General features: G+C 43.5%; 45 protein-coding genes, 4 pseudogenes and 1 riboswitch. Of the genes and pseudogenes, 37 read left to right on the top strand and 12 right to left on the bottom strand.

Going from position 1 to position 56,357, the window contains the following annotated elements:
* Nucleotides 1-47 precede the first annotated feature (47 nt).
* A complete protein-coding gene (locus tag G519_RS44050; protein ID WP_036633603.1) occupies nt 48-746 on the bottom strand; it encodes a DUF559 domain-containing protein in 699 nt (232 codons plus the stop codon).
* Nucleotides 747-1,746: 1,000 nt separating this feature from the next.
* Here G519_RS44050 and G519_RS44045 point away from each other — a divergent pair.
* From G519_RS44045 to G519_RS0122375, 13 genes and pseudogenes are all read left to right on the top strand, one after another.
* Nucleotides 1,747-2,157: a DMT family transporter gene (locus G519_RS44045; RefSeq protein WP_244280177.1), complete on the top strand. Its 411-nt coding sequence runs from the start codon at nt 1,747-1,749 to the stop codon at nt 2,155-2,157.
* Between the two features lie 13 nt (nt 2,158-2,170).
* Complete coding sequence (locus G519_RS0122430) at nt 2,171-2,614, top strand: OsmC family protein (protein WP_029196615.1); 444 nt, start codon at nt 2,171-2,173, stop codon at nt 2,612-2,614.
* A gap of 138 nt (nt 2,615-2,752) precedes the next feature.
* Complete coding sequence (locus G519_RS0122425) at nt 2,753-4,567, top strand: sensor histidine kinase (protein ID WP_029196614.1); 1,815 nt, start codon at nt 2,753-2,755, stop codon at nt 4,565-4,567.
* Nucleotides 4,564-6,162, top strand: a complete 1,599-nt coding sequence (locus tag G519_RS0122420; protein ID WP_029196613.1) for a response regulator — start codon at nt 4,564-4,566, stop codon at nt 6,160-6,162. Before G519_RS0122425 ends, G519_RS0122420 begins: the two co-directional genes overlap by 4 nt.
* A gap of 95 nt (nt 6,163-6,257) precedes the next feature.
* Entirely contained in the window at nt 6,258-7,613 is a 1,356-nt protein-coding gene (locus G519_RS0122415; protein ID WP_029196612.1) for an extracellular solute-binding protein, read from the top strand.
* Between the two features lie 11 nt (nt 7,614-7,624).
* Complete coding sequence (locus G519_RS0122410) at nt 7,625-8,509, top strand: carbohydrate ABC transporter permease (protein ID WP_029196611.1); 885 nt, start codon at nt 7,625-7,627, stop codon at nt 8,507-8,509.
* Entirely contained in the window at nt 8,506-9,321 is an 816-nt protein-coding gene (locus G519_RS0122405; protein WP_244280176.1) for a carbohydrate ABC transporter permease, read from the top strand. Before G519_RS0122410 ends, G519_RS0122405 begins: the two co-directional genes overlap by 4 nt.
* A 26-nt stretch (nt 9,322-9,347) precedes the next feature.
* On the top strand, nt 9,348-10,979 hold the full coding sequence (gene nagZ / locus G519_RS0122400) for a beta-N-acetylhexosaminidase (protein ID WP_029196609.1): 1,632 nt from the start codon (nt 9,348-9,350) through the stop codon (nt 10,977-10,979).
* Nucleotides 10,980-11,000: 21 nt separating this feature from the next.
* On the top strand, nt 11,001-12,077 hold the full coding sequence (locus tag G519_RS0122395; protein ID WP_084160271.1) for an ROK family protein: 1,077 nt from the start codon (nt 11,001-11,003) through the stop codon (nt 12,075-12,077).
* A gap of 165 nt (nt 12,078-12,242) precedes the next feature.
* Complete coding sequence (locus G519_RS0122390; RefSeq protein WP_029196607.1) at nt 12,243-13,499, top strand: MFS transporter; 1,257 nt, start codon at nt 12,243-12,245, stop codon at nt 13,497-13,499.
* Nucleotides 13,500-13,961: 462 nt separating this feature from the next.
* Nucleotides 13,962-14,624 (top strand): annotated as a pseudogene (gene phnC, locus G519_RS44040) (phosphonate ABC transporter ATP-binding protein); the annotation flags it as partial.
* Nucleotides 14,614-15,398 (top strand): annotated as a pseudogene (locus G519_RS44035) (PhnE/PtxC family ABC transporter permease). The pseudogenes phnC and G519_RS44035, both read left to right, overlap by 11 nt.
* On the top strand, nt 15,399-16,271 hold the full coding sequence (locus tag G519_RS0122375; protein ID WP_029196606.1) for a PhnE/PtxC family ABC transporter permease: 873 nt from the start codon (nt 15,399-15,401) through the stop codon (nt 16,269-16,271).
* 75 nt (nt 16,272-16,346) lie between these two features.
* Here G519_RS0122375 and G519_RS0122370 read toward each other — a convergent pair whose 3' ends face one another.
* From G519_RS0122370 to G519_RS0122360, 3 genes are all read right to left on the bottom strand, one after another.
* Nucleotides 16,347-17,102 (bottom strand): DeoR/GlpR family DNA-binding transcription regulator, encoded by a 756-nt coding sequence (locus G519_RS0122370; protein ID WP_036633602.1) that lies wholly within the window; start codon nt 17,100-17,102, stop codon nt 16,347-16,349.
* Between the two features lie 448 nt (nt 17,103-17,550).
* Entirely contained in the window at nt 17,551-18,489 is a 939-nt protein-coding gene (locus tag G519_RS0122365; RefSeq protein WP_029196604.1) for an aldo/keto reductase, read from the bottom strand.
* 34 nt (nt 18,490-18,523) lie between these two features.
* Nucleotides 18,524-19,525: a Gfo/Idh/MocA family protein gene (locus G519_RS0122360; protein ID WP_029196603.1), complete on the bottom strand. Its 1,002-nt coding sequence runs from the start codon at nt 19,523-19,525 to the stop codon at nt 18,524-18,526.
* 131 nt (nt 19,526-19,656) lie between these two features.
* Between G519_RS0122360 and G519_RS0122355 the strand changes: the two genes are divergently transcribed.
* Nucleotides 19,657-20,502 (top strand): helix-turn-helix transcriptional regulator, encoded by an 846-nt coding sequence (locus G519_RS0122355; protein WP_029196602.1) that lies wholly within the window; start codon nt 19,657-19,659, stop codon nt 20,500-20,502.
* Here the strand turns inward: G519_RS0122355 and G519_RS0122350 are convergent.
* Entirely contained in the window at nt 20,491-21,306 is an 816-nt protein-coding gene (locus G519_RS0122350) for a glycosyltransferase family 2 protein (RefSeq protein ID WP_029196601.1), read from the bottom strand. The genes G519_RS0122355 and G519_RS0122350 overlap by 12 nt on opposite strands.
* A 130-nt stretch (nt 21,307-21,436) precedes the next feature.
* On the opposite strand from G519_RS0122350, the gene G519_RS0122345 reads away from it, so the two are divergent.
* The 8 genes from G519_RS0122345 (at nt 21,437) to G519_RS0122310 (ending at nt 29,941) form a co-directional block, all read left to right on the top strand.
* The gene (locus G519_RS0122345; RefSeq protein WP_029196600.1) at nt 21,437-23,923 is read left to right on the top strand and encodes an HAD family hydrolase; all 2,487 of its coding nucleotides are present in this window, start codon (nt 21,437-21,439) and stop codon (nt 23,921-23,923) included.
* Nucleotides 23,924-24,034: 111 nt separating this feature from the next.
* Nucleotides 24,035-24,838 carry a VanW family protein gene (locus tag G519_RS0122340; RefSeq protein WP_029196599.1) on the top strand — a complete coding sequence of 268 codons (804 nt, stop codon included), beginning with the start codon at nt 24,035-24,037 and terminating at the stop codon, nt 24,836-24,838.
* Nucleotides 24,839-24,923: 85 nt separating this feature from the next.
* Entirely contained in the window at nt 24,924-25,541 is a 618-nt protein-coding gene (locus G519_RS44030) for a DUF2238 domain-containing protein (protein WP_051253587.1), read from the top strand.
* 96 nt (nt 25,542-25,637) lie between these two features.
* Nucleotides 25,638-26,723 carry a lactonase family protein gene (locus G519_RS0122330; protein WP_029196598.1) on the top strand — a complete coding sequence of 362 codons (1,086 nt, stop codon included), beginning with the start codon at nt 25,638-25,640 and terminating at the stop codon, nt 26,721-26,723.
* 583 nt (nt 26,724-27,306) lie between these two features.
* Nucleotides 27,307-27,540: a hypothetical protein gene (locus tag G519_RS51665; RefSeq protein WP_154669600.1), complete on the top strand. Its 234-nt coding sequence runs from the start codon at nt 27,307-27,309 to the stop codon at nt 27,538-27,540.
* A gap of 173 nt (nt 27,541-27,713) precedes the next feature.
* Nucleotides 27,714-28,163 carry a MarR family winged helix-turn-helix transcriptional regulator gene (locus G519_RS0122320; protein WP_029196597.1) on the top strand — a complete coding sequence of 150 codons (450 nt, stop codon included), beginning with the start codon at nt 27,714-27,716 and terminating at the stop codon, nt 28,161-28,163.
* Nucleotides 28,160-29,428 carry an MFS transporter gene (locus G519_RS0122315; RefSeq protein WP_036633599.1) on the top strand — a complete coding sequence of 423 codons (1,269 nt, stop codon included), beginning with the start codon at nt 28,160-28,162 and terminating at the stop codon, nt 29,426-29,428. The genes G519_RS0122320 and G519_RS0122315 overlap by 4 nt, the downstream gene beginning before the upstream one ends.
* Before the next feature lie 114 nt (nt 29,429-29,542).
* Nucleotides 29,543-29,941, top strand: a complete 399-nt coding sequence (locus G519_RS0122310; protein ID WP_029196595.1) for a hypothetical protein — start codon at nt 29,543-29,545, stop codon at nt 29,939-29,941.
* Between the two features lie 107 nt (nt 29,942-30,048).
* Here the strand turns inward: G519_RS0122310 and G519_RS0122305 are convergent, their stop codons facing one another.
* The 3 genes from G519_RS0122305 to G519_RS0122295 all read right to left on the bottom strand — a co-directional run bounded on the left by G519_RS0122305 (nt 30,049) and on the right by G519_RS0122295 (nt 33,997).
* Nucleotides 30,049-30,417, bottom strand: coding sequence for a LytTR family transcriptional regulator DNA-binding domain-containing protein (locus G519_RS0122305; RefSeq protein WP_029196594.1), 369 nt, complete (start codon nt 30,415-30,417; stop codon nt 30,049-30,051).
* Nucleotides 30,418-30,599: 182 nt separating this feature from the next.
* Nucleotides 30,600-32,024, bottom strand: coding sequence for an NAD(P)/FAD-dependent oxidoreductase (locus G519_RS0122300; RefSeq protein WP_029196593.1), 1,425 nt, complete (start codon nt 32,022-32,024; stop codon nt 30,600-30,602).
* A 57-nt stretch (nt 32,025-32,081) separates the two neighbouring features.
* A riboswitch (purine riboswitch) is annotated at nt 32,082-32,180 on the bottom strand.
* Between the two features lie 74 nt (nt 32,181-32,254).
* Nucleotides 32,255-33,997 (bottom strand): sensor histidine kinase, encoded by a 1,743-nt coding sequence (locus G519_RS0122295; protein WP_036633598.1) that lies wholly within the window; start codon nt 33,995-33,997, stop codon nt 32,255-32,257.
* 81 nt (nt 33,998-34,078) lie between these two features.
* Between G519_RS0122295 and G519_RS0122290 the strand changes: the two genes are divergently transcribed.
* The 3 genes from G519_RS0122290 (at nt 34,079) to G519_RS47735 (ending at nt 36,819) form a co-directional block, all read left to right on the top strand.
* Nucleotides 34,079-34,813, top strand: a complete 735-nt coding sequence (locus G519_RS0122290; RefSeq protein ID WP_029196591.1) for an MBL fold metallo-hydrolase — start codon at nt 34,079-34,081, stop codon at nt 34,811-34,813.
* Nucleotides 34,814-35,051: 238 nt separating this feature from the next.
* Nucleotides 35,052-35,711 (top strand): FusB/FusC family EF-G-binding protein, encoded by a 660-nt coding sequence (locus G519_RS0122285; protein WP_029196590.1) that lies wholly within the window; start codon nt 35,052-35,054, stop codon nt 35,709-35,711.
* A gap of 508 nt (nt 35,712-36,219) precedes the next feature.
* Nucleotides 36,220-36,819 (top strand): helix-turn-helix domain-containing protein, encoded by a 600-nt coding sequence (locus G519_RS47735; protein WP_161632946.1) that lies wholly within the window; start codon nt 36,220-36,222, stop codon nt 36,817-36,819.
* 9 nt (nt 36,820-36,828) lie between these two features.
* On the opposite strand, the gene G519_RS44015 is transcribed toward G519_RS47735, so the two are convergent.
* The gene (locus G519_RS44015; RefSeq protein ID WP_051253585.1) at nt 36,829-39,486 is read right to left on the bottom strand and encodes an alpha-L-rhamnosidase; all 2,658 of its coding nucleotides are present in this window, start codon (nt 39,484-39,486) and stop codon (nt 36,829-36,831) included.
* Nucleotides 39,487-39,627: 141 nt separating this feature from the next.
* Between G519_RS44015 and G519_RS0122265 the strand changes: the two genes are divergently transcribed.
* The 12 genes and pseudogenes from G519_RS0122265 (at nt 39,628) to G519_RS50390 (ending at nt 53,834) form a co-directional block, all read left to right on the top strand.
* On the top strand, nt 39,628-40,500 hold the full coding sequence (locus G519_RS0122265) for an AraC family transcriptional regulator (protein WP_051253584.1): 873 nt from the start codon (nt 39,628-39,630) through the stop codon (nt 40,498-40,500).
* Nucleotides 40,501-40,618: 118 nt separating this feature from the next.
* Complete coding sequence (locus tag G519_RS0122260) at nt 40,619-41,803, top strand: GntR family transcriptional regulator (RefSeq protein ID WP_029196586.1); 1,185 nt, start codon at nt 40,619-40,621, stop codon at nt 41,801-41,803.
* 419 nt (nt 41,804-42,222) lie between these two features.
* A complete protein-coding gene (locus G519_RS0122255; RefSeq protein WP_029196585.1) occupies nt 42,223-43,365 on the top strand; it encodes a GntR family transcriptional regulator in 1,143 nt (380 codons plus the stop codon).
* A gap of 20 nt (nt 43,366-43,385) precedes the next feature.
* Nucleotides 43,386-44,204: an MBL fold metallo-hydrolase gene (locus G519_RS0122250; RefSeq protein WP_029196584.1), complete on the top strand. Its 819-nt coding sequence runs from the start codon at nt 43,386-43,388 to the stop codon at nt 44,202-44,204.
* A 66-nt stretch (nt 44,205-44,270) separates the two neighbouring features.
* Nucleotides 44,271-45,383, top strand: a complete 1,113-nt coding sequence (locus G519_RS0122245) for an extracellular solute-binding protein (protein WP_029196583.1) — start codon at nt 44,271-44,273, stop codon at nt 45,381-45,383.
* Between the two features lie 84 nt (nt 45,384-45,467).
* Nucleotides 45,468-46,478 (top strand): ABC transporter ATP-binding protein, encoded by a 1,011-nt coding sequence (locus G519_RS0122240; RefSeq protein ID WP_029196582.1) that lies wholly within the window; start codon nt 45,468-45,470, stop codon nt 46,476-46,478.
* Nucleotides 46,479-46,490: 12 nt separating this feature from the next.
* Nucleotides 46,491-48,200 carry an ABC transporter permease gene (locus tag G519_RS0122235; protein ID WP_029196581.1) on the top strand — a complete coding sequence of 570 codons (1,710 nt, stop codon included), beginning with the start codon at nt 46,491-46,493 and terminating at the stop codon, nt 48,198-48,200.
* A gap of 409 nt (nt 48,201-48,609) precedes the next feature.
* A pseudogene (locus tag G519_RS0122230) lies at nt 48,610-48,810 on the top strand (RNA polymerase subunit sigma-70); the annotation flags it as partial.
* Nucleotides 48,811-49,141: 331 nt separating this feature from the next.
* Entirely contained in the window at nt 49,142-51,253 is a 2,112-nt protein-coding gene (locus G519_RS0122225; protein WP_051253583.1) for an AAA family ATPase, read from the top strand.
* Nucleotides 51,254-51,449: 196 nt separating this feature from the next.
* Nucleotides 51,450-52,493 (top strand): DUF262 domain-containing protein, encoded by a 1,044-nt coding sequence (locus G519_RS44010; RefSeq protein ID WP_051253582.1) that lies wholly within the window; start codon nt 51,450-51,452, stop codon nt 52,491-52,493.
* On the top strand, nt 52,490-53,032 hold the full coding sequence (locus G519_RS0122215) for a hypothetical protein (RefSeq protein WP_029196578.1): 543 nt from the start codon (nt 52,490-52,492) through the stop codon (nt 53,030-53,032). Before G519_RS44010 ends, G519_RS0122215 begins: the two co-directional genes overlap by 4 nt.
* Before the next feature lie 643 nt (nt 53,033-53,675).
* Nucleotides 53,676-53,834, top strand: coding sequence for a hypothetical protein (locus G519_RS50390; protein WP_154669599.1), 159 nt, complete (start codon nt 53,676-53,678; stop codon nt 53,832-53,834).
* Between the two features lie 241 nt (nt 53,835-54,075).
* Here G519_RS50390 and G519_RS0122205 read toward each other — a convergent pair whose 3' ends face one another.
* The 3 genes and pseudogenes from G519_RS0122205 to G519_RS0122195 all read right to left on the bottom strand — a co-directional run.
* Entirely contained in the window at nt 54,076-55,044 is a 969-nt protein-coding gene (locus G519_RS0122205; RefSeq protein ID WP_029196577.1) for a tyrosine-type recombinase/integrase, read from the bottom strand.
* A gap of 9 nt (nt 55,045-55,053) precedes the next feature.
* Nucleotides 55,054-55,989, bottom strand: a complete 936-nt coding sequence (locus G519_RS0122200; RefSeq protein ID WP_029196576.1) for a tyrosine-type recombinase/integrase — start codon at nt 55,987-55,989, stop codon at nt 55,054-55,056.
* A 181-nt stretch (nt 55,990-56,170) separates the two neighbouring features.
* A pseudogene (locus G519_RS0122195) lies at nt 56,171-56,357 on the bottom strand (AAA family ATPase); the annotation flags it as partial.

The raw sequence follows: 56,357 nt of genomic DNA, 5'->3' as shown, positions 1-56,357 counted from the left end.
GCCTACGAAGCAGTAGGATTTTTGAACAGTATTACAAAGTTTAAAAGTTAATATTTTGCTTGGTTATTAGCCTCCCAGATCGCCTGTGTATTCTTGTGGATATCGTAACCTCTAACACATTTTATACCATCACCAGCTGGCTTAAGGAGTGATTTTTCAGACATCGATTTAAGAATTCGGCAGGCTTTTTTTGAACTGAAATGAAGCACTTGGCTAACGTCACTTGGCTTAAGAGTTCTTCCAATCGTCAAAGCCAAACGAATTATTTCCTTCTCTATGTAATCGATTTTTAATTCTGATAGCAATGTTCCGCCAAGGTAACGACCCATAAACTGCTGCAGGGTTTGTTCGCACATGCGGGGGCGATCTTTGACATCATCGTATGAGAAGCGTAGAATCTTCCATCCATCGATAATGAGGTGGTTTTGGCGATTGCATTGGTCGGCAAATTGAGTTCGGCTGATTTGTGATGAATGTGTACCGTAGCCATCAATTTCGATGGCTAGTTTGAGGGAATGACGTAGAAAAGCGAAATCGAGGAAACGGGTGCCGTCGCGGAAGTCTTTCACTTCATACTCGGGGTGCAGGTCGTTGAAGTTGCCGAATGCCGGCCACCAAACCTGATAAAGAAATGCTTTTTCAGCATGGCCATGGCCTTCTTGGAGCCTTCGCAACCGTTCTCCTTTTCTGATAGCTAGATGCTGAGATAGGTAATTCTCATGTGCGGTGGACGTAAGATTGTTCATTTACATAACCTCCCAAAGAAATAAATAAGCCGCTTTTCAAGATCAGCGAAGTGCTGAATTAGAAAAGCGGCGTGTGCTTCACAGCCGTATATTAGTGTTTAGGTGTAAGCATATGTGTCTATTGAACCCAATTGTTCTATGTGCTACATGTCTATTGTCTTAAACAGATAATATCATAAGAACCTTTAAAGAGATAGTATCAGCCTTCATTTTTGAATGTATATTGACCGATGGCAGGTAACTCTGTTTTAAGTGGTGAAGTTAGGCTTTCACGGTTTTAGTGGTGAGTTTAGGTTACATGCTTTAATGATGAGGTTAGATTTCATGCTTTGATGTTGAAGCTAGTCTATATGCTGTGATGATAAGTTAATGTTAACATGTTTGAATGTTGAAGTTAGGGTTTACATTTTGATGCGCTAAGCAAAAGCGCAGCCCCGTAGATAGGCATGTACGAATGCTAAACAAAAAGTGTTTAAAAATAAGTATATTTATATGTTGACTTTGTGTTGAATTCCGTATATAATTTATAAATTGATTGAAATGAACCATATAAACACTTAAAACCAAGCCTCATTTACCCCACACGAACGATTAGCGAGAAGAAAGTAACCCCCTCTCCTTGTTTGTTTTTCTCCCAATGTGCAGTAAAATTCAGCTCATTTATGGTAAACCCGAGGCAACGTCAAGTGTTTCGGCAGCAGGTGTTTGTTAAGCAATTCGTACTGGCGCGGTCATTGGAGCCGCAAGGATGGAAGAGAGGTAGGGCTTTCATTGTTTTGATTCCAACACATTTATTATGCATTTTCATAGATATCAATGTAAGCAAGTATAAGGCTGTTTTTACCTATTTTAGGGATAAGGACGGCCTTTTTCTATTGCAATAAAACAAAATCGTTCCCGTCCTGACGCCAGGAGTGAGAACGATTTTTTGCTTACTGGTGAAACAAAGCGCATTCCATTACAATAAAAATGAATAGTTAATACGTAAAGGATGGTTACTATGATTTGGAATATGAATTGGACATTTCTACTGCTTGCTATTCTTTTTGAAACAGTGGGAACAACGGCCATGAAGATGTCTTCAGGCTTTACTAGGATAGGCCCGGCTATTGTTATGGGCATCTGCTATATTTTGTGCTTCACCTTACTGACGCTGGCTCTAAAGCAGCTTGATGTCAGTTTGGCATACGCCATATGGTCTGGTGTAGGGACAGCACTCATTACGATCATCGGCATTTGGTGGTTCAATGAATCGGTTTCCACGTTGAAGGTTCTTTCAATTGTTCTTATCATCTTAGGGGTTATTGGTCTACATATAAGCAGCAGCTGGGACGAAGGCAAAACAAAGGTTTCACAAGCGCAAAGTTCTTCAATCGCAATAAACTCGGACAATAAGAATAGATGGAATTGAGGGGTGAAAATCTATGAGTGAGCATCGTTTTGAACTAAAAGCGGAGTGGTCCGGAGGCTTGGACGGCACAGGTCACATTCGAACAGGTAACCTAGTTACCGCAATCTCGGTTCCAAGCCAGATAGATGGGCCTGGCATCGGGACGAATCCGGAGGAGATGCTGCTTGGCGCGGCAGCGACCTGCTATTTAATTACACTCAGCATGCTGTTGAAGCGTCTAGGAATTGCATCGATCGAGCTGAACTCAGAGATATTCGTCCATAGCAGTCCGGCGATGAAGGTGGATAAAATCATTCACCGGCCGCGAATCGCTAGCCCAGCTCATACTTCCCAAGAGCTTACGGATAAAATAAGCAAAGCGACCTATCGAGCTGAGCAGGCTTGTATGATAAGTAAAGCTTTAAAAGGGAATGTCGAGGTCATCGTGGAACCTGAGATTTATCAACTGAAGGAGTAGAGGATTTTATCCCTGCAGCATCCAAACCTATCCCTAGGATCATAAAATGCGGCTCATTTATAATGAATAGTAAGCAATGTAAAGGCGCCAACACTAGGATGGTGCCTGATTCGGTTTGGAAGGAGTCTGCCATCGTCGATGAATTTGAACAAAAAAGTGTTTATCGGTTTTTTAATGTTCATTATTATCCCCTTGTTCGTACTGGGCTCCGCTGTTTATACGGTATCTCAGCAGCTCATTGAGAAGAAGTACGGGGATTTGACAGAAGTCACGCTGCAGGCGATTTCCCGCAATATTTATTACATGTTCAAGGAAGCTAATTACTTCTCGGACTTTTGGATGGTAAAAGAGAGCATTCAGGGGATTTACCGAACGATTGATGAGGTGAAGCCGAATGAAGAATCGCTCTCGTCATATGACTTGAATACCTTTGATACCTTGCTGCGCGGTTCTATCTTGACCTATTCACCCGTGCAATCCGTGGCGATTTATAATAATGCCGGCAAATCGTTTAGTGCGGGGCGCGGGGGTGGAAGCGCTTTGCCGTGGACAGCGCTGACGCAAAGTACAGCATTCCAGCAGATTCAGGAATTGAACGGAAGTCCACTCTGGATTGGACCTTCCGAATATAAGGAGTTCGGGACGGGCCGCGGGGAATTTTATCAAGCGAGATTGGTCAAAGATTTCTGGACGATGGACAATCTGGGGTTCATGCTGCTGAAGTTCAAATTTAATGAGCTTGATCAAATTTTCAAATCATTCAATACGAATGAGGAAAGCTCGAAGCGTTATTTACTCGTCAACAAAAGCGGACTTATTTTTTATGATAATAAGCAAAATTTAGAAGGTGCCAATGTACTTCAGCTGCTGCCCGGCAAATTGGATTTACAGCTAAACAATAATAGTTTCCAAGCAAATTTTCAGAATGAGAAAAGCTTAGTTTCACTCTACCATTTAAATATTAATCAGATGGGTGTTGAGGATTGGAGCGTCGTGTCGATCACCTCATGGAAGTATGTGGCGGGTGAAATTGAGACGATTATGAAGCTGGTCGCTGGGATAACGTTCGTCTGTTTATTTTTTGCACTCGTGTACAATCTAGTTTTCGTAAGGCGAATTGTTCAGTTGATTCTGCGTATGCTTTCTTCGATGAAAAAGGTTGAGCGCGGCGATTTGACGACCCGCATGGAGGAAAGCGGTAAGGATGAAACGTCTGCTCTCGCTAGAGGGTTCAACAGCTTGGTTGTGCGTGTGGAGGATCTTCTGGAAGAAGTCAAACGTCAGCAGGACCGTAAAAATAAGGCCGAGCTTATGCTGCTGCAAGCCCAGATCAAGCCGCATTTTCTTTTTAATACCCTCGAATCCATCAATGTGTTAGCAATCCAAAATCAAGGAAAAAAAGTCAGCCAAATGGTGTATCGGCTCGGGAATCTGCTGCGCATTGGAATGGAAAACAGAGAAGAGATTTCACTAAAGCAAGAGCTTGAGCATCTGAAAAGCTACCTTGAAATTCAGGAATTCCGTTTTGAAGATCAATTTCAATATGACATCCAAGCTCCCCCTGAACTGTTGGATTACAGCATTCTCAAGCTTACTCTCCAACCATTGGTAGAGAATAGTTTGCAGCATGGTTTTGAACCCATTGATTATATGGGCATGATCGCTATAAAGGTTGTGGATGAAGGGGAACGGATTGCTCTTTATGTAACGGATAACGGCATTGGTATAAGTGCGGAGAAATTAGCTAAATTCCATTATAAAACAGAGCTAGAGACGCCATTTCACGAAATAATAAGTGCGAATGAAGAGCGAAGAGGACTAGGCGTCAGCAATGTAGCTGACCGTATTCGGATTCAATATGGCAAACATTATGGCATGTTCATCTGCAGTCAAGAAGGTCACGGTACGATGATGAAGATCGTGATCCCAAAAAATAAGGGGGAAGGCTTATGAGGCTAAAAGCGATATTGGCAGATGATGAGCCTAACATTTTGCGTAATTTGCAGGCGGTTATTCCTTGGGATGAACTGGGGATTGATATCGTTGGAACGGCCAAAAACGGGGTGGAAGCACTGGAACTTAGTTGCCAGCATGTGCCGGATCTAGTTATGAGTGATATTCGTATGCCGCTAATGGATGGGATTACGTTCGTTCAGAAGCTGCGTGATATCAATGAGGACTGTACGGTACTTATGGTGACGGGTTATCAGGATTTTGAATATGTACGCTCGTTAATGCGAGTTGGTGTGAGCGATTACATATTGAAGCCTATTAACTATGAAGAGCTCGAGAATTCAATTAGCAAATTGGCGAATGAAATCAAGGTTAAGAAGCTAAGTGAGCAAGAGGAGCAGCAAAAGTGGGGCAAAATGAAAAATTTGGCCTACGAGAAAATCTTGCAGGACGTTTTGATGAATTATACAGATATAACCCCGAATACACTGCTCCCGATTGATGATATGGACCTTGAAACGTTGACCTACTTATTTGCGATGATCGATGTGGATAATTACTCGCAGAAATCACTGCCATGGACGGAGAATGAGCGGAAGCTTTGGAATTTCGCGGTACGAAATGTATTGCAAGACTCGTTAACGGATGAGAAATTGAAGTTCACGGTACTTCAGATCCGCGAAGGCGAGTGGTGTGTAATCATACAATGGGATGAAAAGGGCGAAAGCGATGCATTGGTAAAGTTAAATGAAATGGCTGCTCTACTGCAGCATAACGTTTCACAATCGGTTAAATTAGGCATTAGTGTCGGCATCTTTCCTACTGCGATAGGACTTCGTCAACTCTCTGAGGCTTATCGGAAGCTTCAGCGATTCATGCAGCTTAATCTGGGCAAGCAGGAATCCGTGCTGTTGTATAAAGAGTCCAAAGAGCAGGCTGATGCGAACAGCTCCTTATGGTATTTGGTGGAGGAAATTGTAACAGGACTTAAACAGCTGAACCGTCTCAAAACGGAGGATGCTTTAAAGCGCTTGAAATTACTGCTTGAGGGCCTGTCCGACAGCTCATTTGCCAGAGCCTATCAGATGCTGCATTTCCTTATTCTTCATCTGCTCCGCGAATTGCGAGAAATGAATTCCCTTGATTTTCAGGAGGAAGAACAGATCTGGTGTCAACTGGATAAGAGCGAGAGCATTCAACAATTGCTTCAGGTTATGGTACAGCTTGTAGCACTTGGGCTGGAAGGGACGAACAAGAAGAAAAACAGCGAGCTGCTCATGACAGCGGCGAAGGAATACATAAGAACTCACTATTCGAATGATTTTGGAATCGAGGATATAGCGAGCTCCTTAGGGATTAGCTCCAGCTATTTTAGTTTACTATTTAAGCAGCATTTTGGAGAAACCTTCGTTGAATATGTTACGAAGCATCGCATGGAATTAGCGAAGTCGATGCTGCTCCACAGTGATAAAAGCATTACGGACATTGGAAAATCAGTGGGATACATCGAACGGCGATATTTTACCAAAGTATTTCAAAAGTTTACTGGCGAGATTCCGTCGGAGTATCGCGAAAAGCGCAAAGAAGTGAAGTAGAGGATTTTGCCCCTTTATAAGGAATTTGTGGGCCTTTAGGACAAACAACGGTTATTTTATACTTAGATGGCTAGCAAAAAGGAGATCAATCAAAGATGAGAAAAGGAACGTTGATTTCGGTAGCGGCGGTAGTGGCTATGACGTTCATCATGACTGCTTGCAACAGCTTATCTTCGAACAAGGAACAAAACCTTCATGCAGGCGAAACTCCAAGCCCAACAGGGGTAAAAGGAGAGCCGATTCTACTGACAATTCGTCACACGCAAGTGAAGGATACGCAGAAGAAGCGCTTCGCTATGCTGCAGGATGTCGTGAAAGCAACGGAATCGAAGGTGCCTGGCTTGTCCATAACGTTAGATGGGGTGGAGGATAAGGTCAATCGCTTCGAGAAGTTGAGAGCGGAGATGGCCGCGGGGAATCCACCGGAAATATTCGACTTGTTTGGCGGGACGGACACGAAGGATTACGTCAAAGCGGGTAGACTGCTTGATCTTACGCCCATACTGAATGAGCTTGGATTAATCAATAAGTTTTATAGCTTTGAGGAGTTTACGGTTAACGGTAAAATTTATGGCATTCCGATGGCAGGGTATGTCGAAGGCTTATACTATAACAAAAGGATTTTGGCGGATCATCAAATAATACCACCTCAAACGTGGGAGGAACTGCTAGCAGCTGCCGCGATACTAAAGGCTCATAAAATAACGCCATTTGCAATGGCGGCTAAAGATTCATGGGTCATTAACATGATGAGCAATACCATGTGGATACGCACGGCCGGGCCAGATTCTGTTCAGGGCTTATTGGATGGAAGTAAACGATGGACGGACCCGGACATTGTGGATGCTTTTGATAAATTCCATACGTTGATTCAAAAGGGGTATCTCCAGGAAGGCAGCTTAGCCCTAGCCTATGCTGAACAGCAAAATAAATTTAGCAGCGGTGAAGCGGCTTTCATGTTCGATGGCAGTTGGGCGAATACGCCGCTGCTTGATCCTGAGAAGTCATCCATTGTCAAGGATGTAGGCTTCATGAGCTTCCCGGCGATGGGAGGTCCAGGTGATGGTTATATCAATGGAGGATGGTCCAATGCTTATGGCTTCTCTAAGAGAGTAACGCCAGATCAGCTGGTGGCCATTAAGGAGTTTATCAAGCAAATGTATAACGAATCCATGCAAAAAAGACAGCTCGTCGAAGAAGGGATGCCACCTGCCATGAAGCTGCAGGATACGAGCAATGTGAATCCTCTAATTACGGAAATTTTGAATGTGTTTGCAAGCAGTAAAGGTGCTTTCCCTGCATTCGACTCGCGCATTCAAACGAAGGTTCGGGAAAAATTGGAACGCGGTATGCAAGAATTAATAGGCGGAAGAACGGACCCGGCCTCCTTAATGGCGGAGATACAGAAGCAGCAAGAAGCTTCGAATAAGGAAGAAACCCACACCAAATAGTAGGATGAGACATGAATAAGATAGGTAGAAACCCATTTGCTTATGCGCTTTTTACATTGCCGACGCTGCTGCTATTCGTGATCTTTTTCTTATATCCCATGATCATGTCGCTGCGTTACGGCTTCACGGAGTGGAACGGAGTATCGCCGGCGAGATTTAATGGTTTGGATAATTTCATTACAGCTTTTCAGGACAAATATTTCTGGATGGCTGTGCGGAATAATCTATATTTCATTGGTTTTTCTGTCGGATTACAAATCCCGTTCATACTCGGTTTAGCGCTTCTGGTGAGCAAAGTTAGGCGATGGACTAGCTTTTACAAAACGATGATTTTCCTACCCACGGTGCTTTCTACTGCTGTAGTTGGCGTATTGTGGGGATTCATCTATCATCCTCAGGCGGGACTACTCAACCAAGCATTAGAAGCCGTAGGGCTAATGACTTGGCAGCATGTTTGGTTAGCTGAAGAAGCGACAGCGATGCTCTCTGTGCTTGTTACCAACGCATGGCAGTGGATTGGATTCTATGTCGTGCTGGTGCTGTCGGCGATCTATGCGATCCCCAAAAATATCTTGGAAGCGGCTGAGTTAGATGGGGCGACAAGCCTGCGTGAGGCTTGGTCGATTACGCTTCCGATGCTGCGTCCTGTTATCATGGTCATGATTTTGTTATCGATCACCGGAGCTATGAAGGCTTTAGACATCGTCTTTGTGATGACAGGCGGCAATCCATATGGGATTACAGAAGTGATGGCTACGTATATGTATAAAAAAGCTTATCGCATTGGTGAGTATGGATATGCAAACGGAATTGCCGTACTTATTCTCCTCTTAACCGGCATGTTAACATCCTTGTTTGGCTGGTTCACAAGGAAGCAGGAGGAGGTGCAATATTGAAGGGATCCCCTTATCGACATGTCTTCCTGCATGCTGTACTCATGTCGTACATAGGCATTATTTTGTTTCCACTTCTTTGGGTATTAAACTCCTCTTTTAAAACAAATAAAGAAATCATTACCTCGCCGTGGTCCCTTCCAGAGCGACTCTCTTTATCAAATTATTGGAATGCATGGACGGGGGCACACGTGGGTCACTACTTTACGAACAGTTTAGTGATTTCTGTGATATCCGCGTTGACAACGGTGCTTCTTGGTACAGCTACGGCTTACGCCCTAACACGAATGGACTTTCCACGAGTAAGCAAGCTCTTTCAACGTATATTGATGCTCGCTTTGCTAGTTCCCGCGGGATCCTTGCTTATCCCTTTATATATGCTGCTTCGCGGCATGCACTTATACAATACGCCACTAGCCCTGATCCTGCCTTACGTGACGATAGGTTTGCCTTTAACTGTGTTTATTTTTAGTGCTTTTTTGAAATCCATATCGAGTGAGTTAGAAGAAGCGGGGATCATGGATGGATTATCGATCTATGGTCTTTTGTGGCGAGTCATTATTCCAATTACGATTCCTTCACTCGTTACAGTTTTTATGCTTCATTTCCTCAGCAATTGGAATGAGTTTATGATGGCCAATCTGTTTCTAGCGAAGGAAAAGTTTAGGACGCTTCCTGTGAGCATGGTAGCCTTTTACGACCAATTGAATATGAACTACGGTTCGCTCTGTGCGGCAATCATGTTTAGTGTTATTCCAGTCGTGCTGATCTATTTTATTTTGCAGAAACGTATCATTGAAAGCATTAGATCTTAACTCACCCATTCAAGGAGCGTGTACTCATGCCATCTTTATCGCCTAATAAGCAACATCCTTTAACGTTGCGTCAAAAAGTGGGTCAAATGTTTATTTGCGGTTTTGAATCTTTGGAACCCAATGCGTCCATTACCCAATTAATTGAGGAATACGGACTTGGCGGTGTCATCTATTTTCGTCGAAATGTAAAAGATGCGCACCAATTGGCTCATTTGTCAGCCGAATTGCAAGCGATAAGTCTCCGCAGCGGCGGACAGCCGTTATTCATTGCCGTAGATCAAGAGGGAGGTATGGTTTCTCGTATTGAAAAAGGAGCCACGCTGCTGCCAGGGAACATGGCATTAGGGGCTGCTTTTGCTCCCGCAGGTGTGTATGCCAGTTCAAAAGTGATGGGGAAAGAATTGCGCCAAATGGGCGTGAACATGAACTTCGCTCCTTGTTTAGATATCAATAATAATCGATTAAACCCGGTTATCGGCGTGCGCTCTTATGGTGAAACTGCTGCTCTCGTAAGCGATATGGGTACGCATGCGGTGAAAGGCTTGCAAGATATGGGCGTTATTGCAACCGTCAAGCATTTCCCAGGACATGGAGATACGTCAGAGGATTCTCACCATGACCTTCCCGTTGTTCCACATAGTATGGAGAGATTGATGGAGCTAGAGCTTGCCCCTTTCATTAAAGCGATTGAAGGCGGTGTAGACGCGATTATGACGGCGCATGTCGTCTTTGCGGCACTAGAAGAGAATGGCGTACCCTCGACGTTGTCGTATCGTATTTTAACGGAATTGCTTCGGGAGAAGCTTCATTTCAAAGGGTTGATTGTCACAGACTGCCTGGAGATGAAGGCGATCTCAGAAGGGATTGGTGTGGCAGAAGGGGCCATTCGTGCCATTGAGGCTGGATCGGATATTATTTTGGTTAGTCATTTACTGGATCGCCAAGTGTCTGCCATTGAAGCGGTTATTGCTGCAGTAGAAAGTGGACGGATTCCGGAGTCGCGAATTGATGAATCTGTACTGCGGATTATGACTTATAAATATAAGCGAGAGATTCGGTATGATACGCTAGCACCCATTCCGACAGAGCCTATTTCAACCCCAGAGCATCAACTGCTGGCGAAAGAATTGAGCCGTAAAAGTATTACACGGGTTAAGGATGAAGTAGGTAAAGTGCTGGATCTGAACGAGCCTATCGTAGTCATTTGGACGGAAGTACAAACAGGAACTGAGATCGATGAAGTCGTGGATCGGAGCGGGACACTGGGCAGTGCATTGTCTGAGATAGCCGGAAAGCCAATTCAGGAGATTTACTTGGGATTATATCCTTCGGAAACGGAAGTAGCATCGGTTCTGGAAGCTTGTGATGGTAACAAGCAAGTTATCATTGTCACATACAATGCAACATTCTCAGCAGGACAATCCAGGTTGGTTAAAGAATTAGTTCAAAGGGAAGAACAGTATGTTATCGTGGCTGCCGGTAGAAATCCTTATGATTTACTTGAATTTCCAGAGGTAAAGACTTATTATGCTTGTTATGAAAACCGTCCACTTGCGATGGTTTCGCTCGCGAATGTGCTGCTAGGGAAAGAGAAGGCGGTTGGAAGACTGCCTGTGACCTTGTCGGAGGAGTATCCGATTGGTTGGAGGCTGGATTGATAGGGAGAGGGGAGAAAAGAGATGACATTGGAGCAAGATAATAAGCAGGATGTTTTTGTGAAGGATAACAGCAAGGAAAAAGTAACGAAAAACATCGTCGAAGAACAAGATGTTTTCGTTCGGGAGTACTTTATTGGGGTAGATCTGGGAGGCACGAAGATGTTGGCCGCGCTGGTTGCGTACGATGGCAGCATCATCGCACGGGAAGAGATCCCCACCCTTGCGCAGCAGGGGGAGGTCGCTGTTCTCGATCGGCTGGGTAACCTGATCGAGGGGATTCTCGCGGCTGTGCCCGGCAGCCGCAGCGCTCTCCGCGGTATTGGCGTCGCCACCGCGGGCACGCTCGATACGGCGAACGGTGTCGTCACCTTCGCCACGAATCTCGGCTGGCGCGACGTTGCCGTCGCCGCCGTGTTGTCGGACCGCTTCGCTTGCGAGGTCCGGCTCGAGAACGACGCCACCGCCGCAGCGGCTGGCGAATGGCTGGCCGGCGCGGGCGAGGGCGCGCCGGACTGTATATTCGTGACGATCTCCACGGGGATCGGCGGGGGCATCATCTCCGGCGGCCGCTTGATCGCCGGAGTCAACCATAACGCAGGGGAGCTTGGTCACATTTCCATTGATGGAAATGGGCCGCGCTGCCTCTGCGGGAATGTGGGGTGCCTGGAGCTCTACGCGTCAGGCACCGCCATTGGCCGCCGCGGCGCCGAGCACGTGCGCCGCGTTGCGGGAGGCGACGGCGACGCAGCCGGCGCCCTGACGAGGCTCGCGGGAGGCGACCCAGACCGCGTCGATGCGCGGTTGGTCGCGGCCGCAGCCGCGGAAGGGGATGCCGAGGCCAGCGGCATCCTGCGCGAAGCGGGACGAGCCCTCGGCATCGGGCTCGTGAGCATCCTCCACCTGCTCAATCCGCAGGTGGTTATTCTTGGCGGCGGCGCTTCGCATATCGGCGAGCCGCTTCTAGGACCGATGCGTGAGATCATCGAGGATCGCTGTTTGCCGTCGATTCTAAGCCCGGTCCGATTCGTAACATCCGCTCTTGGATCCTCCGCAGGAGCTGTAGGCGCAGCACTGCTCATGTCGAGGGATGGGCGCTGAGTCATTTCACTTTATGACACCGGTCATATGACAAATTGCACTAGACGTTAGACACCTTTTTCGTTACATTAGAAAAGGTTTATGAAACTTTCTTGGTTCCGATTACGTCGGAATGAAGTTGACGTTTTATGGACCAATCTATTAACGAAGGGGTGTTTTTTTTCTATGTCACAAGCCGTATCTGATTCTGCGCCAACGATGCGTTCTTTTTTTGCCAATCGTTTCGTGCAGTCTATTATGTTATCGGGTCTTTTTCTCCAAATCGGGATTTGGATTCGTAACTTCGCGATTCTCCTCTATGTAACCGACATGACGAATAACGATCCTTACTCGGTTTCCTTGATCTCCGTTGCCGAGTTTGCGCCAATATTTATTTTCTCTTTCATTGGCGGTGCCTTTGCGGATCGATGGAGACCTAAACTTACGATGGTTTGGTGCGATATTCTCAGCGCGGCCTCGGTATTTATCATTATGATTACCCTGTATTATGGTTCATGGAAGGCGATATTCTTTGCCACACTAGTGTCGTCCATCCTATCCCAATTCTCTCAACCATCCGGGATGAAGCTGTTTAAGGTTCATGTGCATGAATCCCAGATGCAAATGGGGATGTCACTGTTTCAATCAATGATGGCTATCTTTATGATTTTGGGACCAATTATGGGGACTTTCGTGTATTATACCTTTGGAATCGAAGTCGCTATTGCGATCATGGGAATTTGCTTTGTGCTTTCAGCTCTTGTACTAACGTTTCTACCTTCTGATCGCAAAGCTGAAAAAGGATCAGCAGGACCATCCACGCATATCTTTGCTGAGATGGGCGAAGGTTTCCGGTATGTGCTGAAAAATAAAATGCTTGTCACTTTGGGAGGCTGCTTTGCCGTTGCTGGTCTTGCTATTGGACTAATCAGTCCGCTTGGTATCTTCCTTGTTACGGAAAATCTAGGTTTGCCAAAAGAGAACTTGCAATGGTTTATGGCTACGAATGGTGTCGCGATGATTATCGGCGGAGGCGTGACGATGGGCTTCTCCAAAAAAATGTCGTCGCAAGCGCTCCTTATTCTGGGGATGTCCGTAAGTGTCGTAGCGTTTGCAGTCATTGGCATGACACATCTGTTATGGGTCGCACTTTTGATGCAATTTATGTCTGGTCTGGTCATGCCTGCGATCCAAATTGGTATCAATACAATGATTCTTGGCAACACGGAGGAATCGTTCGTGGGTCGCGTGAATGGTATACTAAATCCATTGTTCATGGGTGCCATGGTTATCACAATGAGTTTGGCTGGAAGTATCAAAGCAGCCTTCTCGCTTGAAACGATTTATATTACTTGTGCAGCTTTGTTTCTAGTTGGGGTCTTCATTATGGTGCCTTCTTTGAAATATAAGCAAACTGCGGTGCCGCAGACGAGTAGTGAGTGATGCATGAACCCTCCCGATTTTCGAGAGGGCACTGAATAGGTTTTCTGCAGACCGAGCAAAGACCCGAAAGATGGTCACTTTGAAAAGAGTGACCTCTCTCGGGTCTTTTTGCGCTTATAATTAATGAATTCGATAGGTTAAGGATTCCACGAGGGAATTGTTGGAGTAGGGGGAATAAGGTTTGAAATGCATCCATCTTCGCGGTGGAATGATGTTGTAAAAAGTGCAACAATTGCTGTCAAGATCCCGACTTTAACCCTTCGTTGTTGCATAATGTACAACAATTTAGTCCCAATACGGGCGATTTCGCATCAAATGAGCTAAAAATGTTGTACAAACTGCAACATCAACTTACAAAATAGCCTTTTGGCCTGTGAATTGTTGCAGAAAATACAACATTGGTAACCACTATAGCCCATTTGCCCTCTGGAAAGCTGACCAAGTAGCCAAACAATAATTCTGGGGAAATCAACGCTCCTTCGTTGTATCAACCGGATGATTGATGCTAGCAGCGGAGAGATTGTTTTTGATGGCGCTAATGTTTCGGCATTTAAGAAAAAAGAGTTGAAGCGATTACGTACCAGGATCGGGATGATTTTTCAACATTACAATTTGGTCAATCGGTTGAGCGTCATCGAAAACGTCCTTCATGGCCGACTTGGTTACAAGTCTACCTTGGCTGGCGCCTTAGGTTTGTACACCGATGAAGAAAAACGTCAGGCGTTCAATATCTTGCAGATCCTAGGTTTGGAAGAGCAGATTTATAAAAGATGCGATCAACTAAGCGGTGGTCAGAAGCAGCGGGTAGGGATTGCCAGAGCTTTGATCCAAGCCCCTAGAATGCTGCTGTGTGACGAGCCGATCGCTTCTTTGGATCCGAATGCATCTAAGGTGATTATGGATCATCTGAAGAACATTTCGACCTCCATGGGAATAACCGTTGTCGTCAATTTGCATCAAGTAGACGTTGCTTTGAAATACTCGGACCGAATTATAGGCGTCAATAAGGGAAGAGTTGTATACGATGGTGTGCCAGAGGGAATCCAGGCAGACGAACTCCAAAGCATTTATGGTTCCGAGGTGGCACACAACCTGAGTGAGCTAGGAGGACAACATGCAGGGTAATTTCTTTGCCGTAAAAAGAAGAAACTCTATGATGTATGGTGTTCTGCTGCTTGTGTTAACTTTGGTTGCCATTATTATAACGAAATATAACGTTGTGAAAGGATTTACTTCCATACCGAAGGCGATAGACTGGGCGATTTCTAATTTTATCCAAATGAAAAAGCGATGAAAAGATTGCCGGACATTTTAGACAAGCTGGTTGAAACCGTATTAATATCTATCGCTGCTACAACTGTCGCTGCCGTGTTTGCCCTTTTAGCCGCAATTCTAGGCTCCAATACAACAGGTGTTAACGGGATATTCGGCTATTTTAGCAGAGGTATCGCCACCTTATTCCGCAACATTGATGTAGCGGCATGGTCGATGATATTGCTTTTATCCTTTGGTCAAAGCGTCTTGACTGGATATTTCGCTCTGTTTTTTGGATCCTTTGGTTTTCTGACTAGAGCTTTTATGGAATCGATCGATGAAGTGAGTTCAAGTTCCGTTGAAGCATTAAAGGCTACAGGAGCTGGCTATCTCTCGATTATTTGCCAGTCTGTTATACCTGCAAGTATGCCTCAGCTCTTGAGTTGGATCTTATTTATGGTAGAAACGAACATTCGTCATGCCACACTAATAGGAATTCTGACAGGGACGGGAATCGGATTCTTGTTTAGCTTATATTATAAAAGCTTGAATTATAGCGCTGCTAGTTTGATCGTTATCGTCATTGTGCTCACCATACTTGTCATTGAATATGTTTCCAATTATGTGAGGAGGGTGATCTTGTAAATGGAATGGGATGAATCAGTTAGAGCTTTATATGATGCAACTGAGAAACAAGTTAAGCAGATTCATAACCAACCTATAAAGGCCAAGCCCTTTAATTTGGCTACATTCTTTATACAAATCACCCTAGTCACATTAGTCGTACTGACCTTTTATGGTTTCAGCAGCTTCGATTACAAAGGGGTCAGTCTATTCGAAGGTATTCAAGCAGCGGCCGTTACGGTTAAAACGATGTTTCTGGAACCTCATTTCCAGCATTTCACTTTTGTCGATGGTCTAAAGCAAGTATTTGTTACGCTTGGGTTAGCTTTTCTAACGACACTGTTTGGTGCAGTGATTGCCTTGTTTCTTGGGCTGCTGGCTGCACGGAACTTATCCTCGAATGGCGTCTCGATGATCATCAAAGGGTTAGTTGCTATCATTAGAGCCGTTCCAACGGTGTTATGGGTACTGATTTTTGCCGTAGCAGCAGGTCTCGGAAGTGTCGCAGCCGTCATCGGCATGACCTTTCATTCCGTAAGTTATTTAGTTAAGGCCTATTCGGAATCTTTCGAAGAGTTGGATCATGGTGTTATAGAAGCCCTTAGAGCAAGCGGCGCGAATTGGTGGCAGATTGTTTTCCAAGCCGTAATCCCTTCCTGTATAACGTATATCATCTCTTGGACCTTCATGCGTTTTGAAATTAACTTTGCTGTTGCAGTTGCCATGGGGGCAGCCGCTGGCGCTGGCGGGATCGGTTTTGATATGTTTATGGCGAGCGGATTTTATTATGATTTGAGAGAAGTTGGAGGAATTACCTATTTCATTTTAATTTTTGCTATCATACTTGAGGTTATGGCAAACAGAATTAAAAGAAAGCTACGAGCAACAGTGTAATACGTGAATAGGGAGATAGAAAAAACTCGACACTACTGGTGGTTAAGACCAGTGACATCGAGTTTTATTTTTTTCTCACAAAAATGGTGCGCCAGCATCTTTAAAGGCTGCCTTCATTTCCGGAGTTATGGATGAATCGCTGATAATCCCGATGGTTTCTTGGACTTCACCTATCACAAATAAGGAGCTCCGGCTGAACTTGGAATGATCGGCAACGAGGTAAGTTTCCATGGACTGCTTCATCATGCGTCGATTGGTCTCGGCTTCCAGCTCATTATAAATCATCATGCCGCGGGATAAGGAAACGCCGTCCACACCCATGAAAGTTTTGCGAATGCTCAGATTTTCTAACGTTGCATTGGCGAGTGGTCCCGACAGTTCGAAGGTTTGGGTACGAATCACGCCGCCAGTAAGGATAAGCTGCAATCCTGGTGTTCCGATCAGCTCATAGGCGATATTAACCGCATTCGTGATCACGGTAAGATTCTTGAATTGGTTGAGCTTTTTAGCAATAAAAGTCGTCGTCGTACCGCCGGTTAAACCGATGATATCGCCATCTTCAATATAGCGCAGCGCTTTGTCGGCGATTTCTTTCTTCTCATCCGTGTAGAGGTCCATTTTGTTGAAAAATGGGACTTCGACCTTCAAGCTTTCAAGCACAGCGCCTCCAAAGGTACGGATGCAGCGCTTCTCTTGTTCGAGTATCTCAAGATCCCGTCTAGCCGTTGCTTCCGATACGGCGAACTGCTTGACGATATCGGTCAAGGCAATGGAGCCTTTATCTTTAATGGCTTGCATAATCGCATCGCGGCGAATGTCTGTCTTTCCCATGGTACCTCCTAAAAGCAAATCCTTATTCTTCCCTGTAGATAACGCTTACTTCTATCTTATCATTGAATGGATAAGCCGTCCATCGGATGGTGTCGAAGATTGGAGGCGCGGAGTGCATCCGTGGAAAGTGACAGAAAAGCAAAAATAGGAGTCTCTAGAGGCTCTTATCTGAGTAGTTGTTGTTATCATGTGTTACTTTAGCGATGATTTACATCGCTAAAGTGGGTGGGAGTGCGAAATTTGCTGCGGTAGCGATGTTTTATAGCTTTAAAGTAGCTGGAAGTGGGTAGGCGGTAGTGGAAAGTGAGTAGTTTGAGAGTCTGGAGGAGAGAGCGGCTGATATCCATTATATGGGTACATAGACACAACACAAAAAGCCCCCCGGCCCAATATCGGCCGGGGGGGCTTCATGCGGCACACAAGAGGTGCCGCAAAGGATGCACAGCAGCTACACAGTCGCTGCGGTCAGATCCAGCCATGCCAGTTCCTGCGGAGTCAGCACAAGCTGCGCGCCGTCACGGCATGAGAGCATTTCGGCTTCGCTGCGCGGGCCAATGAGCGCGCATGCCGGGAACGGCTGGCTCAGCACATAGGCGAGCGCGATTTGGATCGCGCTGACGCCTTTTTCCTGCGCCAGTTGTTCGGCGCGGCGCAGCCGCGTCCAGTTCTCGTCGCTGTAGAAGACACGGACGAGGTCCGCGTTATCACGGTTCTCCGGCGTGAACCGTCCAGTGAAAAATCCGCGCGCCTGCGAAGACCAGGACAGCAGCGGGAACTGCTTGGCTTCGTGCCAGCGCAGCGCCCGCTCATCGGTTGAGACGCAGCCGGCCCAGAATGGCTCGTTCGCTTTGGCGAGACTAAGGTTAGGGCTGCTGAAGCTGAAGCCAATTAGACCATGCTGCTCGGCATAATCTGCTGCTTCTTGCAAACGTTCATGTGTCCAGTTGGACCCGCCAAAGGCGCGAATTCTTCCAGCTTCCACATGTTCATTCAGCGCTTCGAGGATAACGCCAACCGGTGTTGCCGGGTCATCGCGATGAAGCGCATAGAGGTCAATATAGTCCGTGCGCAGTCTCTCGAGACTAGTGAACAGGTCACTGCGAATCGCTTCCGCATTCACTCTGGGACCGCTAGCATCATGATGTGCGCCCTTGGTAAAGATATTGATGTCATCGCGATTGCCCATTTCATCGAGCCAAATCCCAAGCGCTTGCTCACTCTGGCCGCCGCAATAGATGAAGGCTGTGTCAATCGTATTTCCACCGATAGATAGATAATGTCCAAGGATATCACTGACTTCTTGACGATTGTCCAGTCTAAAAAAGTCCGATCCCATGATCAGTTTAGATACGGGTTTATCTAATCCTTTAATCTGAATGTGCTTCATATGAAATCATCCCTGCTTTCTTTTTTATGAAGTATTATGGATTAATCACAATTCGTGAGCGCTCTCTAGCTGACTTCAGACACGCATCAATGACTTTCATGTTGCTAATCGCATCACTCGCGGGGAAGCGAGGTGCTTTCTCACCCCAAGCCGCATAGGCCATATCGTCCGCTTGCAGGGAATATTGGTTCAGGAACGGAACCTCTTCTTCACGTTGATCATTTCCAACAAATACTTTAAAGTGACCAGATTCTTTAGTTGGCGTTACAAAAGCCGAAGGGATTTCAATGCGTCCCAGCGTGCCTAGAACTTCAACCGTATTTCTGAAAGCCGCCCACATCCCGCAGTCGAAGGTTAGCGCGACATTGCCGCTAAATTCAACTAAGCCGGACATCATCATATCGACGTCGTCATGCTCAGGTGAGAAGAAAGCATGGGTAGTTACAGCTTCTGGTTCTCTGCCTAACAGCATTCTAGCTGCGCTCAATGGATAACAGCCTACGTCATAGACTGCGCCGCCGCCCCATTCACGTACGAAGCGAACATTTTTACTATCACCCGGATTACAGAAGGTGAACGTCCCATGAATTCCACGAATATCACCGATTTCACCGGAGTCCATAATCGCTTTGATCCGCTCGTACCGCGGGTGGTGTCTATACATGAAAGCTTCGGCAAACAGCACCCCTGCTTGTTCACATGCCGTGACCATTTCTCGAACATCATCAGCCGTTAGAGAAGCTGGCTTCTCGGAAAGTACATGCTTGCCGGCCTGGGCAGCACGAATCGTCCACTCTTTGTGCAGATGGTTCGGCAGCGGTATGTATATGGCATCAATCTCTGGATCCTCGATCAATTCTTCATAACTGCCGTAAGCCTTAGGAATTTCTAGCTTAGCCGCAGTTTCCTGTGACTTCTGCAAATTGCGGCTTGCAATAGCGCTTACAATTCCAGTTTGAGACTGCTGGATACCAGGAATACAAGCCCTAATGGCAATATTAGCGCAACCTAAAATACCCCAACGAAGCTTTGTCATTTCAGCACTTCTCCTTTTGTAAAATAATTGATAACGGTATATTGTTATTATAAAACGAGTTATTTAAAATGAATATGATAATATATTGCACCGAATATCGGAATATTGTCATTAGAAGAGGAGGCGTAAAGATGCAAAGACATGTCATGCTGCCAAGATTGCAGCAATCTTCTCATTTCATTTTTCCAGAATCTGTTGGCTGGTATCGTGAGTTCCCCAATCATTCTGTCTATCGGCCGGAAAGGTTGTGCGAGACTTTTAGCTTGCATTTTATCGTTTCAGGAAAGGGGTATGTCGAAATTGACGGGGAACAGTATCCCATTCAAAAAGGAGATGCTTTTCTGTATTTTCCGTACCAAGAACAAAAATACTACAGCTCCAAGGGCGATCCTTGGGATGTCCGATGGGTTCATTTTTATGGAAATCATCTAAAGGAGTTTATGTTGGAACGAGGATTTCTTCGTACCTTGTGGACGTTAAAACGATGGAATGAGCTAGAAGAAGCGTTTCACGAGCTGCTGCTGGAGGCAGAGACGAATAACATTCTTCGGACAACGAATCTTTCGGTACTGACGTATAAGATATTGTGCGAATTCATGAGCTATGCGGCGCCTTTAACTGGAAATCGCGGGATGGAATCCGTGGATCGCATTCTCGCCTTACTTCCCTTGATGCAGCAAAAAGCCTGTGAACCGTTCATCTTGGAAGAATGGGCGGAGCTCACAGGCGTAAGCACATACTATTTCTGTAAATTGTTTCGTAAAGCCATGTCGATGACACCGCTCTCCTTCATTACTCTTTGCCGTATTCAATTTGCGAAGCAGCGTTTAATTGAAAAGGAGGACTGGCCGATCAAAGACATTGCTATTGAATCTGGTTATGCCAGCGCGAGTTATTTCAACCAGCGGTTTCAAGAACATGAAGGAATGACGCCAAGCGAGTTTCGAAGCTTTTATGCCAAAACCTTATTTGGATAGGCGGGAACGAATCGGTTTCCCGTCCCAGATGAGTTCGGTTACAGCTTGGCGCGCTTTCACTTCCGGTTCTTCGAGCAGGAGGAAGAAGTTTTTCGTAGGCAATTCACCGAGTTGATGCTTTGCGGAGAGCATGTCCAAAAAGGGGCGCATATTGTCTAATTGACCCGACATGTTGCTGCTGCCTTGCTGCGAAAATGCATAGAGCACGCTGGCAATTGGCGCACGTTTCACGCGGAATTGTTCAGCTGCCCGTAAGAAGAAATCCCAGTCCCAATAATGAAATACGTCCGTGTCAAAAGCACCCAACGCGTCGATAACCTCGGGTCGAAATATGCAGCCGGAAGAGAAAAAGGTGGAAAACCTGCGCATTGCAGTCACATCGAATTCATAAGCAAAAACGAACCGATCTGTGATGGAACGGGCGTTATTTTCATAGACATAATCGAAAATTTCTACGTCTGGGTAGACGAGATCATAACCTTCAATTTCTTGCAGCATACGCTCGATATGGATCGGAAGCAGCAAATCATCGTCATCACAGAGCATGATGAAATCGCCTTTCACCTCTTGCAATCCGCGGTTTCGCGCATGAACGTGCTTCAAGTTTTGCGGCATATTGACGATCTGAATAGCCAGTTCCGGGTATAATTCCTGAATGAAATCGACGGAGGGGCCGCAATCGTTAACAATGATAATTTGCAGGTTTTTATACGTTTGGCGATATAATGATTCTGCGAGCTCAGCGAGTTCAATTCGGCGATTATATGTAGGGATAATGATGGACACTAATGGCTGATAGGACATGAAAAAGCGCACCTCCGGTTTATGGTAATGTAAGCTTACCTCAATTTCGGTGTACTTCTCAAATATAAGTGCTAAATAAAGATAATGCTTACGAAGCCAGTTTTCTTCGAAAACTCTAAGGAGGTTCCTAATGCTGGAGATACCGCATACAAGTATAAGCTCATCTGATCTTCATTTATGGAAAAAAGACCGCTATTTAAGCGCATTGGTTGGCGAAATGGATGCCGTTGCGCTGCTTAGTCTGGATATTTTCGACACGCTATTATTTCGTACCTGTGCGAATCCCTCTGACGTTTTTGTTCTTGTTGCGGAGAAAGCACACCGTATTGGCTGCCTGAAGGCATCGATAACGTCAGCTGCTTTCAAAGAGATGCGGATTCGTGCTGAGAACACGGCACGTGTTCGCCAAGCTGCCGTAACGGGCTTTGGAGAGGTCACTTTGGAACTCATTTATGCGGAGATGCCGGATGGAAGCTGTAAAAGGGACAAGATGGCTCAGATCGAAGTCGAGACCGAGGCGGAAGTTTGCTATGTGAACCCGCATGTGGCGTCATTGATAGCTGCTTGTAAAAGCAAGCAGATTCCGGTAGCCCTGTTATCGGATATGTATTTATCCTCGGATCAGCTGCGCTCGATTCTTACTTCGGCTGGGCTAGACTTAATAAGAGTGGATATGCTGCTTGTTTCCTCAGAGGAGCATGAAGGTAAGTCATCGGGACATTTATTTGCCCGGTTGAAGGAACTTTACCCACAGATCGCGAGTCACGCGATTGTACATATTGGCGACAATATAGCCGCAGATGTGGAAGGAGCCTCTAAAGAAGGGATAAGGAGCATACACTACAATGTCGTTCCAGAACATTTCGAGAGCCTGCATCACTGGGAATATGTTAGACATGGACATGTATTGCCTGAATGGAAATCCCTGCGGAAGTTAGCTGAAGCCACGGATATGACGGTTGGAATGGGCGAGCTGGACCGTTTTTTTTATAAGATGGGCAGCAGTGTAATAGGACCGTTCTTGCAAGCCCTGTGTGAGTGGGTCATTGATCAATGCATAGCTGAGGGCATCCGGACTGTTCATCCTTTGATGAGAGAAGCTTATTTGTTAGCTCCGATGCTTGAAAATGCTGCGCGTATTCGAGGTGTTGACCTCCAGATCAAGCCGATCTATGTTTCCAGACAAGCTACTTTTTTGGCAGGATTGGAGAGCTTCGGTGATAATGAGTTAGCGTTACTGCTAGGTATTCACGGATTGAAATTAGGCGAGCTTTTCGAGGTACTCGATATCAGCGAGGAAGGCGTTCATTTTGAAGCATTTTGGGAGGAAAGAATTGAGAATTGCAAGTATATACTAGGTGAAAATGGAAGCTCAGTCTATGATCAAATTGGGGTCTTTCTTCGAAGTGCACCAATACAAACTAAAATTTTGGCGTCTGTGCAGCGGCATAGGCAGCTTTTTGTAAGTTATTTGAAGCAAGAATTTGGTTCGCCTGAACGGTTGGTTACGGTCGATATTGGCTTTCATGGAACCATTCAGAAGTCGCTGGAAAAAATCGTAAGCTTAGCTGGACATAGGCAGCAGATGCTGCATTTGCTTGCTGTTGGCGCTAATCGGCTGGATGAACTGAGCATGCGTGGGATGGATATTCGGAGTATGCTGCGCTCGGGTAGCGGAGGAACTGAAGAGGGGAAGCGTATCGCAAGGACGCCAGCCTTTTTGGAGGAGCTTATGATGGGCGATTTCGGTTCGACGCTGCGTTATGCTGCTGATGAGCTCGGTCAAATCAGACCGATTACAGCAGAGCTGAAACGTTCGGACGAAGAATACGCGATGAAACGGGCATGTCAAGAAGGTGCTTTGGCGTTCCAAGGTTATTATGCCTATCTGCTGCAGCAAAAAGAGGGGCAATTGCAGCGCGCATCCTTACAGCCAGTAGAATGGAGCAAGCCGCTGCACCGTGTTCTCGATATGCCGAGGCCCGAGGAAGCAAGATTATTGGGTGATTTGACGCATCAGGACAATTTCTGTACCGAGTACATTGCACCGATTTGTGAAGATGTGGCCGAAGAATGGTTCGAGCAAGGGCCGGAAGCATTTTTGAATATCTGTAACTATGGGCCGTCGATTTTGAATGCGAATTGGCCGCAGGGCCTTGTGACTAGACGAATTCCTTATTATTTATATACATTCTATTTGCGGCATCAAGATGGGTTCGGCAGCCAGGTGATGCTGTTTGAGACGATCCAAAGGGTAAAAGAGGATGGATTATGTGCCGTTCATCTTTATGGAACGGGGGCTTTTGCCGAGCAGACCTTGAAGATGGCTTGGTTTCATGGACTTCAGATTCGTTCATGGATTGATCCGCATGTTGGAGTGGATGCTGCGCCTTGGGGACGGTTTGCTTATGGTACTTTGGAACAGGTGAGGGATGGGGAGGTTCGAGCGGAGACAGAGGAAGAGACAAGGGTGGAGACTGGAACTGGGATAGGTACAGAAGCTGCCCACGCTTTCTTGATCGCGACGTTATCAGATATGAAGGCATATAAGAACCATATTTTGCATGTATATGAGGGTAGTGAGGTAACGCCGCTCCTTTACGAGCTTTGTCCTTAGGAAATTATGCCAAAATTCATTGAACCAAATCGATGGATGGAACATCTTAATTAGTGATTTATTAACTTGGATGATGAACCTATTTTTGGCTGAAAAAGGAAGGTGAATGGGATGAAGCAAAAGTTACTAAGCTTGTTTCCCGTGCTTTATCGCTTGCGAATTGCCCAGTTGAGACTGAAACGGCACTTCCTGAATTTGAATCCATCGATTACCTATGCTAAGCATAGAGTTGTCCATTCACTTCCTTATACTTGCAAAAAGCACCAATCCTTACTGCGAAGAAAGCTCGGCTCTTCCGATCCTATCTTACAAGAAAACAAAATTACAAATCTACGGATCAGCGTTGGACGTATGGACGGCATTGTGATTCGACCGGGTGAAACCTTTTCCTTCTGGAAATTAGTTGGGAAAACAACGTCGGCTAAAGGCTACATTGAAGGCCTGCTGTTATCGCAAGGTGGTGTGAAAAGAGGTGTCGGAGGCGGGATATGCCAGTTGGGCAATTTACTGTTTTGGATGGCTTTGCATACCCCGCTTCAAGTCGTGGAGCGGCATCACCATAGCTTTGATCCATTTCCGGATGATCACCGGGTGCTGCCTTTTGGGAGCGGAGCGAGTGTATTTTATAATTATATAGACCTGCGCATTTATAATCCTACCCAGCATACTTTCCAGTTCCGGCTGTGGCTGACGGATGAGCATTTGAAAGGCTCCGTACATTGTGACGCGCTTTTACCGAATGCCTATCATATCGAGGAGAGAAACCACCGTTTTCTTGAGAAAGATGGCCGGAACTATCGTGAAAATGAGATTTGGCGCAAAGTAATTGATAAAAGGACTGGAAATTTAACAGCGGAGGAGCAAATGATTCATAACTTTTCTGAAGTGAAGTATGACTTGTTCAATACGTCTTAAGAAGGTACTAGTTGAATTTAGTACTTTTGGAAAAGATAGTGGCGAGGTAACCTGAGTTTATTGGTAATAACAAGGGGGACTAACCATGCAGACTATTCCATTCACGAAAAACTGGTTGTTACAAATGATGATCGTTATGTATGTAGGAATATGGATTTGGCTGGCGGTGGAGCCTTACAGCAGGTATGACTGGGTTCTGGAAAATCTGCTGATATGGGCAGCGCTAATTGGACTTGTAAGTATGTATAAGTTTTTTTCCTTTACAAATCTGTCTTATGCATGGATTGCTTTGTTCCTGGTACTGCATACGTTTGGGGCTCATTATTCGTACAATGAGAATTGGGTGGATGTTTGGTTGAAGTTCATTTTTCACTCGCAACGTGATAATTACGACCGTTTGGTACATTTCAGTTTTGGATTGCTCCTAGCCTATCCGATTCGGGAAGCGATGAGCGCATGGACGCGGCTAAGCAGTAAATGGCTTTATGTGATTACTTGTGTCATCGTTTTGGCAATGGGGGCTTTTTATGAGCTTATTGAAATGTGGGTGGCGCTGCTTGTGGCTCCTGAGATTGGAATTTTGTTCCTCGGAACACAAGGTGATCCTTGGGATACGCACCACGATATGGAGCTTGCTCTGTATGGGGCGGTGATGGCTATGGTTGTCACTGCGGTGTGGCGTAAGTTGCGGGCAAGTCGTTAGGTCAAGAAAGCAGGATTATGAGATTAAGTAGGGAAATGTGAGAGTAGAAGTGACACTGTTTATAGCAGAAATCGCTATCGTGGAGGCTAGTTGTCAATGTCAGTAGGAGAACAGAAAGAATTGTATGTTTATGTGGGTTCCTATACAGATGAGCGTCATGCCTATGGGATTTCATTGTATGCGTTCAATCCATTGAGCGGAGAAATGAGGCTGGTGGAATCATATTCCGATTTGCCAAATGCTTCCTTCCTTGCGCTAAATGATGCACGGACGATGTTGTATGCAGTGAGCGAGACCGAAACGTATAATGGCCGTTTCGGAGGATCAGCGGCAGCTTATGCGATAGAAGCCGGCACCGGGAGGCTGGAGAAGTTGAATCAGCAGCCTACGGATGGAGCTGCTCCTTGTTATATCAGCTTGGACCAGACTAACCGAATGGTGTATGTAGCGAATTACTCAAGCGGCAGTGTGACCGTTTATTCGGTTGAAGCGGACGGGCGGCTTGGTGAGCATGCGCAGCTAGTGAAGCACGAAGGCCCATTGGGGCCACGTGCGGATCGCCAAGAGGCTCCGCATGCGCACTCGATTGTTCCGTCACCGAACAATCAATTTGCGATTTCAGCCGATCTGGGCCTTGATCGGCTGGTGGTTAGCCGCATTGACGCGGAGAGCGGCTTGCTTTTGCCGCATGGCGATGCGGCAATGAAGCCGGGCGCAGGCCCGCGGCATTTGGTTTATAGCGCGGACAGTCGGTACGTGTACGCGATCAATGAGCTGGACAGCACGGTTACCGTGCTGGGGTATGAGGCAGACGCGGGAGTTCTGACCGCGGTCCAGAGCATTTCGACGCTGCCGGAAGGCTTCAGCGGCGAGAGCACATGCGCGGACATCCACCTCTCCGAGGATGGCCGCTATGTGTATGCATCCAACCGCGGACACGATAGTATCGCGGTTTATGAAGTAGACCGACAAAGCGGCACGCTGTCGGTCGTGGGTTGGCAGGCGACGCTCGGGCGGACGCCGCGGAACTTTGCCCTGTCGCCGCAAGGGGAGTTCCTCCTCGCGGCGAATCAGGACTCGAACAGCATTACGGTATTCCGCATCGATGCGGAAACTGGAAAGCTGCGTGAAACAGGGCAAACCGCAGCGGTATCGCGGCCGGTTTGCATCAAGTTTCTTTAGGACACAAAGAGCGAGTACCTATGCAGCGTAAGCTGTTAGGGTGTTCGCTCTTTTATTACTTTCTAGGCAGGGGGCAATTCCCTTACTAGGGTCCTCGCGGACGATAAGCTCGGAAATCGACTTCTCTGCCTATCAGTTCCTGCTTACCACGGCTATTGCAAAGAATTAGGCTCGGAAAAGGAGCTTAACTTAGTCAAAATCAGAAATAGGCTCGTATTCCGAGCCTATTTAGGCATCCTTCATGTCTCACTACAGCCCGACAGCTCTGAGATTGCTGAACGGCCAGGATTAGGACTTCCCTACCTCACTGTAACGATGATTTTCATCGCTATAGTGAAGTAGAAGACCAATTTTGCCCTCATAGTGATGAAAAACATCCTTAAAGTTGGCGTTTGTACGTATTTTGACCAAAGTGAATGCTGATTCGATGTTTTTCATCGTTAAACGCACGAAAAAATGAACTCACGTCTCGTTAGCGATGAAAAACATGCTTAAAACCTCGAAAACGCCTCCTCAAACTAAAACTCACTTATACAGCCGCAAATTTGGTAAGCAGCCTTGGTAAAATAGGGTGTTGGTGTCAGTGTCGGTGTCGGTGTTGGTGCTGGTATTGGTGTTGGTGTTGGTGTTGGTGCTGATGTTGATGTTGAAGTTGAAGTTGATGTTGATGTTGATGTTGATGTTGATGTTGATGTTGATGTTGATGTTGGTGTCGGTGTTGGTGTCGGTGTTGGTGTCGGTGTCGATGTTGATGTTGAAGTTGATGTTGATGTTGATGTTGAAGTTGATGTTAATGTTGATGCTAGTGTGGCTGTAGGTGCTGGGTGTGGATCTAGGACGTTAGGTGTTGGTTATTGATTGTAAATGTTTTTAAAAATCACCCTCAAAAATTAGTTGCACATGCAACTAATCGGTCGTATGATAAAACAGTAGCAAGTGCAACGATACGGAAGTTCTTTACAATTTTGCTCAAACAGAGGAGACATGTTTATGATCGAAAACAGGAATTCGATACCAAGGTGGGTCTCACTCATTTACCGTTATGGGCAGATGTATATTGGTGAGCATTTGAAGAAATATGACATCGGCAGAGGGCAGCATATTTTCATCAACGCGCTGTATAAAGAAGATGGACTCACGCAAGAAGAGTTGGCGGATTATTTGAAGATTGATAAAGGTACGACAGCTAAAGCGCTTAAAAAGCTAGAAGAGCAAGGCTACATAACCCGCACGGTCAGTAAAAAAGATAAGAGATGCAACGAAGTTCATCTGACTGAGAAGGCGCTGCTGATTAAGGGGGATGTGCGCAAGGTGCTGACGGATTGGCGAGAGCGTCTAACGTTTGGTTTATCGGATGAGGAGAAACAACTGGCTTTGACGATTTTGGAGAAAATGGGAGATAATGCGTCCCGTTTCGCAGAGGAGCAGGTGGAGCCATGAATATGAAGCTTGCAGGTTCACTGTTTGTCGATAAGCATTTTCATGCATTAACGCATCGTAATTATCGGTATCTATGGCTAGGTCAATGTGTATCTCTCATTGGAACATGGATGCAAAATATTGGTCAGTCTTGGCTCGTTCTGACGATCACGGGCTCACCTCTTAAACTTGGCATTGTCGCGGCATGTCAGTTCCTCCCAATCCTTTTATTTTCCTTGTTTGCAGGTATTATCGTCGATAAGTTTCCCAAGAAGAACATTCTGCTTGTCACGCAAACGGTCGCGATGATTCTAGCTTTTACGTTGGCATTACTCGTCTTGACGGATACGGTAAAGTACAGCTATATCATTGTGCTAGCGCTGCTGCTTGGGCTAAATAACACGCTGGATATGCCAACGAGACAGTCATTTAATATAGAAATCGTGGGAAAAGAAGATCTGATGAACGCCATAGCCCTCAATTCAACGACATTTAACATGGCAAGAATCGTTGGTCCTGCGATTGGTGCAGTGATGATGGCTTGGCTGGGTGCCGGTTGGTGCTTCTTGCTGAATGGAGTTAGCTTTCTGGCTGTTCTGTATGGATTGTTTCATATTCAAGCAGCGCCCTATGTTCGGAAGAAGAACTCACGCGACGGCATAATGAAGGAAATTAAAGATGGCATTGTCTACATTGCAAGAGATCCTTTGCTAGCACAGACTGTGCTTCTCGTAACGGTGATCGGCACGCTTGCTTTTAACTTTAATGTACTCATTCCGGTTTTTACAAAAAGTGTGCTGCACATGGGAGAGACGACGTATGGCACGTTAATGTCATGTCTGGGTGTGGGTTCTTTCGCGGGGGCTCTTACGATGTCATTCCGCAGCAAGCAAGGCCCAATGCTTAAATTAAGCATTGTAGCTAGTTTAGTAGTGGCGGTTTGTTTGGTCTTAAATGGACTAAGCACTTCCGTTTGGGTCTGCGGTGGATTGCTGGCTGTTACCGGATTTTTCAACATCATATTTGCAACGAACAGTAATTCTTCCCTTCAGATACATGCCAAAGAGGAGTATCGCGCGCGTGTAATGAGTGTGTATTCACTTGTATTTGCGGGTTCCACGCCGATAGGAAGCATTTTTGCTGGATTTGTCGCAGATCGATATGGTGCGAATGGGGCTTTCGTCTGTTGCGGTGTGTTAACTGGTGTGCTTTGTCTGATTATTATTTGGAATTATAGGAAGAAATCCTCTAAGAAATCGCTTGGTGAGATAGGAACTGCCTCATAAATGAGAGGAAATGTTATTTTTAATTGCAAAAATAACCATTTTTTGGATTGTCAATTGTTGGTGTATCCGCTACAATATGAGTTATATTCATGTCGTTATTGGGGAGGGAATCTTGTGCTGGTTTTTTTGAAAAAATGGATGCATACACCAAAGCAGGAACCTACGAACGCTGTGGATTATAAAACGATGGAAATCGACGTTGTTATCAAGTGCTTTGTGTCGGATAAAGACAAGCCGTTTCGTGTGATTTTTAAAGTGGAGAAACAAGGCTCATTCTTTTCCAAAGATATTTTCGTGAAAAATGTGGATATGAAGACACCCTACGAACTGGTTTATAACTTCTCCACACTTGGAATGAACTATGAAGAGCTGAAGAAGTACGAAAGCACAGATCATGCTGAGTACAGCTTCGCGACTTTGGAAGAAGCCAAAAAGGTGAAAGATACAACAGTCGACTACATACGCTTTCTTATCCGTGAGCATCAACAAGAAACACTCGCAAAAATTTCATAGGATTCGACCAAAAAGGAGCTAGCGAGGATTCTCGTTAGCTCTTTTCCCTATATAACCTCGTGGCCGCTGTAGTTTGATACAACACTGTGCCTTAAGATCAGGTTTCGTTATTTTGCTGTTTCACCTGCGGCTGCTTCCGCTTTGTGCTGCTGCACGATTTCTTTCAGTCGGAATTGGCGAAGCTTCGTAATCGAAGCAAATTTGGAATCAGCACCTTTAATTTCGAAAAACACTTTGCCATCCTGAATCTGTAGAATTTTCTTTGTGTTCACATAGCAATCCGTGTTGACTTTGAAGAAGGAGCTATTTGCAGTAATTTCTTGAATTTGCTCGGTGTTCATGCGTTTTTTGATGTGATAGTTTTTCCCATGGAAAGAGACGAGCCCATGTTCTCCGACACGGAAGTACATGATATCCTTCTCAAGTGCGAAGTCTTCATAGGTGTTCCTTGTTTCGATTTCGAGCGCTACATTCATTTTGTAATCCCCCTTTAAAAATGATAACGCTTACATTGAGAACGTTTACATCTTACCATATTTTAAAAGAGATTTAAAGTAGTTTTATACGTAAAATTACCAAAGGACCTAACTCTAATGAGTTAGATCCGATAGTTAAAAAGCAGATCTTGACGAAAGAAATCGTATTTCCCCGGAAATAATTAGACGACAACGTTGCGTGCCACCCAGATGCCCGCAGCCCCTGCTTGGGCCAAGCCTCTTGTAATTCCTGCCCCGTCACCGCCACAGAACAAGCCTTGTATCTCCGTTTCGAAACTTTCACTAAGTTTAGGACGAGCGGAATAAAATTTCGCTTCAACACCATAGAAAAGAGTATGCTCAGAAGCGATACCTGGCGTTACTTTTTCGAGCGCTTGGATCATTTCAATTAAACTTTTCATGGTATTGTAAGGAAGAACGAGTCCAAGATCACCTGGAATAGCTTCAGATAAAGTCGGCTCAAGGAAGCCTTCGCGAATCCGATCAGCCGTTGACCTGCGTCCACGCATAATGTCCCCAAATTTCTGCACAATAACGCCGCCGCTGGATAAGTCATTCGCATGTTTACATATTTCACGCGCATATTCATTCGGCTTATCGAAAGGCTCAGTGAATTTATGAGAAACGAGCAGGGCAAAGTTCGTATTACTGGAACCTAGAGCTGGATCCTTGTAAGAATGGCCGTTCGCTGCCATGACGCCGCTGTGATTCTCGACCACAACATGACCGGATGGATTGCTGCAGAATGTACGTACTCGTGTACCCACTGATGTATTATAAATGAACTTGCCTTCATAAAGATGCTCGTTGATTTCGCGCATAACGACATCCGAGGTTTCTACGCGGACGCCTACGTCGACTTGATTGTTATACATTTTGAGACGGCGCTTTTTGAGTACTTGCGTTAACCATGCAGAGCCGTCTCTTCCTGGCGCTAACATCACTTGTTTACTATGAATTTCTGTGCCATCCTTCATCCGAATGCCTTGGATTACATGCTTATCTTCTCGTTTGGTAGTAAGGATATCTTCAACTTCAGCCTTGAACTGCATATCGATCCGTGTTTTCAAATGTTCATAGATGGATTTCAAAATCATCAAGTTTTGCTCGGTTCCCAGATGTCTAACCTGAGCGCGAAGCAGCTTTAGACCTGCAGCATAGGAACGCTGCTCAATATCTTTTACAGCTTCAGTCGTAGGGTCCGTAATATTCTCTGTTGCACCATGCTGTAGATTAATGCTATCCACATAACGAATTAGATCGATCACTTTGGTCGGTGCCAAATAATCCGTCATCCAACCGCCGAATTCGGTCGTGATGTTGAATTTTCCATCGCTATAAGCGCCCGCGCCTCCGAAGCCAGCCGTAATAGAACAGGCAGGAAGACAACCGGAGAAGTCCTTTTTACCTGCTGGGGGAGGACAAAGTTTGATTTTACTTTCCAGAATCGGACAACTGCGATGGTAAATATCATGGCCTTTGTCTACGAGCAATACTTTAGCGTTAGGGTGAAGCAGTGTCATTTCATAACAAGCAAAAATACCGGCAGGTCCTGCACCAACTACGATAAAATCATAAGCTTTCATTGCAATCTCCTCGGATCATTCAATTTTGGACACAAAAAAACCCAGCCACACGGGTATGCGAAAACAAGTACCCGTCGTAGCTAGGAAGTTATGGCTCCCTCTAGAGACCCTTAAGCCAATTCTCAAGGATATACGAACGATTAATACGTATGTGGCTATTAATTACCGCCTTGATTATCATAATACGAACATTAAATGAAGTCAAATAGATAATGTTCGTGTAATTTCTTTTAGACGACAATGGAGATCGTAAAGCTGGTTTCGGCTTCTGAGCTGCTGACATGAACGGTTCCGTCATACTTATCCACTAGTTTCTTGACAATGCTCAAACCTAAGCCGGCGTGGAGTCCTGATTCTTGTTTCGTAGAGAAGCCAGGCTCGAATAACCTTTTTAGACGATCGCTTGGGATAGGGTCCCCGTTGTTAATTACCTTGAATGTCAGTACATTTCCTTCCAAAACACCAATTAAACGGACTTCTTTGTCCTCTGCCTTTTTGGAAACCGTAACGGCATCAAACGCGTTATCGATTAAATTGCTGATGATTCGAACCAAATCAGTTGCTTTGACAGCTCCAAGGTTGATCTGATTTAAGTTACTGACTTCATGGGAAAATGTAATTTTGCGTTCGAGGGCTTGTATGACCTTAGATTGCACAATCGCGCATAAAGCGGGCACGTTAATTTGAATAATGTCATTCAAAGCGGTTGTTTCAACAATAATCTCCGTGGTGTAACGATCTAATTCCGTATATTCTTTCAAATGAACAAGGGAATGAATCGTAGCCACATGATTATTGAAATCATGGCGCTGCTCTTTCATGGAACGGAATAGTGAGCCGATATGATCAACGTAAACCTCTTGGATGCTTTCCGCGGTTTCTTCACGATTGCGATTGATGAAGCGGATGCTCAGAATGACTAGGATGAATGCGATGAGTGCGGTTGATCCGATCAGAATGAGCAGATTCACTTGCTGCTGTTGAATTGATTGTTGTACGGTTTCATAATCGGCTGTCAGACCGATAACAACAGGGGAATCCAGTTGAAGCGGAAAGAACATTTTGAGATAGGTTTCTCCGTTGATCGTGGTGATGAGCTGTTTGGTTTGCTTCGAGTGCATAACGGCTTGAACCATTTCTTGATCCCGAGCATCTTTCATTGTGTAGGACCCGAACAAGATCTCCCGATCTGTGAACCACGTGTAGCCTTCCTTTTTATACTGTTCCTGCTGTTTTAGGAAAATCGGCGTATTAAAGACGGCAATTTCTTTGGCACCATGGTTAGTATAGCCATGAATCATTTCATTAATAACAGCATCCACACCCGTTTCCCGTTGATAGTCTCGAAAGAACGTATCATGTACATAAGGGTCGAGTATATAATTCGTACGGCCATCGTAGTAATAGCCCCATTTGTCAACAAATTGAGGGTTAGACATCGATGTGTTCATAGGACCTGACCAATAATGAGGCAGCGATTGGCCGCTTTCTACACTTGTTTCTTTGGTGTCTAGAAGCTGATTGAATGCTTGAAACCAATCTCTGCTCCAGGTTTTGGTGCTCATATTAATCTCCTTAGGCTCGGAGGATTTGTAGCCAATAATATCATCACCGCTTCGTTTCATTAGCGTAATATGATCGATCAGTAACTCTTTGCTGAGAACAGTTAGCTCTTCATTCTTCACTTTCTCAATGTCGGGATCGAGTCGGTATTGGGCCGCTAAGGAAGCCGTACGCAGATTTTGACCGATTAGATTTTCAACATATTTCTCACCCGTTTTGGAATGTTTAATGGAGATGGCGACGTTATCGGCGATAAGCTGCAGCTTAGTTTCAAGCTCAGATGTTAGCATTCTCTTCGTATAATAGTAGAATACGCTATCGGTAAGTAGTACAATTATTAAGGAAATCATCAGGATAAAGATAGAAGAGCGAAGGTGGATTTTTGGCTTCGGTTTATGTAGTTTGTTCATGTTATCCTCCTAAAAATGACCATATCTATCCATATCATAGTATAAAAACACATAGAATCACACACAAAAAATGGAGGTATTATGAAAGTAACATTTCTGGGTTGCGGGGACGGTTTCAGTGTCGAGCAAGGGCATAATAGTGCTCTTCTTACTTTTGCAGATACGAATCTTTGCATAGATTTCCCTGAGACTAATCATCTTGGGCTGCATCAATTGGGAATGAAGCTCAATCAGATCGAGCATATTTTTATTACTCATCTGCACGAGGATCATGTGAATGGCTTGCAGAAACTCGCTTTGTTTCACCGAGTGTACCCGGGCAGAATGAAGCCGAAGCTTTATGTGCCAACCGGTTTAAAAGACGATTTGTGGCAAACCTTGCGTCATGGATTGGAGCTGACGACGAGGGGCAAGCGCGCGTTTGAGGACTATTTTGACATTGAATGTGTGGAAAAAGAGTTTGCGGTATCGGGTGTGAACTTCGAGCTTGTCCCTACTTTGCATGTGCCGGACATGCTCAGTTACGGTCTTCTATGCAAGCCTTTCTTTTACTTTAGCGGGGATACCAGGTTGGATGAAAGCTATATTCGAAGTATTGCCGATGAGGTGCAAACCATGTATCACGAATGTCATATGCAGGATGACCAGCTGCCGTCGCATACGTCACTCGAAGAACTGCTGACGCTGCCGGAATTCATTCAAGCGAAGATGATTCTTATGCATTATGTGGATGATTATGTGGAGGCGGATCAGCGAGAGAAGTTTCATCAGGTGTATAAGCTTCGGCTTGCTGAGCCTTTGCTAGAGTATTCGTAGCGTGTAAATCTTGCAGCTATTACAGGACCTCCTTTATAATAGTACTTACAAGGGAAGCGGTAAATATGGCAAATCAATTTGCCGGAATAAGTAACGACTCATGCAAAGCCTTTCATTAGGGCGATCTTTGCATGGGGTGATTGGGAAGTCGTGATCGCCCAAGAAAGCTTAAATCGTTTCTAGTAATGGGGCTTTGCAACTTATTTTGTTTTTATCAAAAATAAGGGGCTGAAAAGCAATGAATCAACCATTCATTAGAAACCATCAATATAATGATATTAAGAAGCAGGTCAGTCTGCTGCAAAGTACCTGCAACTCCGTTTCCGATCGGAAAGTGGTGGAGTCGGTCCGATATAACGCGCAAGTTAAACGGAACGAGGTATTCCCGGATGCGAATGAACTCCAAAAGCAAGCTCTGGGGGATATAACACTGCTGCAGACAGCAGGAGAGTTTCAGCACTATTTGCGTTCCTTGGAGCCTTATTTGGCGGAATTTGCGCACGTGACGGAAAATCAGCTGAAGAAGCTTTTTCCAAAAATCAAAAAATTGAAGGTGCCCGATTTAACGGCCATCGACTATAGGTACGTAACGTATCTCGGCTGGATCGATATCGCGACGAATAAATTGTTCCTCGTCTATCATCTGAACGGGAAACTCGTTGGAATAGAAGGGAATTATACGCCGACGAATAAGAAAGGCGTTTGCTTCGTGTGTAATCGGCATGAAGAGGTTGCGTTATTTACGGCGGTGACCAAATGGAAGCCGGCAAGCGCTACGCCTGATTATTACAGAGCAATCGGCAATTACTTGTGTGTGAACAGCGATTCTTGCAACAAGAATATAACCGATGTTGCCGTGTTGGAGAAATTCATACAGGGCGTATTGATTGGTCCGTAATTGCCGCGCTGTCTATATGAGGATGAAACCAAAAAAGGAGCTGCCCGAAGGTCATTAAGACCTGAGGGACAGCTCCTTTTCTCAGTAGATAAGAAAGTATAAGTAATATACTTTTGCTTCGCATCTACTTTGACAAACGTGCTCGTCCCTGAAGGACGACAGAGTCGTTTATCCTTGTATGCAAAGATGAAAGAATAGATGGAGTCCGAAATTACCCAATTGCGGTGAAATTGACTTGGACTAAATGATCTACAGTCCGATTTTGCCAACTTGGAGAGGTCTATTTGCTCAGGTGGCCATTCAAAAACTTCTGCAAGTGTGCGAAGTCGGCTGCCTTTTCATTGTGGACAAACGCTAACGAACTCAGAAAACGTAATGAAGCCCAAAAGCGGGCTTATGATAGTCTAACGAATCGAGAAAATGCTATTGCAGGAAAGACAGCCAAAAATCACGCTTTTTCATCTTCGTAACGAGGCTGCGATTCGTTAGCCATTCGAGTATGCGCATTATGAGGACAATAACGTGTGCAGGGTTCGTTAGCTCTGCGACAGCCTCCAAAATCGGTCTGCAGAGAAAAGAAGATGATTATGGAGAAAGCGGATATGGGCGGTTGGAGCCCTATATCCAATTCCCTCCTCAAGCTCAAACATATGGATTAGCACATGCAAGAAAATATGTCTTTTACTCCATTTCGTCCAGTAAAGAATTGATCGAACGCTGCCAGAAGCTGTTAGGTGATTTAAGTATTTGCATGGCGAATCGGAAGAAAAAGTTTGTAACCAGTCCAGTTGAATTGGTTGTGCGATATGTTGAAGAACACTATGCAGAATCGATCACCCTAAACATGATGGCGGAAATCGTTTATCTTAGTCCGTCCTATTTAAGCAGCTTGTTTAAAAGCAAGCAAGGTCAGTCTTTTATCGATTTTCTTACGGAAAAGCGAATTGAAAAAGCGAAAACGATGCTGCGCTACTCGGATGAGAAAATTCAAGTGATCTCGGATTCTACGGGCTTTACGAATATTCGGCATTTCAATCGCGTGTTTAAAACGCTTACGAATCGAACACCTACCGAATACCGTGAGGGTAAGAATATCGGAGTGAATTAGGTTTGGGAGTCAAGCTCTAGGAAGACTGTGAGAACGGAAATGATAGTTGCCTGAACTCACTTCACAGACCACATAATCCGCGATAGCAAGGTCTTTTATCTTAACTTCATGGGCAAGTCTCAGGGCAACTCCATTTTCGGTTACTCCATTTGAATCAATGGCTGGGATGAATATTGTAGCTTGGGAATTCGGAGGAACGGTAACATCCAAATTGTAATCTCCATCAATGGAGAGCTGCCAAGACACCAGAATCTGACCCTGCATGGTCTCCATTTGTGCGGAAACCTGCTTAAGCGAACCCACAACAATCGGCTTTACTGTAAAAGATTTATACCCCGGAGCATCAGGCTGAATGCCAGCAAGATACTTAAAAAACCACTCCACAACCGTGCCGAACATATAATGGTTTTGTGATCGGGACTTCAATTCCCACTCTTCTAAAAGTGTATGAAGGCCATTCTCCAGCCAGAATCCCCAGCTTGGATACGTTTTCTGATCAGCGATAGCGTAGGCAAGCTCACCAAAGCCCAAATTTGTCAGAACAGGCAGAATGTATTTCGTGCCAATGATTCCCGTATTCAGATGCTTATCACGAACAGTAATGATGTCATGTAATAAATGTAGAATGACTTGGTTTTTATCTTCACTAGGTGTAAGCCCAAAGGCAAGTGGAATGATATTGGAGGCTTGGCGATAACCAGCTTCGATTTCCGTTTCATAAATCCCTTTAGCAGGATTGAAAAATGTCGTATGGAAGCTCTCTGCAATTTTCATCGCTACACGATTGTAATGCTCAACGTCCGATGCTGTTCCTACAACTTCTGCAATTTGACATACAGTTTTTAGAATGTGATAAGCGTAAGCCGATGCCATTAATCGTGTGCCTTCGGGTGCACTCCAATCCTTGCTTCCCGGCGGAACCCAATCTCCAAGCACACTGTGCGCAGCATGATCCGCATCCAGCTTCGAAATTTCCCAATCCGCATAAGCTTTTATACCGTTATAATGCTGATCCAATACATGACGGTCCCCATAGTGCATATAAAGGTACCACGGAACTAGAACATAAACGGAGGTCCAAACCGGTGCATGGTCCCATCCCCACTTAGATGCGGGAACGATGAGAGGAATCGCGCCATCTGGCTTTTGACAATCTTGGATATCCTGCACCCATTTCTCCCATAACAGCAAGAGATCAAAGTTATAATTGGCAGTTTCTGCAATTAGATGGGCATCTCCCGTCCAGCCATTTTTTTCATAGACCGGAGTGTCGGTAGGTATACTGTGCAAATTATTAAGAATGGTATAACAGGTTGCTTCATAAATGTGATTCAATAATGGATTTGAACAAGTGAAGCTTCCTGTTTTTCTAACCGAAGAACGTATAATTTTACCTGAAATCGAATCCAAGACTGGAGCTTCAGGCCAATTCACCAACTCCACAAAACGAAATCCCTTATAGCTGAAAGCTGGCTCCCAAACCTCTAGGCCATTTCCACGCAACATATAATGATCCGTTTGACTCTCCCCGGTAACATATGAGTTTTCGTTATATACCGTGTCGTCAGGATTCAATTTTTCCCCATAACGTAATTGTACCGATCTACCGGCTTCACCTTGAACCTGGAATTCAACCCATCCAACAATGTTGATGCCAAAATCAACGATATAATGGCCTGCATCCGTATGACGAATACTTATAGGTTGAACGGTTTCGATGATTTGAATCGGAGGGATCATTTGGGATTGCAGCTTAGTCGGAGGCGGTGCTATCAAAGCAGCAATAGACCAATCAGCATCGTCGTAATCAGGAGATGTCCAGCCCGATTTTTCAAGCCTAGCATCATAAACTTCTCCGCTGTATAAGGAATTTTTCAGCCTCGGTCCAGATGTCGTACGCCAAGTCTCATCGCTGGTAACCGAAAGACTGGAGCCGTCCTCAAATCGGATATTCACTTGAATAAGCAGCTTTGGCTCACTATTCCAAGAAGCTTGTTCCCAATGCCAGACATTTGGGGTTTTGAGTGCATAGAAGCTTCGTCCTAGTTCCACACCGATGCTATTGATTCCCTTATGCAAGTTATGCGTTATATCATGAGTCACATAAAGCACGCGTTGATCGTAATTGGTAAACCCTGGATCCAATACGTTGTGACCGATTTTTGCCCCGTTGATCCATAATTCATGATAACCTAGTCCACAAATGTAGGCTCGGGCGTGAACAATTTTCTTATCTAGTTGGACTGTTTTTCGTAGTAAGGGTGCGGGAGCTTCTGTATCCGTTTGAACGGGAGTTCCCCCAATCCATTGTCCTAGCCATTCAGTGTCCTCCAATAGTCCCATTTCCCACCAAGAAGGCTCACTCCACTCGCTTGGAGAATCGCTTTGATCCCAAATCTTGACCTTCCAATAGCAGCGTTGTCCGGATACAAGCTCTTTCCCTGCATAACGAATAGAGTAGGTTAGATCGAAATCGATTTTCCCTGAATCCCAAATCTCACCGGTATCAGCCAAAAGGGATTCAAGATTGGAGGAAACCAGGATTTGATAAGACTTTTGTTTGATGCCGCGTATGTCAGATTCCAACCGCCAGCTTAATCTTGGCTTCAAAGTGTCGATGCCAAGCGGTGTAACCGTATACTCTGTTTTCAGTCCTGTAAGCTTCATACCGTCTACCTCCTGCTAAAATGTGTCCAAGATTCATGTGGGCCTAATGGTTTTCTCTCTCATTATACCTTGCTATAATGGACATTAAAGTGTTGATTCTGCCAATATTTGTGGGTATACTGCCATTGAAGGGGGCATCCCATGATAAGAAAAAAGGCTGAGATAACGCCAGCACAGCTCTACTTTGACGAAGAACTGCCATATAACGTGAGCCGAGTCTCTGAATCCTATTCCTTGCAGCTGCACGAGCATGAGTTTACGGAAATTTGCTATGTTGCAGAGGGGAGAGGCTTTCATTATATCGGTGAAGAGACACTTTCAGTGAGTCCAGGAGATCTGTTCATTTTGCCGCTGGGCACTTCGCACGTGTTCCGTCCACGGTCAACCGATCCTGAGTTTCCACTAGTCGTTTATAACTTTATATTCATAGCCGGACGAGTGGCCGAGGCACTGCAGCAATTTCCAGGGCTTGACGGTTTGACGGCGGTATTACCCTTGCTAAACCTTGTTCCAGGTCAGCCGGAATGGAAGCAAATTCGGGATACCACCGGTGTTTTCCATACGTTGTTAGTTCAAGCCTATCAGGAATTCCGTCAGCGGAAGATCGGCTTTGTTCCGCGTATGCACGGTTTGTTTATTGTGCTTGCAACGGAGCTGGAGAGGCATCTCACTGAATTGGAGAACGAGATTCCGATGAAGACCGAGAGAAAACTAGGCGCGGCGATTTCCTTCATTCGCGAGAATTTGTCTGCCTCGATTACAGCTGGACAAGCCTCCATAGCGGCTGGGCTCAGCGAGCGTCATTTCCATCGGTTGTTCGTTAAAGAGATAGGCTTTACTTTCACGCAGTACGTCCAGAACCTGCGTATTGAGCGCAGCTGCGAGCTTCTGAGAACAACTCGTTTACCTGTGTCCGAAATCGCAGAAGCGGTTGGCTATCAGGACAAGGGTTTCTTTGTCAAACTATTCAAGAAGAGGACAGGTCATACGCCCCGTTCATATCGGAATGGGTAATTCCACAGCAGGCTGCCGGTAAGGACACCAAAGTCATGGCCAGTCGAAGGGTATTGACTATGCAGGTTGGTTTGCTATAATTGATATAAGAGAATTTAGCAAATAGGGGCATAGAACAATGAATAATGAAAGACAACCATTATATATGGTGATTCAGGAGCATTTTAAGCGCTTGATTACAACAGGGCAGCTGGCAAAGGATGACAAAATTCCAACAGAAAAAGAATTGATGGAGGAGTTTCACGTTAGCCGAATCACGGTTGCGAATGCCCTCACTCAGCTAGCCAAGGATGGTTGGATTTACAGAATACCTGGAAGAGGAAGCTTCGTCCATGGCAAGTCTATGCCTCAACCTGTTTCACACTATCAAGACAAGCCTGAAGTGAGCGAGCTTGAACCTAATGTGATTTCTGCGGAAAGCTATCAACCGCTGGCTACGAATCGCCGCCGAATGATCGGCTTCTTGATTCCGTCGTTAGAGGATTACTTTGCATTAAGATTGATTCAAGGCATTAATTCGATATTGGATGAGAGTGGTTATTATTTAGCTATTGTACTCACGAAAGATAACAAGGATAGAGAAAAAGAAGCGATTCGGGAGCTCATCCATAAGGGTGCAGAGGGCTTGATTATTTTTCCAATTGATGCGGAAACATATAATGAAGAAATCCTCGCATTGAAGATACGAAATTATCCATTTGTATTGATTGATCGAAATTTACCTGGCGTAGAAACGCATGTGGTGAGCTCAGATAATTTTCTGGGTACCCAATTGGCGGTCTCTCACCTTTGGGATCTGGGTCATCGGGATATCGCCATCGTTACAGATTCTCCGCTTTCTACAACTACAGTTGAAGGGCGGATTGCGGGTTATATGGAAGCTTTAAAGCAGAAAAATGCTTTGATCAATCCAGCATTCATTTTAACCGAATTCAGAATAGATTATAAAAAAGGCGTCGATGATCAGCATCCTTTGTATAGATATGTCCGTAATAAATTGGCTACGGCTTATATTACACTAAATGCTAAGCTGGGTCTTCATATTGCTGCCATCGCACAACGATTAGAGCTTAATGTTCCTGATGAACTTTCTATTCTCACCTTCGATGACCCATACTCGGGGGAAGGCGAAACAAGTGCTTTCACGCATGTTGCTCAATCCGAGATAGAGATAGGCAGACAAGCTGCGGAAATATTGATTGATTTGTTGGATAGCGACGGTGAAAGTGACGGCAAGTATCATAAGATTATCCTGCAACCGAAGTTAGTGGTGGGTAAATCGACAGGACCGTTAATAAAGTGATAGGAATATAAATGACAAAAAGCAACTCTTTGTAGGCCTAAAAGGTCCTTATAAAGAGTTGCTTTTTGTCTTGTATCGAAAAGTGGATATAAAAATACTATATTATTAAAAAACAAATTAAATTGATATATATGATATATTTATATTTCGTTCTGTACCATCTCAATTTCCTTATGTTTTATGATGTGGGAAGCGCACTTTTTTGATCAGAATTTTTGATGCGAGATACTACTTTTTACAAAAGCTTAACGACCTATGTCATTGTATATGTCAGTGACATGGATTAAGCTCAGTATAGATCACTGATCTATGTGTGATTCATAGCACTATGTGAAGCAACATTAATCAAACAAAGGAATGATGAACTAGCCGCCAAAGCTGCAGTCCATGATTTTGATTAAAACGAGGGATAATTAGAAATGAAAAATGCACACGAGTCAAAGAAACCAAGTCTACTTTACCTGCAAATAGCTGATAAAGCCATTGGCATTATCCAGAGCCGCAGGCTTCAACCGCATGATCCCGTCCCTTCGGAAGGAGAACTTGCGAAGTTGTTCGGTGTTAGCCGGATGACGAGTAAGCTGGCGCTGGAACGGTTGGTCGAGCAAGGTCTGGTGTACCGTTTGCCGAGAAGGGGGACCTTCCTTTCCGGACCAAGGGATGGAGAGCCTTACAACGGAGTACTTCCGTTAGAAAGTAAAGCGCTTCCAGTTGAGGAGAAGCAGAGTAAGCAGATAGCTCTCATAGTGCCCCATCTATCTGATTACACTTCAAAAATTATCGCAGCAGCAGAGATCGAAGTGCGAAAACACGATTGCGACCTTATTCTGAAAATCAGCAAGGATAAAGATGATGAGGATCGTTGCCTGCAGAGGCTTGTTGAAGGGGGAATAGGTGGTATCATTTTATTTCCCCAAGGGCGCAAGACATGCAGTGACCAGGTGCTGAGATTGAAATTACAGCAGTTTCCGATTGTTATTATCGATCGAATTTTTCGTGAGGTTCAGATTGATTGCGTGTATCACGATCATTATAAGGGTTCTTACCAGATGACCCAGTATTTGATCGAGAAGGGGCACCGGGAAATCGGATACACCTCGAACTCGATAGATAATATCACTAGCAGGGAGGAGAGGTATCTAGGTTATATCCAGGCATTGCTCGATCATGCTATTCCCGTCAAAAACCAATATATTCATTTTAAAAGCGTGGAATGCAATCCAAGTCGTATTAACGAGAGCGACCCGGAACAGGAACGGTTTATTCAGGAAAATCCGCAGATGACAGCCCTCATGTGCGGGGATGATCATGTGGCCATTTCAACCTTATATACAGCCTTGTGTATGGGGATCCCTGTCCCAGATAAGCTTTCAATTGTTGGGTTCTCCGATATCCATTTATCAGCGTTAACGCCGATTCCTCTTACAACGGTCAGACAGGATACCGGGCAGCTTGCCCAATCGGCATTTAATCTTCTTATGAAACGCATAAATCATTCACATGAGAAAACGATTACCATCAAAATTCAAACGAAGATCGTAGAGAGGAAATCTGTTCTTTAGGATTGACAGAAGGAGTTTATATGAAAATTCATTTTCTAGGAACCGCAGCTGCAGAGGGCTTTCCGAATGCATTTTGCCGCTGTGAGCATTGCCTCAAAGCACGGAAGCTTGGAGGGAAAAACATACGTACACGAACCTCGGCCATCATTGACGATGTCATCAAATTCGACTATTCGCCAGATTCTTATATGCAGGCGCTTCGCGACAACATTGATTTGGGCGCTATCGAGCACCTGCTTGTCACCCATACGCACTCCGATCATTTTAATGCTTATGATTTGGAATGCCGGAGAGCGGGAATTGCTCACGAACTTCAGCATCCGATGCATATCTATGGGAATGATGCCGTGATGTACCATACGCGTGTTGCTATCGGCCGCTTTGAAGGAGAAAGGTTTGCTTTTCATCTGCTGCGCCCATTCGAGACGATAAAGGTAGGTGATGCACTTGTTACACCGCTCCTGGCGGATCATGACCGTATGGAAACATGTTTGTTGTACGTGATCGAAAAAGAAGGCAAAAAGCTGTTGTACGGACATGATTCGGGCTGGTTTCCAGAAGTTACTTGGGCATGGTTAAAGGGGAAAAATCTGGATTGTGCTATACTCGACTGCACGCACGGATACACGGGGAATTCACGGGATCGCAATCATATGTGTATTGAGACGGTGCTGGAGGCTCAGCGTGAATTTCGGAAAGAAAACATCTTGAAAGAGGAAGGGCACATAATCGTCACGCACTTTAGCCATAATTCCAAACTGCTTCACGATGAATTTGACGAAATTTTCAAACCCGCCGGGGTTGTGGTGGCCTATGATGGATTGATTTTTAATATCTAGAAATCCAGATGCTAATAGTCCCACTTTTTATAAAAAATCAACTATATAAAAGGAGAGTCAAAAAAAATGATGAGAAAAATGCTAAGTGTATCTTTAATATCAATCATGTGTTTAGCGGTAACTGCCTGCGGTGGAGGCAATACAAACGGTAATACTGCGGGGACTACCGCACCGACTAGTACACCGGTCGCATCTGCACCTGCATCGAAAGAACCAGTTAAGAATGAAAAGTTGATTGTATATACGAACGCGAATTCAGACGGCAGAGGCGATTGGTTAGTCCAGAAGGCGAAAGACGCTGGATTTGAAATCGAAATTGTCGGGGCAGGCGGAGCAAATTTAACGAATCGCTTGATAGCCGAGAAAAATAATCCGGTTGCGGACGTCATTTACGGATTGAACAATATGCTATATGAAAATTTAAAGAAAGAAAAAGTTCTTGCCAAATATGCCCCTGCATGGGCGGGGGAAATTGAAGCGGGTTTGAACGACACGGAAGGATATTACCACGGTTTGGTCAAGCAAGCCATTCTGATTGGCTATAATCCAAAGTCTTATACAGTGGATACAGCACCGAAGGATTGGTCCGATGTGTATAGCAATCCGCAGTTCAAAGGCAAATATGAGACTCCCACTCAGCTTGATCAAATTACACCGCAGCTAATTGTGGCAAGCATATTGACTAAATACAAAGATGACAAAGGCCAGTATGGAATTTCAAAGCAAGGCTGGGATGAAATCAAGAAGTTGTATGACAACGGTGTCCCAGCTGTTAAAGGTGAAGACTTCTACCAAAATATGGTTAACGGAAAATCCCCGATTGGAGCCGTCGTTTCGGGCACTCTGCAGGCAAAAGAGAAACAATATGGGGTTAAAGCGGGAATTGTAAGTCCAAGTAGTGGAGTACCAATGATTGTAGAACAAGCGGCCATTGCGAATGGGACTAAGAAAATGGAAACGGCAAAAAGGTTTATCGACTGGATCGGTTCGGCGGACGTGCAAGGACAATTTGCCGCACAATTCAATGCCATGCCTGCGAATACGAAAGCTGTTGCAAAAGCAAACAAAGATGTACAAGCTCTTTATGCTTCAATCAAGCCAATAGCTTTTGACTGGGTATTTGTTGCTGGAAATCTTGGGAAATGGGTAGAAAAAATTCAATTGGAAATTATGAAATAAGGTTTGATGATTCAGGCTGCATGTTGGAATATTCCATGCATGCAGCCTGTTATATTTAAAAAATACTTTTTACAGAGGTTAAAAATGATTACATTTAAAGATGTTCAAATTCATTTCGGCGATTTCCATGCTATCAAGAACCTCAATCTTAACATCAGAGAAGGAGAATTTTTTACGTTTCTCGGGCCTTCGGGATGCGGGAAAACGACTATTCTTCGGAGCTTGGTCGGTTTTATAAATCCTGCAAGTGGACAGATCCTGTTGAATGATCGGGATATCACCCAAGTGCCTATTGAAAAGCGTGAAATCAGCATGGTCTTTCAAAGCTATGCTCTGTTTCCCACATTAAATGTATACGAAAACATTGCTTTTGGCATGCGGGTGAAAAAGTTCTCTAAAGCCGAAGTAGATAAGCAGGTTAAAGAGATTGCCAGAAAAGTCGATTTAAGTGAGGAACAGCTTGTCAAAAAAGTGTCCGAGTTATCGGGCGGTCAGCAGCAGCGTGTCGCTATCGCGAGGGCTCTTGTGCTTAAGCCAAGCATACTTGCATTGGATGAGCCTTTGTCCAATTTGGACGCCAAGCTGAGAGTGCAATTGCGTAATGAGTTAAAGGATCTTCAGAAGAAGTTTGGGATCACTACGGTATATGTAACGCATGACCAGGAAGAAGCTTTGACTTTATCGGATCGAATCGCTGTATTTAACAAGGGGATTGTTGAACAAGTCGGTACGCCGCGGGAAATTTACAATGAATCTAAGACGGAATTTGTTTGTAACTTTATAGGCGATATTAATCTGATTCAACCGGCGATTATTCATAACACTCCCTTAAAGGATTTAATTGACCCCACCAAGAAATCTTACATTCGAAACGAAAAAATAAGCCTAACACCAATAGCTCCCAATAATAATGCCGTTCAACTAAAAGGGAAAATTGTGGATCAGGAATTTTATGGCATATACACAAAGTATTCGGTGGAGATTGCAGGCGGCGGGATACTGAAGACCGTTGAAACAGAAAAAGGTCATGACCAATACCAAACGGGAGATGAGATTGACATCTATATGCATGCCGGCGATATTTTGCAGTACTAGGGGGTCACATTGTTGAACGTACAGAAAACTAAAAAAGCACGGTCGTCCGTCCCTTTGTCAACATTGATTTTCTATGCTTTGATAGCATGGTTTGTCATCGCCTTCCTGATTTATCCGAATCTTAATGTGTATTACGAAATCTTTTTCGGTAAGGGAAATTTTTCATTTGAACCCGTTCAAAAACTGTTATCCTCCTCCCGTGCCATGAAAAGCTTGTACAACAGCTTTATTTTAGCGATCTCGCTTATTTTTACGGTAAACTTTGTCGGGATTTTTTTGGTTCTGGTTGTCGAGTACTTTGATATCAAAGGCGCAAAAATATTAAGACTTGGTTATTTTACAACTCTCATCTACAGCGGCGTTGTGTTGGTATCAGGCTACAAATTGATTTACGGTGAAACGGGACTTATGACGAAAGTCTTGGCTTTTGTATTTCCTTCCTTTGATACGACGTGGTTTCACGGCTATTGGGCTGTTCTCTTTGTCATGACTTTCGCCTGTACATCCAACCATGTCCTTTTTCTAAGCAATGCTATGCGTAAAGTGGATTTTCAAACGATCGAAGCAGCGAAAAACATGGGGGCATCGCCCTTTTATATTCTGAGACGCATCGTACTTCCCGTTTTGAAGCCGACTATTTATGCGTTGACGATTCTCCTCTTTCTTACAGGATTAGCTGCAACTTCGGCGCCTCTGATTCTGGGAGGGACGGAATTTCAAACGATTACGCCTATGATTCTTGCCTTTGCCAACAGCACTTATTCCAAAGATTTAGCCGCGTTGCTCGCGCTCGTTCTCGGATTGGCAACCATGGTTTTGCTGTCCATCATGATCCGATTTGAAAGAAAAGGAAATTTCATGTCGGTATCCAAAGTTAAATCCGAGATGGTTAAGCAAAAAATCATTAATCCGCTTGCGAATGTGCTTACCCATGCCGCAGCCTATCTTCTGTTTCTGATCTATGTCATTCCGGTCATTCTCATTATTGCTTTTTCCTTTACAGATGCCCAAAGCATTGCAAAAGCATCGATTTCCTTTAGCAATTTGACATTGAACAATTACATCCATGTGTTTTCAAGTCTTTCCGCTTTTAAACCTTATCTGGTAAGTGTCTGCTATGCAGCGGCAGCGTCAATTACCGTCGTGGCTCTGGCTTTAATGGCTTCCCGGATATTGCATAAATATAAGAACACCTGGACCGATATGCTGGAGTATTCCCTGCTGATCCCGTGGATGCTGCCTTCAACATTAATTGCAATCGGTCTGATTGTCACCTTTGGCACGCCTCGGCTTATTATTGGCAATAACGTGTTGGTCGGATCCGTATGGTTGCTGTTCATTGCCTATGTGATCGTCCACATTCCATTTACCCTTCGTATGGTGAAGGCATCCTTCTTCAGTCTTGATAGCAATCTTGAGGATGCAGCCAAAAATTTGGGCGCCAAATCCTTTTATACCTTCAGAAGGGTACTTCTGCCCATCATTCTTCCCTCCACGCTGGCTGTCCTTGCTTTGAATTTCAACGGGATATTGGCGGATTATGACCTGACGGTATTTCTGTATCACCCTCTGTACCAGCCGTTGGGCATCGTTATCAAAAATAGTACAGACGCAGATGCGGTGGCTGATACAAAAGCGCTGACTCTTGTCTATTCTGTGATTTTGATGATTATGTCAGCCCTTACCTTATATTTTGTATACGGTAGAAGAAGTAAAGGCTAGTGTCAGCATATCTTGTCCAAGCGAAAGGGAATAGAGAGACATCGACTGGACAAAACATTGAAAATGAAAAAAAACTGAACTTTGACCGAAAGTTGGACACTTAGAAAAAAAGTGACCTCTTTCGGTCTTTTTGTGTTAACTGGCGAACGCTAGCAAACGTGGTTACTATCGATGGATAGCAGCGGAAGAAGTTCGATGAGTTAGATCATCGTGGCAGCTTAACATTTCCAAAATTACGGGAAATACGGATAAGCCAATGCAATTTAAATGAGTTAATTTCAGATGACTTATTCATGTAAGTTATTATGTACAGGCACTTCTAGGCTCTCACCCACATACACTAATACTAAGCTTAAAGCGGAGACTTCCGAACAGCTAAGATCCGCTAACATTGAAGGGGGTGGCTGGAATGCCTGGATTGTTTAGCGCAATAGCCGTATTAATTAAGCAGCTAACCTTACTTGTATCCTATGTCAAAAATAATGCGTTTCCACAGCCTCTCACTGAGGAAGAAGAAGAACGACATTTGAGGCTTATGGCAGAAGGTAATGATCATTCCAGAAACAAACTGATTGAGCATAATTTAAGGTTAGTTGCCCATATAGTAAAGGGGTTGTGGACACGAAGCAAGGTAGTTTTATTGGACAAGCATTAGTAGAAGTAACAAGTGCCAGGGGTTAAACAGGGGTATTCGGTAAATGAATAAGTTAAATGATTTGCTTCCTTTTAAGGAAGCTTTTTTGTCTTTTTGAGAATTTAGACCTATAAAGCAACATTTTCTCTCCACAAACGACAAAACAAATGGTACAATTTTACTATTCGCCCAAATAAGGAAAATTGTAAGGGTTGTATCGAACCTCTAAAACAAGAATATACATCTTAATATTTTGAAAAAATGAAGTATTTATGTTTATAAAGTTCATTAATTGGGGGGCATGTTATTGTTTACCTCTTTGAGAGTAGAAAACTACAGAGGATTAAAAGAAGTATTTATTCCTATGTCATCATTTGTTTGTATTATTGGCGAAAACAACGCCGGCAAATCTACGACCTTGCTAGCTATTAGTTTATTTATTACAGGCTCAAAATTAACATCTAACGACTTTTTTAATTCTTCAAAGCCTATACGGGTAGAGGTGGAAATTAAGCTTAATGAACATCAATTAGTATTATTGACCCCTGAAGAGAAAGCAATTATTGAAACGTTAATTCAAAACGGAAGGTTGAAATTAATAAGAAGGTATGACTCCTCAGACACAGTTGGTTCACTTTGTATAAGAGAAAAGGCTCCAATTGATAAGCGATATGATATGAAAAAGCTGGAGGAACAATTAAAAGGAAAATCCGGTTATGCTGTTGAAGAATTGATGCTGAGCATTTTTCCTGAACATGCTAGTGATTGGACGGGGTTAACGACTCAAAAAAGTGCAAAAGAAGTTACTCTGAAATTGATAAGTCATCTTTCGAATGAACAGTTGGTAGAAACAGATAAACCATTAGCTGCAAACGTCGTATCCATTGTAAAAAAGATACTGCCTGAACCGATATTAATCCCTGCTGTTAAGGACATAACCGACGATGTAAAAACGAAAGAGTCGGCAACGTTTGGGAAACTCCTGGCTATATTAATGAATTTAATCGAAGGTGCAGAAGAAGTTAAACAAATTGTTGAATCCTTTAACAAGCTAAAAGGATTATTAAACAAAATTGTATCTGAGGATGGTACTGTCTTAGATAATAGACTTAAGCAAGTTGTTAATATTGAAAGTTCTATAAATACATATTTAAGAGAGAATTTCCCGAAAGCTAAACTCGAGTTTCAAATACCTCCACCACAATTAAGACAAGTCTTTTCCACAGCGCAAATTATGGTTGACGATGGGGTGATTGGAGATATTGAGTCAAAAGGCGACGGCTTAAAACGAGCAGTTATGTTTTCAATTTTGAGAAGTTATGTTGAGTTGAAAAGGCAAGAATCAAATATTCAATTATCGGTTAAAAACGTAAGACAACAATACATTTTTTTGTTCGAAGAACCTGAGCTATTCCTTCATCCGCAATCACAAAAAATACTTTTTGAGGCATTATCCAAGCTTTCTTCTGGTCATCAAATTGTTGCAACTACTCATTCCCCAGCATTTTTTTCACCAACTTCAACTGGGGTATTTGTAAAAATGAGCAAAGATTATATTGCTGGTAGTAAACCAATATCTAAAGCAATATTTATTGATCTACATAATGATATGAGTAAAAAAGATTTCTTTCAGATATTGTGTTATGAAAATAATGCAGCGGCTTTTTTTGCTCAGAAAGTATTGTTAGTTGAAGGTGATTCGGATATATACTTTTTCAAGCATATTTCAAAAGTGTTAAATAATGAATGGGATTTTGACAATAAAGGAATTCCTGTAATCAAATTAAACGGTAAGGGGAATGTTGCTCGCTTTAAGGAGTTTTTTGGTTATTTTGGAATTAAAGTGTATTGCATTCTTGACTTAGATGTATTAATTGGTGGATTTGCTAAGTTGGAAGCCGCGGCAACAACTACTGAAATAAGGGCTTCAATGCTTGAAGTGATTGATAGAATAATAGATCAAGAAAATGTGATAATACCGTTAGGGAAAGAAAAAATTGTGCGTCTTGTTCAGAGTTACACATGGAGAGACAGGTATACTCAATTCATGAGATATGTAACAAAGGTTTCTGCAGGAGAGCTTTTGTCGGATGAAGAGAGAATGGAACTAGAATATCTCTTCCCAGAGGAGAAAAACGAAGGGCGAAAACTTGTTTTACAAAGAGGTTTTGATGCACTACCTTCCAAGTTGGATACCATTATTGCTTTATACGCAGAAAATACTTATGTATTATCGCAAGGCGCTGTAGAGAATTATTATCCAGCCGGAGTACAAGGTGGTGACAAACCCACAAGAGCGATGCAGGTCTGCCAACTCCTAAATACCCGAGATGAGATTAATCAGGTCTGCCCTTCATTAGAGATTAATGGAGAAACAACAACTGAATTTGAACATATTTTCAAACGTATATTCAGTTGATTCTTTTTTTAAAAAGGTTGCCTAATCGACCTCCGGGGACTTGTTAAATTTTGGTTTCTTTATTTTCTATTACAGATTATTAATTTAAGCCAGTGAGGGTTCGCGGATGTATGAACGTTATCGGAATATCTTTTCATTGAAAAATAAATTGAAATTCATATTATGTTAATATAATTTAATTTAGGGAGAGGTCATTATGGATTCAGATTACTCAAACTTAAGTGAGCTCACAAAAATTGTTTCTTATAATATTTCTAATACAGTTAGTGTCTTAAATATGCAAATGAATGAGAAAGAGATAGATTTAAGTCCAGAGTTTCAGCGTCAATTTGTTTGGGATATGAAGCGAGCAAGCCTGTTTATTGACTCTTTATTAATTGGATTACCAGTTCCAAGCATAATATTGGGGAAGTCTAAGGAGAGCGAATACTTTGTAGTAATTGATGGGCAACAAAGGCTAAAAACTATCTATTATTATTTGAAGGGTTTCTTTTTTCAAAATAATAATGAATCTGTTTTCAGATTAAAGAATCTAGAAGGTCGTTCCTGGAATAATTTAACTTTCGAAGAACTTGAGGATGTACATAAGAGAAGACTCAGAAATGCGGTTATTAGTACGACAATAATAGAGGATATTGATACAAGGCCCGATGTTGTACATGATTTATTTCATAGACTTAACACAGGTGGTATGCCATTAACAGATCAGGAAGTAAGAAACTGTTTTTATGCAGGTGAATTTGTTCATCTATTGAATGATTTAAATAATGATAATCAAAAATGGAAAATTTTGATTGGGAAGCCAAATGGAGACAAGAGACTCCGGGATGTTGAAATGTTATTAAGGTACTTTGCTCTACTCTTCAATTCAGAGAACTATACATCTCCAATGAGAAACTTTTTAAGTGATTTCTTAGGAAACCATCAAAATGATAAGGAATTCTTGCGTAAAATAACCGATATATTTAATGAAACGGTCGAAATTATTTATAATGAGATTGGTTTTAATGCATTCAAAAAATATAATCGTATAAATAAATCAATATGTGATTCTTTAATGGTTGCTGTGTCGAAAGTTATTATGAATAAAGGTAATTTTGGGAATATCAGGAATAATTATTTGCGGTTACTAGAGGATGATGGTTATACACTTAATATTATTGAGAGAACATCTACTGATATTAATGTAAGAAGCAGACTATACCTCGCCGAAAAATATATTGCAGGTGAGGAAAAATGATTCAAAATTCGCCTGATTTAATTACTTACAAAACGAATCTAGATAGTTGCATTGCCGCTATTAGAAGGCATAAATTGGATAGCTCCCCGGCTATTAAAGTATTATCCTTGCTGAATGTCACAGTATATGTGTTGGCTACAAGATTTATTGAGGCTTCAGTAAAACATATAATTCACAATTGTTGTATAATGCGTGGGGACTCACAGCAACAATTAGAAGATTTAATTACTAGTTTGAAATCTTTTAACAATCCTGAATACGGGAATATCGTGAGGATGTTCAACGATAAATTAAATTTCAATATTAATGAAGGATTGTCTTCAAGAAAGTTTGAACAGAGTGACATTACCTTCTTAAATGAAGTTGTAAATAATAGGCATCGTAATGTACATGCAAATTCTGATGCCACGACTTGGTATAATTCAAATCAAAAAGATATAGAAGATTTTCTAAGAGAATATCCCAGTATAGTAAAAATTATTGGTTACTTGGATTCTATTGAATTTAATAGAGACACTGGAACTTTTTTGGTTCAGTAAGGAGAGAAGAGCAAAACGATTTTATCTTTTCATATTTATTAGAAAAATGCAAGCATTTCCACTGAAAAAAGGTACAGCCGATAACACTGTATTCACGACGCTGTGCCTCTGATTTTCTAGAGGCTCTCTTTTTAAGCTAACTGCTGTTCTAAACTGTTTAATGAAGCTTTTTCGGCAGAAGATTGATTTTTACAATGTAGCTATTATGGGATGAGGGTTTCGAATTGTGGATAGAAATGGGGAATCGTTCACTTCAATTGCCGAGGTAATTAAGCCTGCTAACATTTTTAAGAGTTAGACGTATTAAATTCCTTCTACTTCCTTTTTTACAGAGGATGCAATAAACAGAACATTAACCTAATTAATTTAGTTCAACAATGCAACAGCTTGAGGTTTAACTGGGTCGCCGAACCAACTTGTAGTAGAAGAAAGTAAAGCAAGAAGTAGCTGCAGCCAGCAACAACAGCGGCGGCGATTTTAATTTCAATTAGATTATAATTACATCAACATAAAACATCTGATTTTATGAACATGCAGCCCCGCGGCTAAATATCGCGGGGCTTTTGTTGTTGAATTGAAAAGAATATGGTAATGGTAGAGGTTGATGTAAGTTCTAATGCCAGTTAGGAGAGAGAAGAGGAATATGTTTACGGCTATCTACGTGCGTGTATCAACGGGAGTCCACGCAAATGAGGGAACGAGTTTATCAGTTCAGACAGAAATGTGCATTAAGAAAGCAAGGGAGCTTAATCGAGATAGTGACCGAATTAAAGTGTATACAGAAGAGGGGGAGAAGGAATGACAAGTCGGCAAATGTTATATAAATTGATGCCTTTGAATTCCCCCTCTTAAATATGACACTAAATTATGACACCGTTTAATGCCTTATTATTGCGTTGTTGTTAGAGCGGTGCCATAACTTTTGAGATTTGATCCTTTTTTTAGCCCAGTGGAGACGCCGCGGATTAAACTAACGGTTAGGTACTTAAAAAGGCACCCACATCAGTGAGTGCTCGGGATAATACTAACATAAGATAAAGAATTCAAAGGGAATGCTCAGTAACTAGCTTCTCATAGAGAACTTGATTATGCTTCACCTTTATTCCATAGTTTCTAACATAATTCGAATGGACATATCCAACTGTCGTATGTTTATCTTTATGCCTCAGTAGCTGTTGGATAATTGCTATATCACTACCGTTCTCAAACAAATGAGTTGCAAAAGTGTGCCTTGTTATGTGAAGGTGGTTTTCTGGAATATTAGCTAATTTCAAGTAATTTCTAAACAAATCTCTGACCGTCGCGTATTGTAAGGGAAGGCTGTTTTTGTTTTGAAATAAATAATCACTATTTGCGAGCCTTAACTGTTTACAGTAAAATTCTAACCCCTTCTCAATCCCATGTTTTAGCACTACGGTTTGGCTTTTTCCTGATTTGGTCTTCCCAAGGTTGATAAATCCATGTGTGAAATCAATCTGAAACATGCGAAGACTCAATATTTCAGAGATTCTGCAACCTGTAGCAAAAATAAGGCAGAACAAAGCCAAATCCCGATAGTAATCTCGAGACTTACTCACTAATGTATGTAAAAATCTCAAAACATCATGGCGTGATAAGGTTTTTATCGGACGTTTTACCGGTTTCAGTTCCTCGAAATTGAAATCCATTTGCCTAGTAGGATTTGGAAACTGATATTCTCTTTCAAGGAACTTAAAGAAGGCACCTAGGGATTTTCTGAGTAATGTAAGTTTGTAATATGAAAATCCCTGCTTACTTCTAAAATAGTGGTCAAGTACCTCTGAGTTGATAGGATTGTGTTTAAGTACTTTACCCGTTATTTGGTTTGAGAGTGTGAAGATTTTCTCAAGATGGACTTCTTCTAATTTGGTTTCTTTAAGCGTAGCTAAGAATTGTGCAAAATCTGATAAATTGTTTTGGTGTGTGGCCTTACTATTTTCAGATACATTACTAGTTAGGATAAACAGTTGAATGTCTTTATATAGATTCTTCATTCGAATATTCTACTCCTCATTAATGCCAAATGCACTGAATAATAGTTTTTCAAAAGCAAACGGATATTTTTCAGTAATATGCTTTTGAAGATCACGTGGGAAAAGTTGGATATAAATGTATGTGGTTTCAGGTGATTTATGGCCGAGAATTTGGCTTAAATAAGCAGTATCCATGCCGGCCAGTAAGCATCGAACAGCAAATGTGTGACGGAAAGAGTGAGCCGTATATGGTTCTGTGAACTGCAGTTTATTACAAATTACAGATACCATACTGTCAATGCTGCGAACTGAAATGGGTATTTCCCTCGTTGTACCGAAATCTCTACTAAATAAGTATCCTGTTAAGTTTCGATTCCACTCATTGACGCCAGTAAGGTTAAGGTAGTCCAGCACTATTTTCTTTACTTCTGGGAATATTGGTATATTTCGATCCTTGTTTCCTTTACCCTTATTAATTTGGATAACACCATTTTCGATATCAAAATCACAAACACGAAGATTGGAAACTTCACTTACTCTGCACCCAGAACCAAGCAAAAAGCTAAAGAGGGCATGATATCGATAGCCATGGGTACGTTGAAGTGCTTCTTTCAGGAAATCAAAGACCTCATTATCCTTAAAATAACGAGGTCTAAGATCAACTGATTGAAACGAAAACCTTTTTTTATATTGCTTATCTGTAAAGTCTGAGTAATAGCAGAAATCCAGAAACTCTCGGATTATTGCTTTATAAGTATTTGTGGTTCGGATTGCTAAGGTTTCAATTTTTTCTGATTTCTCTGTGAGAAGAAAATCTAGAAACAATTCTTGGTTTAATTGATTGATGGTAAGTTCAGAATGGTGTGCCACTAGGAATTTTTTAAATCGTTTTAGAAAGTTAGTGTATGTTACGAACGTGTTATGCGCGATTTGATCCAATTTTAAGAGTTTTTTCAGATGATCCATATATATGTCTAGTACAAATAATACTGAAGGTTCATCTTTTGAACTTTTCCCTTGTGTGCCGCCAGACTGGATGAAAGCAATGAATGTTACTGCTAAACCATACTGTCCGCCAATTGACGGCGTATGCTGTCCTAAACCTGACGGACAAGCTGTCCAGTCGATGGTTTAAAAAAAGGGAGAATCAAGAACATTCTCCCTGGATGACGCGTTTGACCATATGATCGTCGATGATGCGATGCCCATTCTGGGCGCCGTAGATTAAACTGTGTGTACAAACTTTATTGACGAGTCTAGCTGAGCCGCTAGAAAACCGATAAATATCCTCAATCGCTCCATCCGAGAAGATCTCATTCTCAGCCCCAGCATAC

It is taken from the genome of Paenibacillus alginolyticus DSM 5050 = NBRC 15375, from assembly GCF_000422905.1.
In the GTDB taxonomy this organism is placed as follows: domain Bacteria; phylum Bacillota; class Bacilli; order Paenibacillales; family NBRC-103111; genus Paenibacillus_E; species Paenibacillus_E alginolyticus.
This window is presented reverse-complemented; position numbering and strand designations above follow the sequence as displayed.

Coding starts and splice junctions, on each gene's coding strand:
- G519_RS44045 (WP_244280177.1), top strand. CDS start 1,747: ATGATTTGGAATATGAATTGGACATTTCTACTGCTTGCTATTCTTTTT.
- G519_RS0122360 (WP_029196603.1), bottom strand. CDS start 19,525: ATGACAAAGCTTCGTTGGGGTATTTTAGGTTGCGCTAATATTGCCATT.
- G519_RS0122330 (WP_029196598.1), top strand. CDS start 25,638: ATGTCAGTAGGAGAACAGAAAGAATTGTATGTTTATGTGGGTTCCTAT.
- G519_RS0122205 (WP_029196577.1), bottom strand. CDS start 55,044: ATGAAGAATCTATATAAAGACATTCAACTGTTTATCCTAACTAGTAAT.
- G519_RS0122215 (WP_029196578.1), top strand. CDS start 52,490: ATGATTCAAAATTCGCCTGATTTAATTACTTACAAAACGAATCTAGAT.
- G519_RS0122395 (WP_084160271.1), top strand. CDS start 11,001: ATGACATTGGAGCAAGATAATAAGCAGGATGTTTTTGTGAAGGATAAC.
- G519_RS0122290 (WP_029196591.1), top strand. CDS start 34,079: ATGAAAGTAACATTTCTGGGTTGCGGGGACGGTTTCAGTGTCGAGCAA.
- G519_RS0122410 (WP_029196611.1), top strand. CDS start 7,625: ATGAATAAGATAGGTAGAAACCCATTTGCTTATGCGCTTTTTACATTG.
- G519_RS44015 (WP_051253585.1), bottom strand. CDS start 39,486: ATGAAGCTTACAGGACTGAAAACAGAGTATACGGTTACACCGCTTGGC.
- G519_RS0122285 (WP_029196590.1), top strand. CDS start 35,052: ATGAATCAACCATTCATTAGAAACCATCAATATAATGATATTAAGAAG.
- G519_RS0122340 (WP_029196599.1), top strand. CDS start 24,035: ATGAAGCAAAAGTTACTAAGCTTGTTTCCCGTGCTTTATCGCTTGCGA.
- G519_RS0122355 (WP_029196602.1), top strand. CDS start 19,657: ATGCAAAGACATGTCATGCTGCCAAGATTGCAGCAATCTTCTCATTTC.
- G519_RS44030 (WP_051253587.1), top strand. CDS start 24,924: ATGCAGACTATTCCATTCACGAAAAACTGGTTGTTACAAATGATGATC.
- G519_RS0122425 (WP_029196614.1), top strand. CDS start 2,753: ATGAATTTGAACAAAAAAGTGTTTATCGGTTTTTTAATGTTCATTATT.
- G519_RS0122430 (WP_029196615.1), top strand. CDS start 2,171: ATGAGTGAGCATCGTTTTGAACTAAAAGCGGAGTGGTCCGGAGGCTTG.
- G519_RS0122370 (WP_036633602.1), bottom strand. CDS start 17,102: ATGGGAAAGACAGACATTCGCCGCGATGCGATTATGCAAGCCATTAAA.
- G519_RS0122390 (WP_029196607.1), top strand. CDS start 12,243: ATGTCACAAGCCGTATCTGATTCTGCGCCAACGATGCGTTCTTTTTTT.
- G519_RS0122315 (WP_036633599.1), top strand. CDS start 28,160: ATGAATATGAAGCTTGCAGGTTCACTGTTTGTCGATAAGCATTTTCAT.
- G519_RS0122250 (WP_029196584.1), top strand. CDS start 43,386: ATGAAAATTCATTTTCTAGGAACCGCAGCTGCAGAGGGCTTTCCGAAT.
- G519_RS0122350 (WP_029196601.1), bottom strand. CDS start 21,306: ATGTCCTATCAGCCATTAGTGTCCATCATTATCCCTACATATAATCGC.
- G519_RS44010 (WP_051253582.1), top strand. CDS start 51,450: ATGGATTCAGATTACTCAAACTTAAGTGAGCTCACAAAAATTGTTTCT.
- G519_RS0122295 (WP_036633598.1), bottom strand. CDS start 33,997: ATGAACAAACTACATAAACCGAAGCCAAAAATCCACCTTCGCTCTTCT.
- G519_RS0122375 (WP_029196606.1), top strand. CDS start 15,399: ATGGAATGGGATGAATCAGTTAGAGCTTTATATGATGCAACTGAGAAA.
- G519_RS0122415 (WP_029196612.1), top strand. CDS start 6,258: ATGAGAAAAGGAACGTTGATTTCGGTAGCGGCGGTAGTGGCTATGACG.
- G519_RS0122255 (WP_029196585.1), top strand. CDS start 42,223: ATGAAAAATGCACACGAGTCAAAGAAACCAAGTCTACTTTACCTGCAA.
- G519_RS0122320 (WP_029196597.1), top strand. CDS start 27,714: ATGATCGAAAACAGGAATTCGATACCAAGGTGGGTCTCACTCATTTAC.
- nagZ (WP_029196609.1), top strand. CDS start 9,348: ATGCCATCTTTATCGCCTAATAAGCAACATCCTTTAACGTTGCGTCAA.
- G519_RS0122240 (WP_029196582.1), top strand. CDS start 45,468: ATGATTACATTTAAAGATGTTCAAATTCATTTCGGCGATTTCCATGCT.
- G519_RS0122200 (WP_029196576.1), bottom strand. CDS start 55,989: ATGGATCATCTGAAAAAACTCTTAAAATTGGATCAAATCGCGCATAAC.
- G519_RS47735 (WP_161632946.1), top strand. CDS start 36,220: ATGAGGACAATAACGTGTGCAGGGTTCGTTAGCTCTGCGACAGCCTCC.
- G519_RS0122345 (WP_029196600.1), top strand. CDS start 21,437: ATGCTGGAGATACCGCATACAAGTATAAGCTCATCTGATCTTCATTTA.
- G519_RS0122365 (WP_029196604.1), bottom strand. CDS start 18,489: ATGAAGCACATTCAGATTAAAGGATTAGATAAACCCGTATCTAAACTG.
- G519_RS44050 (WP_036633603.1), bottom strand. CDS start 746: ATGAACAATCTTACGTCCACCGCACATGAGAATTACCTATCTCAGCAT.
- G519_RS0122305 (WP_029196594.1), bottom strand. CDS start 30,417: ATGAATGTAGCGCTCGAAATCGAAACAAGGAACACCTATGAAGACTTC.
- G519_RS0122245 (WP_029196583.1), top strand. CDS start 44,271: ATGATGAGAAAAATGCTAAGTGTATCTTTAATATCAATCATGTGTTTA.
- G519_RS0122265 (WP_051253584.1), top strand. CDS start 39,628: ATGATAAGAAAAAAGGCTGAGATAACGCCAGCACAGCTCTACTTTGAC.
- G519_RS0122420 (WP_029196613.1), top strand. CDS start 4,564: ATGAGGCTAAAAGCGATATTGGCAGATGATGAGCCTAACATTTTGCGT.
- G519_RS0122260 (WP_029196586.1), top strand. CDS start 40,619: ATGAATAATGAAAGACAACCATTATATATGGTGATTCAGGAGCATTTT.
- G519_RS50390 (WP_154669599.1), top strand. CDS start 53,676: ATGTTTACGGCTATCTACGTGCGTGTATCAACGGGAGTCCACGCAAAT.
- G519_RS0122300 (WP_029196593.1), bottom strand. CDS start 32,024: ATGAAAGCTTATGATTTTATCGTAGTTGGTGCAGGACCTGCCGGTATT.